The organism is bacterium (genome assembly GCA_016702305.1).
In the GTDB taxonomy this organism is placed as follows: domain Bacteria; phylum Electryoneota; class RPQS01; order RPQS01; family RPQS01; genus JABWCQ01.
In genome coordinates, this window is record JADJEH010000017.1 from 57,672 (window position 1) to 115,342 (window position 57,671).

Annotated in this window: 34 protein-coding genes and 1 pseudogene (2 of these 35 cut by a window edge); 15 read left to right on the forward strand and 20 right to left on the reverse strand. The window is 58.7% G+C overall.

Annotation, left to right across the window (positions count from 1 at the left end; genetic code table 11):
- Nucleotides 1-1,480 carry the 5' end (the start) of a carboxypeptidase regulatory-like domain-containing protein gene (locus tag IPH10_11435; protein MBK6911518.1) on the reverse strand. 3,521 nt of this gene lie to the left of the window's left edge, so only the first 1,480 of its 5,001 coding nucleotides appear in the window; its start codon is at nucleotides 1,478-1,480; the stop codon falls past the left edge of the window.
- Between the two features lie 269 nt (nucleotides 1,481-1,749).
- Between IPH10_11435 and IPH10_11440 the strand changes: the two genes are divergently transcribed.
- On the forward strand, nucleotides 1,750-3,234 hold the full coding sequence (locus IPH10_11440; protein ID MBK6911519.1) for an MFS transporter: 1,485 nt from the start codon (nucleotides 1,750-1,752) through the stop codon (nucleotides 3,232-3,234).
- Nucleotides 3,235-3,316: 82 nt separating this feature from the next.
- Here the strand turns inward: IPH10_11440 and hypB are convergent, their stop codons facing one another.
- From hypB to IPH10_11505, 13 genes are read right to left on the reverse strand one after another with little or no spacing between them, the layout of a single operon-like run.
- The gene (gene hypB, locus IPH10_11445; GenBank protein ID MBK6911520.1) at nucleotides 3,317-4,012 is read right to left on the reverse strand and encodes a hydrogenase nickel incorporation protein HypB; all 696 of its coding nucleotides are present in this window, start codon (nucleotides 4,010-4,012) and stop codon (nucleotides 3,317-3,319) included.
- Nucleotides 4,012-4,368 carry a hydrogenase maturation nickel metallochaperone HypA gene (locus IPH10_11450; GenBank protein ID MBK6911521.1) on the reverse strand — a complete coding sequence of 119 codons (357 nt, stop codon included), beginning with the start codon at nucleotides 4,366-4,368 and terminating at the stop codon, nucleotides 4,012-4,014. The genes hypB and IPH10_11450 overlap by 1 nt, the downstream gene beginning before the upstream one ends.
- A gap of 5 nt (nucleotides 4,369-4,373) precedes the next feature.
- Nucleotides 4,374-5,387, reverse strand: a complete 1,014-nt coding sequence (gene hypE, locus IPH10_11455; protein MBK6911522.1) for a hydrogenase expression/formation protein HypE — start codon at nucleotides 5,385-5,387, stop codon at nucleotides 4,374-4,376.
- Nucleotides 5,359-6,441, reverse strand: a complete 1,083-nt coding sequence (gene hypD / locus IPH10_11460; protein ID MBK6911523.1) for a hydrogenase formation protein HypD — start codon at nucleotides 6,439-6,441, stop codon at nucleotides 5,359-5,361. Before hypD ends, hypE begins: the two co-directional genes overlap by 29 nt.
- 23 nt (nucleotides 6,442-6,464) lie before the next feature.
- Nucleotides 6,465-6,686: a HypC/HybG/HupF family hydrogenase formation chaperone gene (locus tag IPH10_11465; GenBank protein MBK6911524.1), complete on the reverse strand. Its 222-nt coding sequence runs from the start codon at nucleotides 6,684-6,686 to the stop codon at nucleotides 6,465-6,467.
- A gap of 1 nt (nucleotide 6,687) precedes the next feature.
- Nucleotides 6,688-9,012, reverse strand: coding sequence for a carbamoyltransferase HypF (gene hypF, locus IPH10_11470; protein ID MBK6911525.1), 2,325 nt, complete (start codon nucleotides 9,010-9,012; stop codon nucleotides 6,688-6,690).
- A gap of 30 nt (nucleotides 9,013-9,042) precedes the next feature.
- Complete coding sequence (locus tag IPH10_11475; protein ID MBK6911526.1) at nucleotides 9,043-9,681, reverse strand: hypothetical protein; 639 nt, start codon at nucleotides 9,679-9,681, stop codon at nucleotides 9,043-9,045.
- Between the two features lie 4 nt (nucleotides 9,682-9,685).
- Nucleotides 9,686-10,156, reverse strand: coding sequence for a hydrogenase maturation protease (locus tag IPH10_11480; protein MBK6911527.1), 471 nt, complete (start codon nucleotides 10,154-10,156; stop codon nucleotides 9,686-9,688).
- Nucleotides 10,149-11,579, reverse strand: a complete 1,431-nt coding sequence (locus IPH10_11485; protein ID MBK6911528.1) for a Ni/Fe hydrogenase subunit alpha — start codon at nucleotides 11,577-11,579, stop codon at nucleotides 10,149-10,151. The genes IPH10_11480 and IPH10_11485 overlap by 8 nt, the downstream gene beginning before the upstream one ends.
- A gap of 10 nt (nucleotides 11,580-11,589) precedes the next feature.
- A complete protein-coding gene (locus IPH10_11490) occupies nucleotides 11,590-12,123 on the reverse strand; it encodes an NADP oxidoreductase (protein ID MBK6911529.1) in 534 nt (177 codons plus the stop codon).
- Nucleotides 12,116-12,847: a bidirectional hydrogenase complex protein HoxU gene (gene hoxU, locus IPH10_11495; protein MBK6911530.1), complete on the reverse strand. Its 732-nt coding sequence runs from the start codon at nucleotides 12,845-12,847 to the stop codon at nucleotides 12,116-12,118. The genes IPH10_11490 and hoxU overlap by 8 nt, the downstream gene beginning before the upstream one ends.
- Nucleotides 12,844-14,475 (reverse strand): SLBB domain-containing protein, encoded by a 1,632-nt coding sequence (locus IPH10_11500; GenBank protein ID MBK6911531.1) that lies wholly within the window; start codon nucleotides 14,473-14,475, stop codon nucleotides 12,844-12,846. Before IPH10_11500 ends, hoxU begins: the two co-directional genes overlap by 4 nt.
- Nucleotides 14,462-14,968, reverse strand: coding sequence for an NAD(P)H-dependent oxidoreductase subunit E (locus tag IPH10_11505; GenBank protein MBK6911532.1), 507 nt, complete (start codon nucleotides 14,966-14,968; stop codon nucleotides 14,462-14,464). Before IPH10_11505 ends, IPH10_11500 begins: the two co-directional genes overlap by 14 nt.
- Before the next feature lie 575 nt (nucleotides 14,969-15,543).
- Here IPH10_11505 and IPH10_11510 point away from each other — a divergent pair.
- Complete coding sequence (locus IPH10_11510) at nucleotides 15,544-19,500, forward strand: S8 family serine peptidase (protein MBK6911533.1); 3,957 nt, start codon at nucleotides 15,544-15,546, stop codon at nucleotides 19,498-19,500.
- A 147-nt stretch (nucleotides 19,501-19,647) separates the two neighbouring features.
- Here the strand turns inward: IPH10_11510 and IPH10_11515 are convergent, their stop codons facing one another.
- From IPH10_11515 to IPH10_11530, 4 genes and pseudogenes are all read right to left on the reverse strand, one after another.
- Nucleotides 19,648-21,423: a HAMP domain-containing protein gene (locus tag IPH10_11515; protein ID MBK6911534.1), complete on the reverse strand. Its 1,776-nt coding sequence runs from the start codon at nucleotides 21,421-21,423 to the stop codon at nucleotides 19,648-19,650.
- 193 nt (nucleotides 21,424-21,616) lie between these two features.
- Nucleotides 21,617-22,311 (reverse strand): annotated as a pseudogene (locus IPH10_11520) (response regulator).
- A 149-nt stretch (nucleotides 22,312-22,460) separates the two neighbouring features.
- Complete coding sequence (locus IPH10_11525; GenBank protein ID MBK6911535.1) at nucleotides 22,461-22,934, reverse strand: hypothetical protein; 474 nt, start codon at nucleotides 22,932-22,934, stop codon at nucleotides 22,461-22,463.
- 17 nt (nucleotides 22,935-22,951) lie between these two features.
- Nucleotides 22,952-24,397 (reverse strand): T9SS type A sorting domain-containing protein, encoded by a 1,446-nt coding sequence (locus IPH10_11530; protein ID MBK6911536.1) that lies wholly within the window; start codon nucleotides 24,395-24,397, stop codon nucleotides 22,952-22,954.
- 275 nt (nucleotides 24,398-24,672) lie between these two features.
- Here IPH10_11530 and IPH10_11535 point away from each other — a divergent pair, with 275 nt between their 5' ends.
- The 13 genes from IPH10_11535 to IPH10_11595 all read left to right on the forward strand — a co-directional run bounded on the left by IPH10_11535 (nucleotide 24,673) and on the right by IPH10_11595 (nucleotide 52,097).
- On the forward strand, nucleotides 24,673-27,372 hold the full coding sequence (locus IPH10_11535) for a TonB-dependent receptor (protein MBK6911537.1): 2,700 nt from the start codon (nucleotides 24,673-24,675) through the stop codon (nucleotides 27,370-27,372).
- Nucleotides 27,373-27,380: 8 nt separating this feature from the next.
- Nucleotides 27,381-30,893, forward strand: coding sequence for a hypothetical protein (locus tag IPH10_11540; protein ID MBK6911538.1), 3,513 nt, complete (start codon nucleotides 27,381-27,383; stop codon nucleotides 30,891-30,893).
- Entirely contained in the window at nucleotides 30,890-31,912 is a 1,023-nt protein-coding gene (locus IPH10_11545) for a PorV/PorQ family protein (protein ID MBK6911539.1), read from the forward strand. Before IPH10_11540 ends, IPH10_11545 begins: the two co-directional genes overlap by 4 nt.
- A 66-nt stretch (nucleotides 31,913-31,978) precedes the next feature.
- On the forward strand, nucleotides 31,979-33,469 hold the full coding sequence (locus tag IPH10_11550) for a T9SS type A sorting domain-containing protein (GenBank protein ID MBK6911540.1): 1,491 nt from the start codon (nucleotides 31,979-31,981) through the stop codon (nucleotides 33,467-33,469).
- A gap of 149 nt (nucleotides 33,470-33,618) precedes the next feature.
- A complete protein-coding gene (locus IPH10_11555) occupies nucleotides 33,619-37,827 on the forward strand; it encodes a T9SS type A sorting domain-containing protein (protein ID MBK6911541.1) in 4,209 nt (1,402 codons plus the stop codon).
- A 1-nt stretch (nucleotide 37,828) separates the two neighbouring features.
- Complete coding sequence (locus IPH10_11560; GenBank protein MBK6911542.1) at nucleotides 37,829-40,504, forward strand: hypothetical protein; 2,676 nt, start codon at nucleotides 37,829-37,831, stop codon at nucleotides 40,502-40,504.
- A gap of 26 nt (nucleotides 40,505-40,530) precedes the next feature.
- Entirely contained in the window at nucleotides 40,531-41,604 is a 1,074-nt protein-coding gene (gene ugpC / locus IPH10_11565) for a sn-glycerol-3-phosphate ABC transporter ATP-binding protein UgpC (GenBank protein ID MBK6911543.1), read from the forward strand.
- Between the two features lie 4 nt (nucleotides 41,605-41,608).
- Entirely contained in the window at nucleotides 41,609-43,819 is a 2,211-nt protein-coding gene (locus IPH10_11570; protein MBK6911544.1) for a hypothetical protein, read from the forward strand.
- 1 nt (nucleotide 43,820) lies between these two features.
- Nucleotides 43,821-45,041, forward strand: a complete 1,221-nt coding sequence (locus IPH10_11575) for an extracellular solute-binding protein (protein MBK6911545.1) — start codon at nucleotides 43,821-43,823, stop codon at nucleotides 45,039-45,041.
- Complete coding sequence (locus tag IPH10_11580; protein ID MBK6911546.1) at nucleotides 45,034-45,906, forward strand: sugar ABC transporter permease; 873 nt, start codon at nucleotides 45,034-45,036, stop codon at nucleotides 45,904-45,906. Before IPH10_11575 ends, IPH10_11580 begins: the two co-directional genes overlap by 8 nt.
- Before the next feature lie 3 nt (nucleotides 45,907-45,909).
- The gene (locus tag IPH10_11585; protein MBK6911547.1) at nucleotides 45,910-46,728 is read left to right on the forward strand and encodes a sugar ABC transporter permease; all 819 of its coding nucleotides are present in this window, start codon (nucleotides 45,910-45,912) and stop codon (nucleotides 46,726-46,728) included.
- A gap of 7 nt (nucleotides 46,729-46,735) precedes the next feature.
- Nucleotides 46,736-50,185, forward strand: coding sequence for a hypothetical protein (locus IPH10_11590; GenBank protein MBK6911548.1), 3,450 nt, complete (start codon nucleotides 46,736-46,738; stop codon nucleotides 50,183-50,185).
- A 61-nt stretch (nucleotides 50,186-50,246) separates the two neighbouring features.
- Nucleotides 50,247-52,097 (forward strand): Ig-like domain-containing protein, encoded by a 1,851-nt coding sequence (locus IPH10_11595; GenBank protein MBK6911549.1) that lies wholly within the window; start codon nucleotides 50,247-50,249, stop codon nucleotides 52,095-52,097.
- An 80-nt stretch (nucleotides 52,098-52,177) separates the two neighbouring features.
- On the opposite strand, the gene IPH10_11600 is transcribed toward IPH10_11595, so the two are convergent.
- Nucleotides 52,178-56,707, reverse strand: a complete 4,530-nt coding sequence (locus IPH10_11600; protein ID MBK6911550.1) for a hypothetical protein — start codon at nucleotides 56,705-56,707, stop codon at nucleotides 52,178-52,180.
- 199 nt (nucleotides 56,708-56,906) lie between these two features.
- A protein-coding gene (locus tag IPH10_11605; GenBank protein ID MBK6911551.1) for a hypothetical protein crosses the window boundary here: on the reverse strand, nucleotides 56,907-57,671 show its end. Its footprint extends 1,869 nt past the window's final position; 765 of the gene's 2,634 nt are visible here — the last part of the coding sequence; its start codon lies off the right edge, out of view; the stop codon is at nucleotides 56,907-56,909.

Consider the following 57,671-nt stretch of genomic DNA (forward strand, 5'->3'; position numbering starts at 1 on the left):
CGACCGCGCCTTTCGGTGTGTTCGCCGTTCCGGCCAACACGAATTCTTCAGCCAGGCAAGTTTGATAGTCGAAGCCGCCCGTCCCGCCGGCCATCAGGATGGACACTGGATGACGCCAGGCATTCGTACACATGTGCCAGAAACTTTGCAGAGAGCCCACCCAATACCCGGCGTAATAAAACAAACCAATGCCTTCAGTAAACTGCTCACACAGATAATTCTGGTCGGCGATGCTCACCGCATAGCTGACAACGTTGTCTTGTATACCCGTATACTGCCGTAACTGCCGATCGGCCCACTGTACCGCAAACAGATTGTTGGGCTGCTCCATGCCAACGATGGCGTAGAGCAAGGCGCGCGCCGTCCAATTCGTATCGTTCACCAGCGTTTCGCGCTCATACATCATCAGTTTCCGCCAGGCCGTGGCAAACTCCGATGAACTCGTAGCCGAGATGCGCCCAATGGAAACATCCGGCAAGAGGTCATTGCCGCCTAACAGCGCGAAGAACTGATCCAACTGCCCGTTTCCGCTGGTTGGTAATCCAAATGAGCTGGATGGATCGCCCATAATGCACACATGCTCAAGCGGCGTCGCGGTGTTCTCGTAGTAGTCAAGAATCGTGCTCCGTAAAACTCCGGCGCTCGGACTAGTCGCGAAGCGGTGGACGATCACATCGTAACCACAGCGGCTCCGCCATGCCGCTAAACTGTCCGTCCACGGATTCACACTGGCCTGATCCCGCGCCACAATGAGATAGGTCCCCGGTGCCGTCGTCACGTCGTCGAGTACGTCTTCGTCCAAATTACGGATGAACTCGCGGTACAACGCCGCATATTCGCCTGAAATGCGCCGCGGCGCCGTGAGTTCATTCAGACCCGGCTCGCTGTTCCCGATAAGCTCCACTTCAAGCGTATGATAGACCCGCGCCTGCCGCGTCACCGGATTCACTTGCACCGGAAAAAGCGTCACATTGACAACCCGAAAATCGCGCATGATCATGGGCGCCGACATCGTCGCCGCGTCCGGCGGGTACCACACATCCGCCGAATAAAAAACCGGGTCCTGCGAAAATTGCAGGGACCCGGCTACATCCTCAGGATAAGGCAGTGCGTCGTAATCGTCAATCACATCATACTCGGCGGCCACAATCCGCAGTTCCACACCGCCCATGTCCGCCACGCGGTACAGCCGCGATAGTCCCGGCACCGCCGGCGCACCCGGTGCGATGTGCAGCGGTTCGCCAACCAGCGTGGCCACCGTCCCGAGACGAAATCCGCTGATCTGCTCCGTGAATTCAATCCGTGAATCATTGAGCGCAATGCGCGTCAACGCCGGATTGTCGGAGTGCACCGAGAGCGCGTCTCCGACTCCGCCAGTCGTGCCGACTGGCGCGAACAGCGCCTCCGCCAAAGCAGTGTCGAAAGCAAGCGAGGGGAGAGAAAAGCACAGAATACAGCATGTGAGAGCAGCGGGCTTCATCTTTGCCTCCTGGTAATGAGCGGCGGGGCTGGCTTCTTTCGGCCAGCAATTCCCCTGTCATGAATCTAGGCTCCGTCATCGGAAAAAGCAAGCCCGTCGCTCGCTCCTGCTTGAACATCCGCACAAGCCGCCCCTGCCTGCACGTCCGATTCTCCCCTGAGGCCAATACCGCTTGAAACTTAGGCCGCGTTGTAATATCTTACCTCACTTCCGAGGGCCAAGGTACCTCTCGCCTTCCACTTTCTATCCTTACAGAAAGCGAATCTCACATGACCACAGCGGACACGCTGGACGGCCGCACGCTCTTCGGTTTCCGCATGGGCTATTGGATGCTCTGCGTCATCGAAATGTTCGAGCGGCTGGCTTACTTTACCGTGCGCAGCGTCGTGGCTGTGTACATCATGCAGGCCGACGATCCCGGCGGCTTGCATCTGACCGCCGCCGACAAAGGCACGATCTTCGCCTGGTGGTTCGTCTTCCAATCCATCCTGCCAATGTTCACGGGCGGCTATGCTGACCGCTACGGATACAAGAAGACAATCTTCTTCTCCGTCACCATGAACATCATCGGCTTCGTGATGATGGCCTATCTGCGCACATTCTGGGGCTTCTTTGCCGGCGTGATGGTCCTGGCCACCGGCACCGCGTTCTTCAAACCTGGTCTGCAAGGTTCGCTGGCGCAGAATCTCGACAAGACGAACTCTTCCGTCGGCTGGGGTATCTTCTATTGGATCGTGAATGTCGGTGCCTTCATCGCACATCCGCTCGCCGGCGTGTTGCAGGTCGGTATCGGCTGGAAGGCTGTCTTTCTTGGTTCCGCCGCGTTTACGGCGTGTAATTACTTCATGCTGTTCACGTTCAAGGACTTCGATTCGAAAGCCGACAAGACGGAAGGACCGCTGCATGTTTTCGCCCGCACGATCAAGAACATCTTCGAACCGCGGCTGCTGATATGGCTGGCGATCATGTCCTGCTTCTGGCTGATGATGTATCAGCTATGGGACCTGCATCCCAATTTCCTCACTGATTGGGTGGACAGCTCCGCCGTCGCAAGCATGCTCCCGAACTTCATGACGCACGAAACTGACCGCGGCCTGCAAGTCTTGCAGCAGAACATGCTCGCCTTGAACTCGCTGCTTATTGTGATCTGTATGATCCCTGTTTCCTGGCTCGTCAGACGGCTGCGCACGCTCGAAACAATGGTCATCGGCATGCTTATCGCCACTTGCGGCGTCCTCGTCGCCGGGCTGACGGGCAGCGGCTGGATTTTCCTGCTGGGAGTCGTGTTCTTTAGCGCCGGTGAAATGCTAACCGGTCCCAAGAAAAACGAGTACCTCGGCCTGATCGCCCCCGAAGGCAAAAAAGGTCTTTACCTCGGTTACGTGAACATTCCTGTTGGCGTCGGCGGCTTCTTCGGCTCCAAGCTCGCCGGCTATCTCTACGGCAATTTCGGTGAGAAAGCCGTGCTCGCTCAGAAGTACATTCTCGAACATACACCGTTTGGTCAAGGTAAAACGTGGGACGGAGACGTCGAGTCGCTGTCTTCCTTGCTGGGCGTAGAACGCACCGCCGCATTCGCTAAACTTCAAGAGCTCACAAACTCCACCGCGCCGCAAGCCACTCAGTTGCTCTGGGACACCTATTCGCCGCAATACGCGGTTTGGTTCCCCTTCGCCATCATCGGCGTCGTCGCAGTTGTTGCGCTGATTATCTTCGCGCAAATGGCCAAGCGTTGGTCCGACATGAACGCATAACCGCAATTCGACACCTGCCTAAAGCGAAGCCCTCGGAAATTCCCGAGGGCTTCATTTATGTAAAACGCGTCTGCAACAGACGCTACGAGATGTCGCCAATCATCTCCGAAGACCTCACAATCTGGGCGCGCCGCTCGATTAGCCACTCGACCCAGCCGGGAATTCCCAGTCCCGTCTTCCCCGACAGCAGCATGATCTGCAGATCGCCGTTCACCTGCTCAATGTGATTCCGCATTGTCATCATGTTGACGTCCAAATGCGGCAACAGATCCATCTTGTTGACGAGGCAGATATTGCATTCACGAAACATCAGTGGGTACTTCAACGGCTTGTCTTCGCCCTCCGGCAGCGACAAGACCACGGACTTCACATGTTCGCCAAGATAAAACTCCGCCGGACAGACCAGATTTCCCACGTTTTCTATAAACAGATAGTCCAAATCGGCCAGCGGCAGCATCTCGCATGCGGCATGTACAAGGTGCGATCCGACGTGGCAATCGCCGCCGAACGGTTGCGTATTCGCTTGCACTACAGGAATTCCCAGTGGCGCCAGTCGTTCGCTGTCAAGCGTTGACGTGATGTCACCTTCAATCACCGCGCACCGCCCGCCAAGCTGTTGCAACGCGCTTATCGTCTTACTTAACAGCGTGGTCTTGCCCGAGCCCGGAGAACTCATCATGTTCACGGCCAGGATGCCATGGTCATCAAACGCCCGGCGATTGAGTTCCGCCAGCGCGTTGCTCTCCTCAAGTACGTCGCGCACAATTGGTATCTTCATCAAGCCTCCAGCTCGTTTAACGTAAGTTCCATGAGCGTCAGGCCGCGGCCGCGGATGACGGTCACGCTGCTCGAAAAACAGGTCGGACAAACAAACAATGCGTCCTTCGGCGAGAACGCTGCGCTGCACGACTTGCACTTGCAGCAAACATCCTCTTCTTCAATTTCGAGATTTGCTTGTGCAAATCCACGGCTGCATTTAACTGCGTTGAACAGGTAGATCAGCGTATCCGGCACTACTGCGTCGAGCATGCCGACTCGTACCGTCACATGTGTCACATCTTCCGGTGCGCACGTTTCCGGCAGCGCCCGCCGCGCTGCATCCAAAATGCACTCGGCTATGTACATTTCGTGCATGGCTGTCAGCAGATGCGCGGTAGCAGCTCACCCGCCGGACGATGAATGCATCGCACGCCACCGCCCGTGGTCTGAATCAGTACTGCCGGCTCTTTCGACCTTTGGATGTTGCCAATGACCGCGGCATTCTTCCCGTGTTCCGTCGCTCGAAGAACGCTGAGCACCTGTTTCGCTTCGTCGTGCGCCGAGATAATCACAACTTTGCCCTCGTTGGCCAAATGCACAGGATCGTATCCAAGCAGGTCACAAAACGCCCGGGACGCTGCCGTAACCGGCAATGCGTGTTCCTGAATCATGATCGAGTACGGCCCGCTCTCGGCCAATTCATCGAGACTTGCCGCCAGGCCGCCGCGCGTTGGATCACGCATCCACTTCACACCGCCGCTGGCCTGCAATACCGCACCGATCATCCCGCCCAACGGTGCGCAATCACTAACGATGTTTGACCGCAACGAGACATCGGCCCGCGCGCTCAACACTGCCAGCGCATGTTCCCCCAAAGTCCCGCTGACGATGACGGCGTCACCATCTGCGATCTGATTTCCACTCCTCCCTATCCCATGCGGCAGGGTGCCAACGCCTGACGTGTTGATGAATATCTGGTCGCACGCACCGCGCGGCACGACTTTCGTATCGCCGGTGACAATTTCAACGCCCGCCTCGAGCGCCGTGCGCGCGATAGAGTCACAGATGCGTTCGAGTAGGTCAACGCCCAAACCCTCTTCCAGTATAAACCCTACGGACAGCCAGCGCGGCACCGCGCCCATGACCGCCAAATCGTTGACCGTCCCGCATACGGCCAGTTTGCCAATGTCACCGCCGGGAAATTCGAGCGGCTGGATCACATAAGAGTCGGTCGTGAACACAAGGCGTTCGCCGTTCACGGCAATTTCCGCACCGTCATTCAGCCTCGCCAATTCCACTCCGCCAAAGCGCATAGCGATGACGCTCTGAATGAGACGCCGCATCGTTGTGCCACCTGCACCGTGATCAAGCGTGATGGAGTTCACGTGCTTCATGTGTATTGGCAAATTGATAGACAGCCGCGCACGCGCCTTCTGATGACACCATGCACGCTCCCAGCGGCGACTCCGGCGTGCACGCGGAGCCGAATAGCGGACACTCTTGCGGCCGCGTGTGCCCGCGTAGTATGTCTCCGCAGCGGCAGGCCGGATGCTCATGGCCGTGCTGCGCGGCAATCCGATATTGCGCGGCGTCCCACTCCGCAAATTCGGAACGTAGTGTCAAGCCGCTTTGCGGAATTGCCCCAAGCCCGCGCCATGTCACATCGGTTTCACAGAACAGTTCGCGCATTGCCTGTTGCGCTGATGCATTACCCGCCGAATGCACCGCCCGGCGATAACCATTCTCAAGGCGCGGTGCCTTGGCAAGAATCTGTCCTGCGAGGCTGTCAATGGACTCCAGAATGTCCAGCGGTTCAAACCCCGATACAGTGCATGCCACTCCCAGGTCTCTCGGTAGAAACTCGAACACACTTGTACCCGTAATAGCCGTAACGTGTCCGGGCAAGAGCAGTCCGTCCACCCGAATATCCGGTGACGACAGCAGCGCGCGCAGCGCATTCGGCATCGTCTTCATCGCGCTGAGCAGCTTGAAGTTCCGCACGTTGTGTTCGATAGCTCGCCGCATCGTCGCCGCAATCGTACAGGCCGTTGTTTCGAAGCCGATACCCAGAAACACGACGTTGCGTTGCGGCTGCGTTTCCGCGAAGTCGAGCGCCTCCGCACTCGAATAGTACACACGAACGTCGCAGCCCCGCGCCCGAGCCTGGCTTAACGACTCATGCGAGCCGGGCACACGAAGCAGGTCACCGAACGACGCGAGCACGACGTGGTGACTGTCGGCAATGGCAATTGCGCGATCAATGTACTCATTGGGCGTCACACACACCGGACAGCCGGGACCGCTCAACAGCTCAATTGTATCGGGAAGCAGCGCATGCAATGCATAGCGATAGATCGCCGCAGTATGCCCGCCGCAAACCTCCATGATGCGAATTCGGCGCGGCAAGTCAAGCGACCTGAGTCGCCCGGCGAGCTTCTGCGCAAGCATAGGGTCTCGGTATTGCGCAACGTTCACGATTCGGTGACTCCCAGATCCTTCAGCGTACGCAACGTCGCTGCGGCTTCGCATTCGTCTATGATGGACAGTGAATATCCCGCATGAACAAGCAGGTAGTCGCCGATCTGCGCATCCGGAGTGAGCACCAGCGCGATGCGCAGCGTCACACCGCTATTCGCCACGATGCCATGATCGCCGTGTCGTTCAACAAGTTGCATGGGTACAGCCAGACACATCTTATCTCACCCGCGCATTTGCAATACATACCTGTCCAAAAGATATTCCGCCGTCATTCATGGGTATTCGCTCGGGAATCAACACCCGCATGCCCTGCGTTTGCAACAAGGCCTTTACTCGCTCCAACAAATAGCGATTCTGAAAACAGCCGCCGCTCAATGCGACCGTGCTGCACCCAATCTGCTCCGCCGCCCGCCTCGTTAACTCGACCCACCCCTGCGCCAGCCCCTCGTGCACGCGGTACGAAAGCACACTTAGTTCCACACCGTGCTCGACATCATGCGCGAGTTCCCTGAACAGTCCGCCCGCCGCGAGCGTAAGCCTGCCCGACTCGGCGACAATCTCCATGGGATAACCCGTGCCCCTCTGAATCTTCAACGATCCTTCCAACCACATCGCCGCTTGCCCTTCGAACTGCCGCCGTGTTCCAAACCCCGCCAGTGCCGCACAAGCATCCAACAACCGCCCCATACTGCTCGTGTTCACGAAGCGACTGTTTAATTCGGCGGACAACAGCATCTGCGCCGCTTGCTCGCCATGATCTTGGCCAACGTGTTTCAACAACGGAAGATCTAAAGCCGACCATTGTGATCCAAACGCGCGCTCAAGCCATGCGAGCGCCATGCGCCACGGCTCACGCGCCGCCGCTTCGTTTCCCGGCATTCGCACCGGCTCAAGATTCCCAACGCGCGTGAATTCGGCGAGATCGCCGTACAACAACTCGCCGCCCCAGATCGTGTGATCGGTCCCGTAACCCGTGCCGTCAAGAATCAACCCAAGCGCCGGACCGTATTCACCATGCTCGCCAAGGCAGGCCGCCAAATGCGCGTGATGATGCTGAACCCGCAACAACGGTATGTCACGCTCCCCGCACCAGCGCTCCGCGAATCTCGTAGAAGCATAGTCTGGATGCAGATCGCAAGCCCCGACCGCAACGCGCATGTCATACAGTTTCACAAAATGGTCCAGCGCAAATCGCGCGGCCGACAGCGATTGATCGCCGCTGAGGTCGCCAAGATGCTGCGACAATATAACACTATCGCCGCGCCCCAGCGCAAATGTATTCTTAAGATCCGCGCCGAACCCCAACATCGGCGCGCCAAACCGCGCAGGCGCTCGCACGCTTTCAGGAACATAACCGCGCGCGCGCCGCACCACGCGCATTGCGCCCGCCAACTTGCGCACAATCGAGTCATCCGCGAACATGTGTATGGCACGATTGTGACTGAGCATACCGTCCGCGACATGCATCATTCGTTGTTTTGCATGGTCCACGTTGTAAATGATCGGCTCATCGGACTCATTCGCGCTGGTCATCACCAAGGGTTTGCCATATTCACGCATGAGCGCGAAATGCAGCGGAGAGTATGGCAGCATGGTTCCGATCATGTGCTGGTCCGGGGCCACCGCTGCGGCGACCGGACAATGGTCGCGTTGTTCCAAAATCAAAATCGGTGCGCGCGGCGAGCGCAGGCAGGCCAGCTCTTCGGCATCTGCACTGCACCACTCCAGCAGCAACCGCTCATCCGGGAACATCACGGCAAGCGGTTTGGCGCCGCGGTGCTTGCGACGGCGCAACTCGGTTACCGTTTCATGGTCAGTCGCGCTGCAGGTCAGATGGAATCCGCCGATGCCTTGTAGCAGCACAATTCCGCCGCGCCCCAGCAGTGCCGACGCCATGCCGATGGCCTCATAGTGATCAGCGACGTCACACCATGCATCACGCTGCCGAATGCTGAACTGCAGCGTCGGCCCGCAATGCGGACATGCCACAGGCTGCGCATGAAATCGCCGATCCGATGGATCATCGTATTCACGGTTGCACGCCGGGCACATCGGAAAGCCCGCCATGGTCGTTGACGGACGATCATACGGCAATGCACGTGTAATGGTGAAGCGCGGCCCGCACTCCGTGCAGTTGATGAACAGGTGGCCATGACGCCGGTTATCAGGTTGCATGAATTCCCGCCTGCATTCGGAACAAAGCGCCAGGTCGGCCGAAACATGCGTGTCAATGTGCGACTCAGCGCGGCTCGTGACAATACGGAATGCTGTGTACTCCGCTACCGGAAGAGATCGGCTCGTCAAATGGTCTACCCGCGCCGCCTGAGGGTGCTCCTGACCGATGCGGCGCTCAAATCGCGCAATGCCTTCCGCGTCGCCTTGCACATGCACAACCACGCCGCTCGCATCATTCCACACCTGTCCCATGAGCCCGTGTTCACGCGCCAACCGGTAGACAAACGGACGAAAGCCCACGCCCTGAACAACTCCGGCAATGCGTAGCTCACGATGAACAAGTTGGGATGCAACGCACGTGTCCATGATCAATCGTCAGTCATTGCGCGCACGCGCTCATAGACCTAAAAACAGCATTGCGGCGGCGCACGACGACAGCGTGCCGCCGGCGAGCGCATGCGCATACCGGTCGGCAACCTCCGATTTCAGGAAGGCCAATCCGCGATGCCCGAGCGCAGTGATGACCAGCATGGTCGCCACTGTGCTGCCCATGAACGTCCCGCAGATGAGAACCAACGCGCCACTGTTCAACGCAGCGGCCGGCGTCATGAGCATGGGAATCAGCGGCTCGCAGGGACCCAACGCAAAGATGATGAACAGAATCCAAGCGACTTTGCTCCGGTTGTCAGCCCGTGGTTGGACATGCCGCGAGCGAATGGCCAGCCGAAGACCCCATACAAAATACGCTAACCCGAAAGACAGCAGCAGCCATGCGGCAATATCGCCCCGCAGCGACTCAAAAATCTTCAACTCAAGCAACCTCTGGCCGCCGTATAGCCCCGCCATCCCGATAGCGATTGAAGCCGCAACATGTCCGACTCCGCATAACAGCGTGATCAAAAGCGTACGCCGCAGCGTCCACGAGTGCGCCCGGCCAAGGGCAATGAACGGCAGATAGTGATCCGGCCCGGCCACGGTATGGGTAACGCCGAGCAAAACCGCCGTGCTCAACAAAAATGTACTGTTTAGTTCCATGGTTCTATGATTCTAATAGCGTTGTCGTTTCTGGTTGCACGTCCGCGCGCGCAGCCCACCACTCGCGCACTGTGTCCAGAACGTCAGGTAATACCTGTGTAACAGCCGGACTTAGCGTGTCGGCACGGTCGAATTGCTGGGCACCGATGCACAACAGATCCACGTCAACGATGGCGCCGAAGAGCGCCTCCGTGACCGCGATCAGTTCCCCGGGATTCAATTCATGTCCGAACGCCGAATGCGTGGATGCGCAACCCCGCACTTTCTCAAGAGTCCACTCGCCTGGTGCCAGACAGACCGCTGCGTCTACAATCAAGACCGCCGGGTGTTGTGCAATGATCGGCGCGAGATCAATCGTCAATTGCGGCACGAGCAGCACATCCGGTGCGTCGTGCCAGGACGAAAGCAGTTGTGCGGCCACGCCGTCGTCGCCGCGCAGCGTGTTGCCCACACCTATGACAAGAGGTTCACGCATCATCCCGAACCAGTGTGTCGGCCAATGCGCGATCCGGCGTATAGAGCTCGACGCGCAACGGCATCTTCCCGACCGCATGCGTCGAGCAGCTCAAACACGGATCGTAGGCGCGAATCACCGCCTCAACGCGGTTTAACATGCCCTCCGTCAGACGACTTCCGTCCACAAATCCGCGTGCGACTTGCAGGATGCTGCGATTCATTGCCAAATTGTTGTGCCCGGTGGCGATGATCATGTTCGCCCACTGCATCACGCCTTGATCGTCCACGTGGTAGTGGTGAATGATCGTCCCGCGCGGAGCTTCGGCCACGCCAATCCCGTCCAGGCTGTTCGCCGCCGCTCCCGCACGCACGTGCTTGTCGAGAATCGAATCATCCGCCAGCTTCCGTTCGAGCCGTTCAATGCAGAACAAGATCTCAATCAGGCGCGCCCAATGATTGTGGTAAGCGCTGAGCGCTGGCCGGCCGCAAAATGCCCGATATTCTTCAAGCTCTGCATCCGCCAGCGGAGTCCCGCAGCGCGTCACCACGTTCAACCGCGCTTGCGGTCCCACGCGATACATCCCCGCCGGATAGCCCATCGGCTTGTAGTACGGGAACTTCATGAAAGTCCAAGGCTCCACGGCTTCGCCGATGATCTCGCCGTATTGCGCCGGATCAAGCCCATGCACAATCACGTTGCCAACCGAGTCCACCATGCGCAGCTTGCCGTCATAGTGTTCCAACTCGCCCTTTTCGTCGACGAGGCCCATAAACAGCGACGGAAAATTCCCAAAAGTCTCGATCTCCGCGGCGTACGATTGCAAAACCGGCTTGAATGTCTGCAGCGTGCGCACGGCGATCGCCTTCATCTCCGGCAGCTTTCCAAATATCTCGTCACGATGCTCCCGCGACAGCGGTTCGCTCACGCCGCCGGGAACGATCCACGACGGATGAATGCGCTTGCCGCCCAGCAGCTCGATAATCTGCTGACCAAATTGCCGCAATCGTATGCCATCACGCGCCAGTTGCGGATCCTTGGCCGCCAGGCCCGCAATGTTGCGGATCGCCGGATCGCCGTCGAATCCGAACACGAAATCCGGCGAAGACAGGTAGAAGAAACACAGCGCGTGCGACTGAACAATCTGCGCGTAATTCATCAGACGTCGCAAGATCATCGCGGGACGCGGGATTTTCACCGCGAGAATCTCGTCACACGCCTTGGCGCCCGCAATCAAGTGCGCAACCGGGCAAATGCCGCACGAGCGCGCCATCAACGCTGGCATCTCATAGTAAGGACGGCCTTCGCAGATCTTCTCAAATCCGCGGAACTGGGTCGTATGGAAAAATGCCTGCTCGACCGTCCCGCTATCGTTTAAGTGCAGCGTGATCTTCGCATGGCCTTCAATGCGCGTAATCGGATTGATACTTATCGTTTTCGTCACGGCTTCGTCTCTACTTTCCAAACCGGGTCAGATGTTTCACGTCCGGATTCTGCGACGTCACAAGCGCGTGCAGCGCGTAAAATATCGCGTCCGCGGGCGGTGGACAGCCCGGCAAATGCAAGTCTACCTTGACCATGTCATGCACCGGCACGACTTTGTCAAGCAAAACGGGCAGGTCCTCGCGCGGAGTCTGCGCGTGCAGCGGTTCCAATTCGTGGTAAGCGCGGCGCAACGTCGCCTCCGGTCCAAACGAGTTGCGCATCGCCGGAACATTCCCCGTCACCGCACAGTCGCCTAACGCGATCAGTATCCGCGTCCGCCTGCGAACCATGCGAATCTTCTCTACGTCTTCGTTCGTGCTGATTGAGCCTTCGATCAGCGTTATGTCCACATGCTCCGGAAACTCCTTGGCGTCAACCAGCGGACTGTAGACCAGGTCCACGTGCTCAAGCAGCGCGATGAGCCGCTCGTCCGTGTCGAGAAACGACATGTGACACCCCGAACAGCCGTCCAGCCAGACCGTGGCCAGTGTGAGCTTACTCATGTTTACCCTCCCGCAGCTTGGCAATCTCGGCGATCAGATCGCGGCGCTTGAACTTCTCGCCCACGCTGCGCCGACCCTTCTCCTTGATGGCACCGGTCGGACATACCTGCGCGCACTTACTACAGCGTGTGCAGGTCGGCGATTCACCCCACGGATCATCCAGATCGCTGATCACGCGCGTCTTGATGCCTCGGCCCATCACGTCCAACGTGTGCGCCCCTTCAACGTCGCCGCAAACGCGGACGCAACGGCTGCACAGCACGCAACGGTTGTTGTCTGACACAAAACGGTCGTGCGTCGCGTCAACCGTGAACTTCGGATGCAGATAGGGGAGCCGTACATGATCCATCCCCAGTGCTTCAGCCAGACTCTGGAGTTCGCAAAAACCGTTCGCCACACATACTGAGCAAACGTGATTGCGCTCCGTGAAGAGCAGCTCCAGGATCCAGCGACGGTAGCTCTGCAGCCGCGGACTGTCCGTCGTCACTTCCATGCCCTCCTGAACTTTCGTCATGCAGGCCGGTAGCAGCCGATAGCTGCCCTTGACCTCCACAAGGCAGAGTCGGCATGCGCCGTACGGCACAAGACCGTCGAGAAAGCACAGCGTCGGGATGAAAAACCCGTGCTGACGCGCCACGTCGAGAATCGTCTCGTCGCTGCTGGCTCCCACCGGATGTCCGTCTATCGTCAGCGTGATAATCTGTATCGGTTGAACGAGTGTCATGCGCGCCCTCCTTCCTCGGTCACTTTACCGCCATCGCACAATTTCTCTTCATACTCCGTGCGGAAAAACCGCAACGTACTGAGCACAGGATTCGGTGCCGACTGCCCCAGGCCGCACAGACTCGTGCTCTTGACCACGTCACACAGCTCTTCTAAGAGCGCCAGGTCGTACCGCGTGCCCTCTCCACTGTCAATCTTGGTCAATAGGTTGAGCAACTGTGTCGTGCCTACACGGCACGGCACGCACTTCCCGCACGATTCCGATACCGAGAATTCCATGAAGTAGCGCGCAATGTCCACTATCCCCGAGCGATCGTCTATCACGACCATTCCACCCGAGCCCATGATTGAGCCAAGCTGCGCCAACGATTCATAGTCCACGCGCGCATCAAGCTCCTGCTCAGGAATACAACCGCCGGTCGGGCCACCCGTCTGAACCGCCTTCAGTCCGTGGTCGCTGTCCATCCCGCCGCCAATGTCGTATATAATCTCCCGCAGCGTAACGCCCATCGGCACTTCAATCAACCCGTTGTTTCTGACGTTTCCCGCCAGCGCAAAGACCTTGGTTCCCTTGCTGCGTTCCGTGCCGATACCCGCGAACCACGCGCCGCCGTGACGTATGATTGAAGGAATATTCGCAAGCGTCTCCACATTGTTGATCAGCGTGGACTTGCCGAACAGTCCGCTTTCCGCAGGATATGGTGGACGCGGACGCGGTGTCCCGCGACCGCCCTCAATCGAAGCGATCAGCGCCGTCTCTTCGCCGCACACATAAGCACCCGCACCCAAGCGCAGTTCTATGTGGAAGTTGAACGTTGTGCCCATGATGCTCTGACCAAGAAAGGTCGTCTGCTCGGCTTGCCGGATAGCTTTGCGCAGCCGCTCATAGGCCAGCGGATACTCCGCGCGTATATATATGTAGCCCTTATCCGCGCCCACGGCGAAGCCCGCTATCGCCATGCCTTCCAGCACACGATGAGGATCGCTCTCCAGCACGCTGCGATCCATGAACGCTCCCGGATCACCTTCGTCCGCGTTGCAAATCACATACTTCTGCTGCATGCCCGTCTTGGCCACGGTCGTCCACTTCAAACCGGTCGGATAACCCGCACCGCCGCGACCGCGCAGCCCGCTCTTGATCACTTCCGTAATGACTTCACCCGGCGTCATCGTGGCCAGCACCTTATAAAGCGCGTGATAGCCCTTGGCCGCGATATAGTCGTCAATATCTTCCGGGTCAATTTGCCCGGAGTTCTCCAAAACAATCTTCAATTGCCGCTTGAAGAACGGCTGATCCGTTGGCATCACGAGCCGCTGGATCGGTTCGCCTTCAAGGTGATCGAGAATCTCGCCAACATCACTCAGCTTCACAGGCGAGTAGACAATTCCATCAGGCTCGATCGCGACGACCGGACTGCCCGCGCACGGACCGATACAGCCCACGCCCTTTGCACTGCACACGTCGCCCAGCCCACGCGCGACAATCTCCGCTCGAAATGCCGCCAGCAGCTCTTTGCTCCCCGCAGCCAAACAACCCCCGGCCACGCAAACATGAATCCGGTGCCGTTTCAAGTGCGCGTTCTGCTGGACGCGCTCGCGAATGTCCGATAAGTCATCAAGAGTGACCATGCAGCACCTCGTCAAGTTTCGCCAGTAACTCTTCCTTGGTAAGTGGACCGACATCCACTCCGTCTATCGCCGCGATCGGAGCCAGACCACACGTCCCGACGCAACAGGCTGACTGCAAAGTGAATTCACCGTCGGCAGTCGTCTCCTCCAGACCAATGCCGTATCGCTCTTGCATCGCCTTCAGCAACGCCGGCGCGCCTTTAATGTAGCACGCCGTCCCCGTGCATAGGACGCACGAGTGCTTGCCGGGCGGCTTTAACGTGAAAAATTGATAAAACGTCGCCACGCCATAAACCTTGCTTAACGGCAAGTTCAGCGATTTAGCGACATAGGCCAATGCCGTCCGATCGAGATAGCCTTGAGCATGCTGCACTGCGTGCAGCGACTCGATTAAGGCATGCTCGCTGCGTCCGTGCAAGCGCATGACCGCTTGCACTGCATTCCAACGTTTGTCGTCGGTCGGCGGGTCGGGTAGTTTGAAGTGAGAACTCATTGAACGGCTGATTATTTAATGACACTTGCGACTGCATTCTGAATGCAGCCGCATCGCGTGCGTCGTAACGCACATGATAATCGCAAAATATTGTGAAATTTTTCACAATCTACAAGCCCGCACCACGCTTGTGTAACTTGCTCACGAACGGACATGCGCAACGAAAACAATTTCTTAAATTCAGACCTGCGGGAGCATATTCCTTTTCCCTCCTGTTTTGTGAGACTCTTAGGCACGATGGCCCCCGTTTTTCCGCGCCCCTTCCCTTCACCTGCGGACATGCTCTTCAACAAATGTTGACGTTTCACAGCGAGGCATTCCAATTCCTGAGATTGCGACAATATCACACCAAACCTCGACCCTAAAGAACGCTCAAAACAATCAGGAACAACACAATGAGCGGGCTCATGTGCCCGTCTGCCGGTACCACGCGCCCGCAAAACGTCGTGCGGCGCCCACCGACATTTTTTTTGGCTCAATAGCCGATTATTGAATCCGTTGTTACTTTGTTGTAGGTTGTAAATGGTCGGTTGCCTTCGTACGCTCACTCTTCACGCATTAACAGGTCTGCAATCATGAAACTCCTCTCCCGACTTTGTCCGGTCATCGCACTCGTGCTCCTGACCGTCGGTGCCCGTGCGGCGGAATTCTCCCCATCCCTCGATTACTTGCTGTCGCAAGCCGCCACCGGTGAACACCTGAGCGCCATCATTATCCTCGAGAGCCCCGTGGATATCCAGACGCTGGATATGCAGTTGCACGTCCGCAAAGCGTCGCTCGCCGAACGGCATCGCGAGGTCCTGTCCGCGCTGAAATACAATGCCGACCAGACACAGCCCGCCTTCCGTGCCGAGCTCGAAGCCGCGCAATCTGCCGGAACCGTCAAAGGATTCACCGCCTACTGGATCGAAAACCTGTTCGTCGTGTCCGCCACCAGTGATTTCCTGCTCTCGCTGCGCGCGCGCGGCGATATCAAATATGTGACACAGAACTTCACGCCTGAAACGATTGAGCCGATCCGAACCGACGGCACCCGACCCGAGCGCAATCCGCTTGACGCTGAATTCACAACGCCCGGTCAAGATGCCATCCGTGCCACCGAAGTCAATCGCACACTCGGAATTACCGGCCAAGGCGTTCTCGTCGCAAATTGCGACACCGGTGTAGACGGGGCACACCCCGCGCTCGCCTCGCGCTGGCGCGGCAACTTTGCGCCCGCCGCCGAATGCTGGCGCGATGCCGTCGGCTTCGGAGATGCCACTCCGCAAGACTATTACGGCCACGGTACGCATGTTATGGGCACCATCTGCGGCCGCGAGTTTGAAGCTGACGGCGATACTAATACGGTCGGCAGCGCCCCCGACGCCCTCTGGATCGCGTCCAACTCCATCAATCAGGGCGTCGGACTCGATTTCGATAACGATATCATTGCCGACTATCAGTGGTTTGCAGACCCCGACGGTAACGCAGCCACGCTCGACGACGTTCCCGATGTGATCCAAAACAGTTGGGGCGTCGCCACTTTCTTGGGCTACGACCAGTGCTTTGATCTTTGGAACACAGTGATCACCAACTGCGAAGCCGCTGGTCCCGTTGTGACGTGGTCGGCCGGCAACGAAGATGTCAGCGGCCTCCGTAGTCCGGCGATCTATTCACTGAACGCCTACCAGATCTTTTCTGTCGGCGCGGTGGATGCCACGAACTTCTCCTGGCCCTATCCACTCGCGTGGTTCTCAAGTCAAGGTCCCACGCCATGTGCCCCCTCGCTGCCCGACGATGTTAAGCCCGAAGTCAGCGCGCCGGGTGTGAGTGTCTATTCCTCCGTGCCGGGCGGCGGGTACGACGGTTCTTACAGCGGTACCTCTATGGCCGGACCGCACGTCGCTGGCGCCGTCGCCTTGATGCGTCAAGCCTGTCCGGATTGCGACCACATGACCATCAAAGATGCGCTCATGAACACCGCCATTGATTTGGGCACACCCGGACAAGACAATCAATTTGGCCACGGCTTCATTGACGCCTACGAGGCTGTGCTGGCCGTCAGCAACCTCGGCGACATCTGCGGCATCGTGACCAATACCTCTGCGCTGCCCGTCGCCGGTGCCAACATCAGCATCACAACTGGACCGAATCACACGGCAACGGACGCAACGGGCAACTATTGTCTACCGCTCAATGCCGGTGCCTATACCGTCATCGTCTCCGCCTTCGGCTACATCTCGCAGACGTTCACTGACGTCATCGTCTCCGATGGCGTCACTACTCCACTACATGTCGTCCTGTCGCCCGCTCCGTCTGGTGTCGTATCCGGCACCGTCTTCAGTTGCAATGGCGGCCCGTCCGTCGGTGCCACCGTGACCGCATTGAACACTCCGGTTGCCCCGGTCACCACCGATGCCGCGGGCTTCTACTCGCTATTGCTGCCGCAAGGCACCTATGACATGAGCGCTTCCGGCACCGGTTGCCTGCCCCAGACCCTCAATGGAGTCGTCGTCGCCGCGGCCACCACGCAAGATTTCACGCTGGTCTCCGACCCCCGATTCGCATGCAGCGGCCCGGATGCCTGGGGCTACACGCAGTGCGAAAATGTGGATGATGGTGGCGTGCCTTTTGACTGGCAGGCCATTACTCCGACAGAAGGCGGCCCCGGAATTTCTGTCGGCCTCCTATGCGGCGATTGTGCCGCCGGACCGTTTACCCTGCCCTTCCCGGTGCGCCTCTACGGACACACGTACGAGGACTTCCACGTCACAACCAAAGGGTATATCACCTTTGGCGAGCAGCGGTTTGATTACAGCAATACCTGCTTCCCGGATGATTTGATGCCCGCCGGCATTTACTGTTTCTGGGATGATCTCACGGGCGAAAACCCCGAAGCCGATATCGCCACCTATTACGATGCCGCCAACCACTGGTTTGTCATCTCGTGGCACGATGTCGGCCATTACGGCGAGTGGACAACGCTCGAATCCTTCCAGATTATCGTCTACGATCAGGTCTTCTATCCGACTCTGACAGGCGACAACAGTGTCCTCTTCCAGTATCTCACGGTCAACGACGGATCGAGTATCACGGTCGGCATCAAAGAACGCTCCGGGATCAACGCATCAATGTACGTCTGCGACACGGCCTTGGACCCTGCAGCCTTCGGAGTCGAGAATGGACGCACCGTCCTAATCTCGACCGGACTCGGATGCACCCTCGGTGACCCCGTCGCCTCCGTCACTCCAGCCGAGCTTGAGGGCAATGCACCGCTCGGCGGAACGGACAGCGATGCCGTACTGCTGTGCAATACCGGACCGTGCCCGCTCTTCTGGTCGGTATCATGGAACCAGATTTCACCCGCGCTCGCCACGGCAACCCACCATGAACCGCGTGTCATATCTGCAACTCGCGAACAGACAGACTATCTGATGGCCATGCGGCGCGGGCTGCGCACCGCCTACGCACCGCCCAGCCAACGCGGTCGCTCTCCGCTCGATGCCCAAGGTGGACCCGATGCCTTCGGCTACCACTGGATTGACTCTGACGAACCGGGCGGCCCAGAATTCGACTGGACGGATTTGAACTCAATCGGGACCAATACCGGCATGACCGATGACTTTCAAATTGTCAATTTGCCGCTCCCCTGGCCGATCACTTTCTACGGCGTCACCTACACCTCCATCAACGTCTCAACCAAGGGCAACGCGCACTTCGGACCCGAGAACTTCGGCTACGAAAACCAGCCCCTCCCGGATCCGTTTGGACCATTGGCTATGCTCGCGCCGTTCTGGGCTGACCTCTATCTCCCCGCGTCAGGCCAGATCTTCTACTATGACGACACAGACAACGCGCGATTCATCATTGAATGGGACGACATTGACCACTACCCCGGCACCGGCGACCGCTACAACTTCCAAATCGTGATCTATCAGTCGGGCCGCATCGTATTCCAATACGATGAACTCGACCTCGGCGGCAGCGGACTCGAAATCGCTACTGTCGGCATTCAGGATGAAACCGGAAGCGTTGGTCTGAACGTCGTACACAATGCCCCCTACCTGCATAGTGATATGGCAATCGAGTTCACTGCAACCGCGGACTGGCTGCTGATCGCACCGCCCGCGGAAGGACTCCTTGAACCGGGCGATTGCACGACCATTGATTTCACCTATGAAGCCGGTGGACTTCCCGCCGGTGTCTATACCGGGAATGTTACGCTGGCCTCAAACGACCCCGCCAACACGACTTTGGATATTCCCGTGACGTTCACCGTCGGCACCTACCCCGCACCCCAGGGACTGACCATTACCTTCCTGCCCGGACCGAATCAACTGCGCTTCGAGTGGCAAAGTGTCGGCGCGCCGCTCTACCAGCTCTGGTCCGCCGCAAGCTCTGATGGCCCGTACGCCACGCTGGTCGGCTCAACATCGGCGACTTCGCTGAACATCCCCTATGATGGCAGCGCAACGGCCTATTACATCGTGACCGCCAACGGCGGAGCGCTACTCGGTGCAGCCGAACTGCCCTTACAGGTCAAATCACATTAACCGCCAGTAGGTACGGCAAATAAAATAGCCCCCGCGAGATTCACTCGCGGGGGCTTACATTTATTGATGCTTCGCGTCCTAGGCTGAAACCTACTGTGCAGAGCCAGTAGATCACGCTGTGCGGCGTTCCGCTCCGCTTACATTATCTCATCTCGTCAGCGGTAAACGAATCGAGAACGTGCTGCCGCGCCCCAACTGCGTGTCAACGTCCGCAGTGCCGCCATGCGCCAGCGCCGCATGCTTCACAATCGCCAACCCCAATCCCGTGCCACCGTACTTGCGGTTGCGCGATGCGTCCACGCGATAGAACCGCTCAAAGATGCGCGGCAAGTGCTTCTCCGCGATACCCGGTCCGTGATCTTCCACCGAAATGACCAGCGTTCCCCGATCGGCAACCGCACGCACCTCGATTTCCGTCTGCTCCGGACTATACTTGCAGGCGTTGTCGAGCAAGTTCACGATTGCCTGCCGCACGAGAAAACCATTGATCGGCGCGCGCAACTCCTCCGCGCACCGGATATTCACCCGCTGTCGGCGAGCTTCCCGCGTCGCCTGCGTTGCTTCCAACGCTTCATATAAGATCGGCAAAATCGTCAGATCTTCCACCGCCAGCTTCGCCGACTCGCTCGCCTGCTCGATTCGCGCCAAACTCAGCAGGTCTTCGATGATCGCCTGCAGGTAGTCGGCCTGACGCGACATCATCTCCAAAAACCGTTCCGCATCCGCTGGATTGCTCAACGCACCGTCCCGCAACGTCTCGATCGAACCCTTGATCGCCGTTACCGGCGTTCTCAATTCATGACTGGCATTCGCCACGAACTCCCGCCGCGTCGTTTCCATCCGTCGCATCTGCGTGATATCGTTGATTACCACGACCACACCCGCTACCCGCCCCTCTTCCAGGATCGGCGTTCCGCGCAGTTGCAGAATCCGCTCCTGGTTCTCGTAGCGCACAATCTCGCGCTCAACAGTCTGCCCGGCGGCCAGCGTGAAGTGGACGAACTGCTGAACATCCGTGTTCCGCACCGCCTCCTCAATCGTCCGCCCCTGCGACCGCGTGCGATCCACATTGAACAGCCGCGCCGCCGCAGTGTTCATCATGATCACTTGGCCCTCACTGTCCACGGCCAAGACCCCTTCCAACATCGCCGCCAATACCGCTTCACGCTCCTCGCGCTGCCGCTCCACAGCTCGGATTCGGTCGTCTAACTGACCGGCCATGTGGTTCAGCGCCCGACTGAGAGACGCCAATTCTGTGGTCTCGGGCTCCTCAAGACGGGCATCCAAGTGCCCCTCCGCGAAGCGCGTCGCCCCTTGCCGCAACGTCTCGATCGGGACCGTGACGCGCCGCACGACATAGAACACGAGCAGCACGCCGACCCCGATCATCAGGAGTGAAATGGAAACCAGCCCGGATGTGCGCCGCAAAACCTCCCACCGCGATGCCGCCACCGGCTCGCTCCCGCGTAGCACCGCCACGATCTGGTCTCCTGCCCGCAGGGGCCTCGCCAACGCGAATTCCGTGCGGTTCAGTCCCCCCTCAAATTGAATACTATATCCCACGCGGCCGACCAGCGCCTCCCGCACCTCGATCCGGTTCGCGAAGTTCGGCAATGCGTGCGCCGATGTGTCGCTGTCCCCTATGGGCCGGCCGTCCGGACCAATCAGTGTCAAACGAAAAGAGCCCACTTCCGCATATTCGCGAAGCAGGCTCCGGCAAGCAAAAGTGTCTTGTTCCAGCACGTATTCCGTCAACTGACGCCCGACTAACTGGAGCCGAAGGTCGAGGCTGTGCTCAACGTGCCCAAGCTCGGCCCGCCGAAACGCCGCCCCGATGAAATACAGCAAGAGCAGCACGGTGGCCAGCGCGATGGCCACATACGGCATAAACAGACGACGAAATAGCGGCCGTTGGTGCGACATGGCAGAAGGTACGGAGCCCATTCCGCCTTGTCAACTTTTTGGGCTTATCGTGAAAGTGCTGGACACGCCTTTTATCCGCGATGGCAGGTGGTGGTTACACCCTCCCCGCCTTCTGTGACGTCAGACCTCCCGGTGGCAAACGGTTACCGCCGGTCCGCCAAGATCGCCGACTGGTCTGGCTCGGAATGGACTCTTAGACCCGAAAACGGTAGCCGACTCCCCGCACCGTCTCAATGTAATGACCGCAGTCCCCCAGCTTCCTCCGCAGACCGACGATCATCACATCAACCGAACGGTCGGACACCGCGTGCTTCTCCCCATGGACTGCATCCACAAGCTGATACCGCGTGAACACCCAACCCGGTCGCCGCGCCATGTGGTGCAACACCCGGAACTCCGAGCTGGTCAGGTCCACTTTTGATCGCCCACAACGGCCTCGTGCCGCCCCGGGTGAATCGTCAATTGGTCGAACGACAGGACTTCGTCCTCGCTGTGCACGGCCTCGGCCCGCCGCCGCAACACGGCCTTGGCCCTCGCGATGATGACTTTCGGGCTGAACGGTTTCGTGACATAGTCATCGGCGCCAAGCTCCAATCCCGTCACAATATCCGCCTCCTCGGCCTTCGCGGTCAGCATCAAGATCGGGATGTTCGCCGTGGAACCGTCCGACTTCAGTCGGCGGCATACCTGCAAGCCATCCATCCCCGGCAGCATCAAATCCAGCAGGATCAGGTCCGGCGGCAGCACGCCCACCGCGGCCAGCGCCTGCTCACCTGATTCGACAGCCCGTACATTGAAACCGTCCCGCGCCAAGTTGTATTCGAGCAACTCGCGGATATCATGTTCGTCCTCAACGACCAAAACGGAGTTCTTCGTCTTCGTGTTCACGGCTGTTGCCAAGTTGTTTAGGGTCGCCCGAAGAATACGAGAATAGTGTAAGAACCGTGTGAGCGCAAGTCCAACAGGTCACGTCCCCGATAATCCGAAATTCGTAAAATCGGAAAATCGAAATTCCGCGACCTCACCACCTGACGCCTCTAATGCGGCTTCGGCTCAGTCTCATGAATCACACCTGCCCGCGCATCGCTAAGTTTTTTCAACATTTGCTCTCTATCGCTCGCAAATTTCTCTATACACGCACCGCAGCAGAATTTCACCAGCGTATTCCCCGAAACGTATTCTACCGGTTCACCCATCGAACCCAAGTCATGTCCCGATACCACGCAGGTTTTCAGGGGATAGCTGTCCCGCTGCTCCATCCTGATCTGCTCTTCTAGGCTCGAAATATATGTTTCTGGAGATTTTGTGTACGGAGCAACACACTCAATACAACAAAATTTCAGATCCCGACCCGCATGCTGCAGGGACACACTGGCCGCCCCCAGAGCGTCACCACACGAAAGACATGTTGTTAACGGATACGGATAGTCAGGCACGCTTCCCGCAGCGCCCGTGTCCTCGCCCGCCGAAAGTCGCGACACTGCTACCAAAATCAACAAAATCAAACGCATCCTTGTCTCCTTGGGCGTTATTTCAGCAACACCATTTTCACCACGCCAACCTGCGATGCGGCCACCACACGCGCAAAGTAGATACCTGATGCGAAACCCGTCCCGTCAAACTCAAACTCATGTTTTCCAACAGATAAAGTACTGTTCACCAGGCTGGCCACGACCCGCCCAGTCGTATCGTAAACCTGCAAATCCACGAGGCTCTCATGCAGCAGCGTGAACGATATGTTAGTAGTTGGATTAAATGGATTTGGATAATTCTGCGCGAGTTCAAACGTATTAATAGAGGGCGGGCCGGCAGGAACGACCGGTATCGCCGCCGGAAGCAAATACGTCAGGCCTTCATCCAGATGCGCTCGCCAGTTGCCCCAGCTATGCCCATCATGATGCGTCTGGAAATAGTACGGATAGTCCTGTTCTTCCAATATTTGCACAAGATTCTGCGCGAGCGGAATCAACACCAGAATGTCATAGGTCCCAATGTCCACGTAGAACCGCAGGCCCAAGTTGGCGTTCGCTTCCAACCCATCGGAGATTGAACTCTGCACGTTCGGCGACTGCGCGCATACCAGTCCAAAAACTTCCGGGTAGGTCACGGCCAGCCAGAGCGAGATATTCCCTCCGTTCGAGGCCCCCGCCGTCGCCCGCCGCTGCGGATCGTCACACGTATTGTAGGCCGCATCCACAAACGGCAGCAACTCCTGCGTGATGAATCGGCCGAAGGCCGCCTGCTGATTGCCAGCATATTCCGGCTCCCGGTTCACGGCCGGCACAAACACAGCGATCACCGGCTGGATCGCGTTCTCGTGAATCAGGTAGTCTAAGATCCGATCGGTCCGGCCCAAAGTGAGATAATCCAACCCGTCATGGACCACCAGCAGCGCATAGCATTCCCCGTTCGGATCGTAGTTCGGCGGCGTGTAAATGCGCACCCGCCGCGTATTCCCTAACTCAGAGCTGGCGAACATCGTGTCCCGCAAAGCGCCATGGGGAATGTCCGGGTAGAACTCAATCGCCGGCGGCGGCACAAACTCCGGCATCCGCAACTCCGAATTCGGCCCGAACCCGCCCTGAACCTGATACGGATTCCGAGGATCCAATATCCAATTCGAGTTATTGAGGACGAACTTGTAGTCCAGCCGCGCATCCGCCTCAAAGACACGGCTGAAGTACCAAAGGTCCGTCCCGTTCACCAGCGTCATGCTGTTCACTCCGGGCGTCCAACCGTTCATGTCCCCCGGCACACTAACAGACGTGGCCGCACCTCGATAAAGAAAATGGGCCTGGTTTGTCTCCTCTATATAGGGGAAACCCGGAACCGCTTGCATGAAGCTGTCAACAATGGCGCCGCGCTGGTCCATCGGGGCGGAATTCACCCGCGACAGGAACGCGCTGAAGGTCTGGCCCCAACATAGAGAGGCATAAGCCAAAACGGAGAGGCATAGCATGCTATAGCTGTTCATGACGACCACCCGGTTATACTGCGATTTCCTTCAATATATAGCTGTTACGGCAAACTTGCACGCCCCTTTTCTCCCCAACAAAAAGGGCCCTAAAGCCGCATAAATACCGACAATTCAACCGTAAAGCGTAGAATTGATTGTAGTGAAATTGCAGTTTTGTGACACCAACACTTGACAAACAGTACGAGGTACCTTAACTTACTGTCACGAATAACTTAAACGAAGGATTAGCTGCCATGACCTGGTCAGCATTAGGATAGCGTAGAGGCACTCATATGTGGTTGGGAATTCGGAGTTTCCGAGGTGGAACGGCCGGGCTGTGGCTACTCATTGCCATGTGCTCGGCTGTTTTTGCTGGCACGACCGGCAAGATCGCAGGGCGCGTGACCGACGGCGAAACCGGTGATCCCGTCATCGGCGCAGCAGTAATGATCGAGGGGACAAGCCTCGGAGCTGCTGCCGATATCAACGGCGATTTCTTTATCCTGAATGTAACGCCTGGCGAAATCAGCCTGCGGGTGACCGCGATCGGCTACTCGCCCAAGACCATTCAAGGACTGCGCGTCATCACCGACCAGACGACCACGGCCAACTTCGTCCTGGGCATCGAGGCGATCACCACCGGAGAGGTTGTGATCACCGCCGAGCGTAAACTGATCGAGAATGACCGCACGTTTGCCACCTCGACGGTCGGCAGCTCGGACATTCAGGCGCTCCCCGTTACGAATCTCGGCCAAGTCATCGAAATTCAGGCCGGCGTGGTGGACGGTCACTTCCGCGGTGGACGCTCCAGCGAGGTCATGTACCTCGTGGACGGTATCTCCGTCACCGATGCCTATGACAATAGTCAGGGCACCCAGGTAGACGATAACTCCGTTCAAGAGCTCCAAGTCATTAGCGGTACCTTCAACGCCGAGTACGGTCAGGCGATGTCCGGCATCGTTAATATCGTTACCAAGGAAGGTGCGCAGGACTATCACGGAACCGTCTCCTCCGAGTTCGGTGACTACGTTTCTGACCACACAAATACGTGGATGAATATCGGCAGCGTCTCGCCGCTGGATATTCAGGATTACAACGCCACGCTCTATGGGCCCGTGCCCTTCATTGACAAGCTCTCGTTTTACGGGAGCTTGCGCTATTTAGATGACGACGGCTGGCTCTATGGCGAGCGCCGTTGGGATGTCTTCTTTCCCAACGATCCCGACTCCACGTTTGTCTCGCGCAACCAGGACGACTCCTACGCCGCGATGAACTACAACCTCGAGCGCTGGGCCAACCTGAAATTGACCTATCCGCTCACGTCGCGGATGAAGCTCAACTACTCGACCTTTTACAGCGCCCGCACCTACCGCGACTACTCCCATGACTGGAAGTACATCCCCGACGGCACGCTGCGCCGCTATCGCGATGGCCGCACCAACGTCCTGAAGCTGAATCACGCCCTCAGTCAGGCCATGTTCTATGAAGCGGCCCTGACCAATACGTGGAGCGAGTATCAGCACTACCTCTTTGAAGATCCCGCGGACTCCCGCTACCTGCATCCCGAGTATCAGGACATCAACCCGCCCTATACTCTGAATCTGGCAGGCACGGACCTCGCTCGCTTCCGCCGCTGGACCAACACGACGCAGGCCTCCGGCAACCTGTCCTATCAGGCCAGCAAGCTGCACCTCCTTAAGTTCGGCCTGGATGTTAAAGCCCACGAGCTGTTCTATGAAGATATTAATTTGGTGCCGGTCGAATCCGGTCCCAACGATTTCGTCTTCTCGATTGAACCAACGTCCTTCCCCTCGCACGACCTCTATAGGAATAACCCCTACGAACTGGCGATCTACGCGCAAGACAAGTTTGAACTGCCCTCGCTGATTGTCAACTTCGGCGTGCGTTTCGACTACTTCGAGCCCGATGGCCGCGTGCTGTCGGACCCGAAGGACCCCAACGTCTATAATCCCCTGCTGCCGGAACGCGAAGCTCAGACCCTTGAACAGCGCCTTGCCTATTGGTATAAGGACGCTACGCCCAAATCGCGCATCTCCCCGCGCCTCGGCATCGCCTACCCCATGTCCGATGAAGGCGTCTTCCACTTCGCATACGGTCACTTCGTCCAGCGCCCGACCTTCGAGCGCATGTACGCCAATCCCGAGTACGAACTCGAATCCGGCGTCGGTCTGAATACCGTTATGGGCAACCCCGATCTCGATGTCGAAGAAACCGTCACCTACGAGTTCGGCTTCCAACAGCAGATTCACGAAGACGTGTCGCTCTCGACCTCGCTGTTCTTCCGCGACATCCGCAGCCTCGTCGCGACCGACCGCATTGTCGAGACCTACTCGTCCGGCACGAAATACTCGCAGTACATTAACCGCAGCTTCGGCGAAGTCAAAGGCATAACGCTGTCCCTCGACAAACGGATGGCCAATAACTTCAGCGCGTTTGTGGACTATACCTACCAGATCGCAGAAGGCAACGCCAGCGACCCGCAGTCGGCCTTCAACGACCTCAAGGGCAACAACCCCCGCGAACCCGAACAGCAGCTCGTGCCGCTCGATTGGGACCGCCGTCACACGCTGAACGTCAGCCTGACCTATGCCAAACCCGGTCTCTCCGGCTATGGTGCCACCTTGTTAGGTAAGTACGGCTCAGGACTGCCCTACTCGCCCACCGACGACGGCATCCGCACCGGCTTTGAGAATGATGGCCGCCGACCCGACTACTACAACGTGGACATGAACGGCTTCAAGTCTTTCAAGCTCGGCAAACGCAAAATCATTCTGACCGCCACAATTCAGAATGTCTTTGATATCAAGAATGAAGACCGCGTCTACAACGATACCGGCCGTGCCGGATACACCATCGTCCAGAATGGCGCCGTCGAAGTGCCGGACATAAATACCCTCGATGAAGTCTACCCTGACCCGTCGCAGTATTCCCGTCCCCGGCTGGTTAAACTGGGTGTGACCTACGAATTTTGAGAACTCCTGTGACTAATTCCCGCCCGTCCCTTGCGGGCACTTCGCTCCGCATCGTCCGACTCGCCGCATGCGCAGCCCTCCTCTTGGCGGGCGCTGCGCAGGCCCAAGTGGACTCGATGCTGACATACAAGGGCAACCCGCTCTATCGTGCCAAAAACTTCATGAGCGGCAATCTCGTCTACACCGTATTCTATAACTACGGTCTTGTCGGCAATCTTGGCGAACGCTCCGGCGAATGGCCCGCCGGCACCAATAATGAGTATGTCGGCGACGTCTCGCCGCTCGTCGGCGTCGAGTTTATTCATCCCTCCGGTGATACCCTCCGCGCTGTCTGTACCTCCGATGGCCCACGCGGGAATCCCGACGGACCTCCCGGCGGTGGCGCTTTCTGGGGATTTGAACCGCTGCAAGGTTTCGCATCTCCTCCGGCCGTCGGGGAAGATCCGCTCGTCGCGCTCTCGAACCAACCCCGCACCTGGCCGCGCACGTGGCCCGACAAGAATGTCACCGACTCCCTGTCGAACGACCGCGCGTGGGTACGTGACGAGACTGACCCCGGCTGGCGTGGTGCGTGGAACGGCTATTTCGGCAAGAACGTGACGAACGCCGATCTCGAAAGCTACTACTTGATGGACGACCACCGCGACCTCGAATGGTTCGAGCGCACGGACAGCCTCGGCAACACTTATCACTACTATCCGAATCTGACGGACACCACGCGCCGTGGTTTGGGCTTGCGCGTCTCTGTGCGCGGCCTGCAATGGGCGCACTTCCTCGCGCAGGATGTCATTTTCTGGCTCTACGAAATTACCAACGTCAGCTCCTACGTCTATGACAAGGTCGCCTTCGGTATGGTCGTCGGCACGCTCTCAGGCGGCCGACAAGACTCCGAAGACGACTTGGCCTACTTCGATCTCGAAAACGACATCACCTACAGCTTCGACAGCGACGACCAAGGCTCGCCCGGCTGGGTTCCCGTCTCCGAAACCAACAACGTCGGCTACGTCGGCTACGCCTTCTTGGAATCTCCAGGCAATCCCGTGGACGGCATTGACAACGACGGCGATTCCCAAGACCCGGCCAGCCCGCACCTGACCGGCGATATCCTGAACCTCTTCTTACAGCCCCGCGCCTTTGGTCCCGGACAGACTGTTGTCCTCATTGACTATGTGACCTACGAGCGCACGCTCTCCAGCTTCCCGCAGTCCGGTCCGCTCCGCTACCAGATTCGTGACCGCGAAATCCTCATCAACCCCGGCCAGCAGCTCATCGAAGACGGCGGCAACGGTATTGACGACAACCTGAACGGCTTGATTGACGAACGCATTGACCATCAGGACCTGGCTTACGTGGACTACACCACCGGCCGTGGTGCGACGGACCTGCTGCTGGATGAGGCGCGCGATGACGGCGTGGACAACGACGGCGACTGGGATGCCTTGACCGACGACGTTGGCGGCGACGGCGTTGCCCTGACCGGCGATGCCGGCGAAGGTGACGGCCGCCCGACCAACGGAGAACCGCGCTTCGACAGGACTGACGTGGACGAGTCCGACCAGATCGGCTTGACATCGTTTGACTACTTCTCGCCCCCCGGTTCCATTCGCATGCGTGACGATCAGGCGCTCTGGGATCGCATGAACCCGGGCCGCTTCGACGTCGTCTCGACCGAACCTCAAGACGGTGACTTCGTCTATGGCTCGGGCTTCTTCCCGCTCCGGCCCGGACAAACCGAGCGCTTCTCCATGGCGCTGGCTTACGGGCAAGACTTGCTCGACATCACGGACAATAAGATCACCGTCCAGCAGATCTACAACGAGAATTACAACTTCGCCCGCCCGCCGGACAAGCCCACGGCATGGTCCGTCCCCGGTGACGGCAAAGTGACACTCTACTGGGATGACATCGCCGAAGCGTCGTTCGATCCGGTGACCGGCTTCGACTTTGAAGGCTACAAAATCTATCGTGCGACCGACCCTGGCTTCAACGAAGTCTTCACGGTCACTGACGGTCTGGGCCGCAAGGTCTTCCATCAGCCCATCGCGCAGTTTGACCTTGACAACGGCAACGCCGGCTTTTTCCCGGTCATTCGCAACTCGGTCATCTACTTCCTCGGCAACGACACCGGCCTCGAACATACGTGGACCGACACCACCGTTGAAAACGGCCAGACCTACTACTACGCCGTCGTCGCCTACGATCGCGGCGATGTCGCGAAGGAAATTCTGCCCGCCGAAAACAGCAAAACCATCGTCCTTGACGTCAGCGGTAACGTGACGCTCGATATCAACACCGTTACGGTCACGCCGCGCGCCCCCGCGCTGGGCTATGTCGAACCGGAAGTCTCCACCGTGACGCACGTCGCCGGCTTCTCCACCGGCACGATGGGCACGTTCGTGCTCGATCCAGCGGGCGTAACCTCCACGACAAATTACCGCATAAACTTCTCGCAGGAAGCCGATACGCTTCCGCTGACCTACACCATCACACGCAGCAATCTGGACGGCGAGTCGGTCGTGGTCACCGGTGTCTCGCTCACGCCGCAAGACAATCTGATTGAACGCGCCTCGCTGTTCTCCGCATATTACGATTCGCTCTTCAACCTCGAACCCGGCACCTTCGACGCGCGGCAGTTCTTCCGCGTCGCCGGGACACGCCTATACGACGGACAGCAAGGTTACCTGTTGTTCCCGCGTGACACGGTCGCCATCCTCGAACGCAGCGGCTGGCAATCCGAAAACGCGGACGGTCTCCTGAACTTTGAGTTCGAGTTGGGCAATATCAACCAGCTCAACTGGCGCGGCAAGAAACAACCGGCGACCTACGAAATCGAGTTCTTCGATCACATCGTGGACACATCGCTGGCGATGGTCTACCCGATTAATCCGCCGTTCAACCTGCCCGCCGTGCCCGTCAACTTCCGCGTTAAGAACTTGAGCTCTGATCAGTATATCAAGTTCGCATTTGAAGATTCCACAGGCTTCAACGGGCTCGTGGACGATAAAGATGTCGTCTACTTCCGCGAACGCATCAACAACGTACTCGATCTGACGTGGACCGTCGAGTTCTTTGCGCGCGCCGCCACGGGCGACACCGTTCTGCCCCAGCCCGGCGATGTTCTTCACCTCGAAACCTATCAGCCGTTCACCGTCGCCGATACCTTTGCCTATACGGTCGCTCCGGCACGCATTGACGCTGGCAACGTGAACCTCGATCGCATCAACGTCTATCCCAACCCCTACGTCGCGGCTTCGCCTCAGGAGCCGGCCAATCAGTTCAACGAGGGCCGCGGTGAACGACGACTGACCTTTAACCATCTGCCCGACCGCTGCACTATTCGCATCTACACCGCGCGCGGCGACCTGGTAGACACCATTGAACATGACGCGGGCATTGACGACGGCACCGCCAACTGGGATATGCGCAATTTTGACGGACTCAATGTAGCCTATGGCGTCTATCTGTTTCATGTTGATTCACCTTACGGTGAAAAGACGGGAAGGTTCGCGGTGATCAAGTGAGAAAGTCCATCACACTGCTTCTCCTCTGCGCCGTCTTCGGCGTGACCGCGCAAACCCTCGCGCTCAGCAAAGTCGGCACCACTGCCGCGCCCTTTCTGAATATCGCCGTCGGCGCCCGCGCCGTCGGCATGGGCGGCGCATTCACCGCCATGGCCGACGATGCCACCGCACTCTACTGGAACCCCGCTGGCATCGCCAGCATTGAAAAGTTTGAAGTCTCGCTGATTCACACCGACTGGCTCACCGACCTGCGCTATGACGTCATCGGCGCTGTCCTGCCGCTGCAAAACAGCGACGCCCTCGGCGCGCAGATCCAGCTCCTGACCATGCCCGATCAGGAAGTCACCACGACCCAGCAGGACGAACAAGACGGAACCGGATATTTCTTCAGCGCCGGCAGCATGGCCATGCAGTTGACTTATGGCCGCCAGTTCACCGACCGCTTCAAACTCGGCATCACCGGAAAATACATCCGCGAGTGGATCTGGCACGAAGCCGCCGCAACCTCCGCCATTGATCTCGGCAGCGTCTATCGCACCGACTTGAACGGCATGCGCATCGGCCTCGCCATCACCAACTTCGGCGGCAAGATGCAGATGAACGGACGCGATCTCGTGCGCCTCTACGACGTGGACGAAACCCGCGAAGGCAACAACAACCGCATCATCTCCAATCTCGGCACTGACAAGTGGCCACTCCCGCTGACCATGCGCTTCGGACTGGCCATGGAGGTCTTTGAAAACGAGAAGCACCGCTTCTCCGTTGCGCTCGACGCACTGCATCCCAACGACAACAACGAATCAGCCAACTTCGGCGCTGAATATGCCTTCCGCGAACAGCTCTTCTTCCGCACTGGATATAAATCCCTGTTCCTGGAAGATTCCGAAGAAGGCATCACCGCCGGTTTCGGCGTGCGGCTCAAAACCCGCGGAGGTCCGTCCTTCGTTCTCGACGCCGCCTACGAAGACTTCGGTCGCTTCGACGCCATCTACAAATATTCGCTGGGAATCTCGTACTAAGATATCTTCGCACATTCTACATAGTTTAGCATCTCAACTATAGGTTAGGTCAAGGAGGACCCGATCATGTCAAGGCTACGTCATTTTTCAATTGCCTTGTTTGCGCTGATGTTTTGCGTCGCGCAGGCATGGGCCACGCAAGTCACCTTCCAGATCAATATGTCCGTACAGCAGGATCTGGGCAACTTCAACCCCGCCGAGGACCTCGTCCTCGTTCGTGGATCGTTTAACGGCTGGGCCGGTAATGCCCAGGAACTCGAACTGTCCGGCGATATCTACGTCGGTACGTTCGAAGTCGCCGAAGGCGCCATTGAGTACAAATTCGTCAACGCACGACCCGGCGGCGACGTGTGGGAATCGGTGAATAACCGGACCGCAACCATTGCAGGAACGACCCAGACGCTCGATGTCGTTTACTTCAATGACATCACCTCGTCAGCTTCCGCGGACGTCGAGGTCAACTTCCGCGTCAACATGACCGTCCAAGACCTGTCCGGCACCTTTGACCCGGCCAGCGACTGGATCGTCGTGCGCGGCGCCCATCCGAACATCGGCAACTGGGGCGGCGCTACGCAATTGATCGAAGAAACCGGAAACCCCGGCATCTACTCTGCTTGGATCACCTTTGATGATCTGCCCCTGAACGCCGCACTCGAATACAAGTTCGTCATTCTCGACGGCGGCGATCCGAACGTGGCGTCCTGGGAATCCAGCGCCAACCGCAGCTTCACGCCCACCGGCGCTGAGCCGGACAACCTGCCCCCGCCGTCCGGCAACCTGTACGGCGAAATTATGCCCGAACTCGTGTTCTTCGCCAACATCACGCCTGACGACATTATCACCAACGATGTCAACGTGATCTTCCAGGTCGAAGCCGCGCCGCTCCAGGGTCGCATTGACGACGAAGGCTACGTCTATGACGTGCAGACCAACGACACCATCTACACGATCGAAAACCTGCAAGCCGCCGGCTTCTTCAACAACTGGCCGTGGGGCAATTTCCCGCAGCAGTACTACTTGAACGACGACGGCGCGAGCGGCGATCAGACCGCCGACGACGGCATCTGGTCTGTCTCCGTGCCGTTCACCGCCGGCAGCCCGCGCAACCTGATCTACAAGTACGGCGCTAACCAACTCGACGTCGAAGCCGGATTCGCCCGCAACCACGAGCGTTTGATTGACGACGCCAACGCCACCTTCCGCATGGACGTTGACTGCTGGGGCTCGCCCGACACCCTCTATGAGGAATGGGCTTGCACCATCTCCGGCGTCGACGACGGTGCTCCCGTCATCGGTGACTTCGTGCTTGAGCAGAACTACCCGAACCCGTTCAATCCGACGACGACCATCAGCTTCACGCTGAACCGCGCCGACTTGACCGCACTGAAGGTCTTCGATGTGCTGGGCCGGAATGTCGCCACCTTGAACATGGGCCGCATGGATGCTGGCCGTCACACCATGTCCTTCAACGGTGCCAACCTGTCGAGCGGCGTCTACTTCTACCAGATCGAAAGCGGCGCCGTCTCGGCCACCCGCAAGATGCTGCTCCTGAAGTAAACGACTCTCGTCGTCCGACCGATTGCGCTGCCGCGACAGTCGTGTCAAGTCCTCGTCGCGGTAACACTTAGAAGACTCTGAAGTTTAACACTGGACGGGGCGCAGACCGCAAGTCTGCGCCCCGCCCTGCCCTTAGAAGGTGGCTCACTATGATTCGCGTTGCCGTTCTACTCTTGATTCTCGCAACTTCGCTCCGCGCGCAGACTACGTGGACAGAACCTGCTGCACCCCGCCAAGGTGACGCCGTGACGTTCTTCTACGACGCCCTCGCCGGAACACTGCCCGACAACGGCACGCAAGTCTGGATGCACTGGGGTATCCTCAACGATCTCGGTGCGTGGGGCACCCCGCCGCAAGAAATTTGGCCCGCCGGTTCCCAGCTTCACTCTGACAACGTCGCGCTGCAAAGCCCGATGACCAACGGCGGCAACCAAGTCTGGTCTGTCACCGTGGACTTCACGCCGGAAATCGCTTCTATCGCCTACGTCTTCACCGATCGCGGCAACAATTGGGATAATAATGCCGGTAACAACTGGGAACTCGTGTTCCTCGCGGCGGGCACCGTATCTTGGTGGTCGCCCGCGGATCCCGAACCCGGTGATTCTATTACAATCTATTACGACGCTGTCGCCGGTACCTTGCCGAATGGCGCAACCAATGTCATCCTGCATTGGGGTGTCAACGAAGCCGGCCACGGCAACTGGCGCCTGCCGCCGCAAGCAATGTGGCCCGCTGGCACCGTGCCGCAAGGGCAAGCCGCGCGCACGCCGCTGATCAATCGGGGTAACGGCCTCTTCAGTGTCACAATGGCCACGCTCGATACGATCAACTCCGTCCACTACGTCACCACCGACGGAACAAATTGGGATAATAATAACAATCAAAATTGGGATATCTTCATGGAAGAGCCACCGGTCGCGCAATTAGCGCGGGTGGTCTTCCGCTTCGATCCGCGCAGCGCTTTCGCGCAATTCACTGGCCAGATCAATTCGCTCAATCTCGCCGGCGCCTTCAACGGCTGGAGCACCAGCGCTACCCCGCTGACCACCGTAGACGCTTTCGGCAACCGCTGGGGTGAAGTGCAAATGCCCGTCGGCGAGAACGAATACAAGTTCGTCATCAACGGCAATAACTGGCAGATTGATCCCGACAACCCGCGCAATGCGCCCGGCGGTTTCAATAACTCGCTGTTGACCGTCGCCGCCGATTCACTCCCGCAAGTCTATGACATACAGCCCGGCGAAGCCGCAGTCTTCACATTAGGCGACCCGGAAACCATTACCTGCAAGGTGCGCGGCGGTGATCTCGGACCGGGCATCAACGGCACGCCCGTCGTACGCATCAACGGCGCAATCACGACCCCAAATTGGAATGGCGCCACCGGTCAGCTTTCCATCGCTCTGCCGACCGATCTAAACTTCGCTGAAGTATCGGTTCAGGCCACCGATAGCGCGGGCCGCAGCGCCACGCGCTACTTGATGTACTACTTCCTGAACAGCGTATTGTACGCCGCCCCGGACGTGCGCAACGACGTGCTCTACACGACGACTGAATCCGTGGACCTGAAAGATTTCGTGATCTACTCCTTTGCTAACGGCGACTCACTCGAAATCCGCCCGCGCTTTCATCAGGCACTCACGGCCAACACCATGGCCATCGTCACCATCACCGCGGAAGCGGGCAGCTACTCTGCTATCGAAGGTCTCGATGCGGAATACGAAGTACCCGGTTTGGCCGCGGGCGGTGTGATTCTGCCGATGCTCGCGCCCACCAGTCCGAATTACGATCCCGCCGTGCACAACCGTTTGCACTATGGCAGCATCGGCGGCCCCAGCGTGCCAGCGAACTTCGAAGTGTCCTCACATTACATTCAGTGCTACGTCGCCGTCGCCGATCTTGAAGCTGCCCTCGGCAACTATCAAACCGAGTGGCTGTTCTCTTGCGCCAGCGCTGTCGCATCTTCGTCCGCCGATGGCTACGTGCACGAAATCTCTGCTGCCGAAGGCGGCACCGACGGCCTGGAAGAACCCGACTTCTACGATGCCTTTTTCTTCGCCGCGCGGGATATCCAAAAGAAGAACGCCAAGAACTACGGCTTGACGCGCCGCGCCACCTTTGACGCCCCTGGCCGCGGCCTCGCTGCCATCGCCCCCGAGGATATCGGCCCCGATGTTGCACATCCCGGCCCGCTCTGCCGCATCCTGACACGCGGTGCCGAAACGCGCCTCACCAACCGCACCATCAAAGGCCGCGTCACTTCGACCGCCGCGCTGACAAGCGTCTGGCTCATGCAGAATGAAACAGTCTATCCCGTGACGCTCGCCGGCGACAGCTTCGCCCTGGCCGTCACGTTGACCGAAGGCGATAACCTCTTTACCCTGTTCGCGCGTGACGTAAACAGCGACACCGGCCGCTCCGCGCAGATGAACTACCCGCGACTCGTCGATCAAGCGCCCAATCCGATTCTCGTCGTTAATATCGGCGATGCCACCATTCAACTCAACGCCACGAGTTCCACCGATCCGCAGGGCGATCCGTTGACGTATGAGTGGATCGCGGACCCCGACAACCCCGCGCCCGTTACGCTCAACGACCCGCATAATGCCATCGCCACTTTCACGATTCCGCCGGTGCATGGTGAGTATTACTTTGATCTCGTCGTCAGCGATGACGAGCAGAATACTGCCCGCGCCCGCACCTTCGTGCGTGTCACCGACGACGGCGAATCCGCCTTCCAGAATAATCAAGTCGCCGAATGGGTGGACAATGCCGTTGTCTACGAAATCTTCGTGCGCTCCTACTCGGCAGGCGGCGATCTTGATGGCGTCACCGCAGATATGCAGCGCATCGCCGACCTCGGCGTCTCAGCAATCTGGATGATGCCTATCTTCGAAGGCCCGTCCGACCACGGCTACGAAATCACCGACTACTACACCATCGAGCAGGACTACGGCACGAACGAAGACCTGCGCGAACTCGTTGAAGCCGCGCACGCCCACGGCCTAAAAGTCGTGCTCGACATGGTCATCAATCACACCGGTATCGGCCATCCCTTCATGCAGGACGCGCAGCGCTACGGCCGCAATTCGCACTACTGGGATTGGTACGACCGCAACGGCAACGGCGACTACACCTTCTACTACGATTGGTCCTCGCTCCCCAATATCAACCTCGACAACCCGGAAGCGTCACGCTACTACATTGTTATGTGCAAGTACTGGGTCGAAGAGTTTGACATTGACGGCTACCGCTGCGACGTCGCGTGGGGTCCGATGGAGCGCTCGCCGCAATTCTGGGTGGATTGGCGCCGTGAACTGAAAAAAATCAAGCCCGAAGTCTTCCTGCTCGGTGAAGCCGGCGCGAGTGATTTCAACATCTACAACGAACGCTTTGACCTGTCTTACGACTGGGCCTTGCACCATGAAGGCAGCGCGGGCTTCGCCAACATGTTTCCCGGCATCCCCAATTTCACCAACCTTACCGACCTGATCACCAACTACGGCTTCCCGTGGCCGGAGTACAAGAACCCCTTCCGCTTCATCGAGAACCACGACGAGTCGCGTTACATCTCCATCAAGACTCCCGCGCAGACCAAACTCGTCTCCGAATTGCTTCTGAGCATGCCCGGCGTGCCGATGATCTACGCAGGGCAGGAGATCGGCGAATCGTCACAGCGCGGCTTGATCAACTGGGGCAGCGATCCTAACGGTATGTTCCAGCACTACTATCGCCTGCTCAACGCGCGCAAACTCCTGCCAGCGATGCGCGTCGGCGATTGGGACCTGCTCACCACTGATCAACCCGGACCCTGCTACTCCTTTGCCCGCACCGGCGAAGGCATGGACCCCGTGATCTTCCTCGGCAATTTCAGCTCGGTCTCGCAGTTGGTCAACGTTAACCTCGACGCCGACTTGTTGAACATTCATCCCGATTCTACTTACGTCGTCAGCGATCTGCTCGCTGCGACAAGCGTGTCGCGTCTCGGTTCCGAACTCGCGACGCTGTTCACGAGTCTGTCCGCTTACTCGGGCCGCGTCTGGGTGATTTCCGATTCCGCGATTTTCGTGGATGCGAACGACCGTCCCGAGCTGCCGCGCAAGACCGAACTCTTGACTCCCTATCCCAATCCGTTTAACCCCGTCGTCAGCATCCCGCTCGAACTGGCCAAGTCCTCGCACGTCACGTTGCGCGTGTTCGATGTGCTGGGCCGCGAAACCGTTCGCTTGGCCGATGACGTCATGAATGCCGGTCTGCACCAATTCGTCTGGGACGGCTCCAACGCCTCCAGCGGCGTCTATTTCGTCCTCCTTCAAGCCGATGGCATTGCGCAAACCCGTAAAATTGTGTTGATGAAGTAACGTGCGCACAAGACTACTTTGCGCAGTTGCCGCAACGCTCTTGCTTGCTGCGGCAGTTGCGCAGGCCAAAGATACTGTCAAGGCTGGTGACAATCGTTCGTTTCTCATTTCAAATGGAAACGGAACGTATCTATACGGCTCAACAGGCGATACTTGGGAAGAGGGCTGGATGGGGCTGTGGGTGAACCGTGAGAGAGTTGCTGGGCCGTTCAAGATTCTCGACGACGAGGGATCTGAGCGAAGGAGAGACGATGCTTTTGTTGAATGTGGCCGTAGTTATGTTGTGTGGCGGTGGCCGGATAAGAAGGACTTTGTTTTGACCTTTGACCTTGCTAGTGACATGCTCCTGTATAGACCATCTGACTGGAGTATTTCAGACACTTGTTCGGGGATTGCGCCTCAGAAGATTGTCTATTTTGGCCAGAACGACGCCATAGACTTGTCAAAGGTCACATGGTTCCCGAATATTGAAGTTGCGCTGTCGCGGAATCGTGCAGAATCCGCGCTGCTCAACCTCCTCGCCGAAAACGACTCGTTGCTCTACGCCGGAATCCCGTGGTTCAACGAAGGCTGGGGACGCGACACATTTATTTCGCTGCCGGGTTTGCTCGTCACCGGACACTACGATGTCGCGCGCAAACTCTTGATGCGTTTCGCAGGCTGGATTGACCGCGATCCGAACAGCCCGACCTACGGCCGCATTCCCAACCGCGTGCGCCCCGGCGAAGATATCGCCTACAACACCGCCGACGGCACGCCGTGGTGGATGCGCGAAGTCTATGAATACGGCGTCTATTCCGGCGACTATTCGCTGTGGGATGAATTACTGTCCGATAGTGGTGCCATGCGCATCGCGCTCGATGCCGCCGTGCTAAGAAGTGATTCGCTCGGCTTTCTGACGCACGGCGACGCGGATACATGGATGGACGCCGTCGGGCCGCAAGGTGCGCACACTCCGCGCGGCAATCGCGCCGTCGAAATCCAGGCACTGCACTACGCCAGCCTCGACAACGCGACGCGCATGACGAAGAACGCCAACCCAAAGTGGCGCGAAACTGCCGACAAAGTGCGCCGCAATTTTCTCGGAACGTATCTTGCCCCGACGCAGGATTATCTTTACGACCGGATCGAGCCGAGTGGTCGCCCCGACACCACCATGCGGCCCAACCAGATGTTCGCGTTCACCGTGCCTTACACGCAGCTACTGCCGCCGCAATTGGAGAGCGCAGTAACGAAGAAAATCGCGGGCGAATTGTTCTATGAACACGGTGTGTTGAGCCTGAGTCCGCAGGACACCTGCTTTCATCCGTTCCACATGGACTGGCACTATCCCAAAGACAACGCCTATCATCAGGGCGTCGTGTGGGTGTGGAACAGCGGCCCCGCCAAATCACTCTTGATTCGACAAGGCCGCGGCGATCTCGCGCTGAAGATGATGGAATACGAAGCGTGGCACATGCGCGAGCGCGGCATGGTCGGCTCGCTGCCCGAACTCTTCGACGCCGTCAAGCGCCCCGAAAACGAGTACATCAATTGGTCCGGCACCGCCTCGCAAGCGTGGAGCCTCGCTGAGTTCTTGCGCGCAACTTATCAGGACTTTCTCGGCATTCGTCCTGTGCTCTTTGGCCGCGTGGATCCCTTCTGGTTCTTCGCCCCGCGCATCCCCGAATCGTGGGGACAGGTGCAGACGACCGTCAACTGCTCCGGCACACCGATCAATGTCACGATGCAGCAGTTCCCCGACTCCACGGTCATCGAACTGCAAGCCCAAACAACGCCAAAGTATCCTCTGCCCGTCAAGTTCTTTGATGTGGCAAGGGGCATCAGCGGCCAGATCAACACCACCGATCTACTGCGCGTCGTCTATCGCAAAAAGGACGGCTACATGCTCGCCGACGGACAACCGACGGCGCAGCACAAACTCACCGGCTGGCCCTATGACAAAGGTCCGCAAGACCTCAAGTTTGCGCCGCCCATCAAGAAACTCGATTTCGCGTCCTTGCAAGACCCGGAATGGGAAATTCTCACCGGCAAAGACATCCACTGCGATATCGAAACATCGCTGCTGCTGTCACGTACCGCTGATTCCCTCGGCGACGACCACGGCGGCGGTGCCTATGTCTATCCGTCCGATGAGAATTTCAAACCCGGCATACTCGACCTGAAACAATTTGAAGTCCGCGAAACGAGCGACAGCTACTATTTCGAACTTCAAACCGCCGCGCTGCATCAACCCGGCTGGCATCCCGAATACGGCTTCCAGCTGACCTTCGCCGCCATCTGCCTGCATAGCACCGGCGCGCAGCGCACGACCGTCGGCGCCAACGCAAATGAACAGCTAACGACGCCGTTCTCGCGTGTCATCTACGTCGGCGGCGGCATGCGCATGGAAAACGAACAGGGCCATGTCATCGCCGAGTTCATACCGCGTTCCAACGCAGATGCGTTCGGCGACCTGAATTCGTCAACTATCTCCTTCTGCCTGCCCAAATCGCTCTTCCCCAAGAACGATGATCGTTGGCAGTGGACCGTCCTCTGCGGCGCGCAGGATGATCACGGCGGCGCAGGTATCGGCGAGTTCCGCACCGTCAAACCCGTCGTCGAACGCTGGGCGGGCGGCGGAAATTTGTACAACAGAACCAATATTTACGACCGCCTGACTACTGTCGGCCAATAAACCCAGGTCGCGGATCCCCCTCTGAAATGGCAAGCATAGAACTGCGGAATATTCAAAAGTCCTTCGGCACGACCGTGGTGCTGCGCGATATCAGCTTCACCGTCCGCGAAGACGAATTCGTTGTCCTCGTCGGCCCCTCGGGCTGCGGAAAATCTACCATCCTGCGCACCATCGCAGGACTCGAAACACCCTCGGCGGGTGAAGTATGGATCGGCGGCCGGAACATCACCGATGTGCATCCGCGCGACCGCGATATCGCCATGGTGTTCCAGAGCTACGCGCTCTACCCGCATCTCTCCGTCTATGACAACATGGCCTTCGGTTTGAAAATGCGCAAAGTCGCAACCGAAGAGATTGACCGCCGCGTTAAAGAGGCCGCCCAGTTCTTCGAACTCTCCGATCTGTTGCAGCGCAAACCAAAACAGCTCTCCGGTGGACAGCGCCAGCGAGTCGCCCTCGGCCGCGCCGTCGTGCGCCACCCGTCGGCCTTCCTGTTCGACGAGCCGCTCTCCAATCTCGACGCGAAATTGCGCGCCCATACGCGCACCGAAATCTCGCGCCTGCACAAACGCCTCAAGACCGCCATGGTCTATGTTACGCACGATCAGATTGAAGCCATGACGCTCGGCGAACGCATTGTCGTCCTCAAGGATGGCGTCATTCAACAGATTGACACTCCGCTGAATGTCTATCGCCGCCCCTCCAATAAATTTGTCGCCGGATTCATCGGTTCACCCGCGATGAACTTTATTCCCGGTAACCGCGACGGCGGATCGTTCAGCGCGGGCGCCTTGAACTTCACCCTGCCGGCAATTTCCGATTGCCCCGCCGGTCTCACGCTCGGCCTGCGGCCTGAGCAAATCGGCGTCGGCGCCAACATCGAGCGCAAAGTCTGCTTCGATCTGAATGTGGACGTCGTCGAACCCATCGGCAACGAACTGCTCGTCTATGGCCGCATCGGCGAGCAACAATTGGTCGTGCGCTGCGATCCAAGCACCGAAGTCAAGCCCGATTCGAGGCTGCCCGTCTTCTTCGACCCGCATGCCGTTCACTATTTCGATGCGCGGAGCGAAAACGCGCTCACCCATACTCAGGCGTAGCTCCATGAAGCGTTTTCTAATTCTCTTACTTCTTCTTGTGATGGCGACTATGGCCCGGGCCGGAAATCTCTATCTGAATATCATCTGGCATCAGCACCAGCCGCTCTACGTCAATCCCGTCACGGACGTGCTGTCCGGACCGTGGGTGCGCACGCATGCGACCAAAGACTACTACGACATGGCCGCGCTGCACGAGAAGTACCCTAATGTGCACGCCACCGTCAACCTCACGTCGTCGCTGCTCGTGCAGTTGCAGAACTACTATGTAGACCGTCTTGCGCCGCACATGCAAACCGCGCTCGACGGCAAACGCGAAATTGTCGCGGGCGCCTATTTCGCCGCGGGCATTTCGACCGACCCGTGGGTGGACATCGCACTCAAACCCACTGAATCGCTCACCGCCGATGATCGCGCCAAACTGCTGACCGACCCGTGGAACGCCTTCGGCATTTCCGATGTCCAGATCGAGCGCTTCCCGCAATACAGCGCCCTCCGCGCCAAACCCCGCGATCAATTCACGCTTGAAGACTTGCGCGACCTCAAAACGTGGTTCTTCGTCGCGCACTTCGATCCCGATTTCCTGCGCGGCACCTCAGCCCTCGATGTGGACCTATCCGACCTGATCGAGGAACGCGACGGCGCGTTCTACATCCGCGGCAAAGAGCACTTCTCCGAACGCGATGCCAATCGTGCCGTCGCTGACGCCGTGCGCGTGATGCAAGAGATTATCCCCGTGCACGAGCGCCTGCTGGCCGGCGGCAATCTTGAAATCATCACCACGCCGTTCTACCATCCGATTCTGCCCCTGCTGATTGATTCCGATATCGCTAAGACCTGCCAGCCCAAAAGTGAACTGCCGCAGCGCTATGCCTATCCGCAGGATGCCCACGCCCAAGTCATCAAAGGCGTCGGTTTCTACGAACGGCTATTCCGCCGCGCACCAGTCGGCATGTGGCCCGCCGAAGGATCCATCTCACAAGCTGCCGCTGAAGTCTTTCACGCCCACGGTGTTCGGTGGATCTGCGGCGACATGCACGTCCTGCGTCGGTCATTGCCTGAAGGTCTCGATGTCGCCAAGCCCTATCGCGTCAGCACCGAGACCGGTGATATTGCCGTCGTCTTTCGCGAAACCGTGCTGTCCGATCATATCGGCTTTACCTATCAGAACATGGATCCCGATTCCGCGGTCGAGCACTTCACACAAGAAATTCTCAAGTATCAGCCCGGCGACAACGAAGCTGACCGGTTGCTGACGGTGATTCTGGACGGCGAAAACGCGTGGGAGTGGTATCGTCAGGACCACGATGCTAAGCGCTTCTTGCATGGTCTATACGCACGCTTGACAGCCCTCGGAGCCAGCGGCGCCGTGACCTGTGTGCATCCAACCGAGTACTTCCGCGGCAATCCCGAGCGCGACGTGCCCGCGCACCCGATCGCGCAATTGACCGAGATCACCCAACTCTGGCCCGGGTCATGGATCAATGCCAACTACGACACGTGGATCGGCGAGCCCGAGGAGAATAAAGCGTGGGAATATCTGCGTCGAACGCGTGAAGCACTTGCCCAATCGCGCCTCCCCCAGCCTGACCCGCATGCGCCCATGGAAAAGAGCATTCGCGGCGCGGCCATCTACCGCGCCTACGAGTCCATGTATGCCGCCGAAGGTTCCGACTGGTTCTGGTGGTACGGCGCCGATCAAAGCGCACCCGCCGGTGACCGTCCGTTTGAAGAGTCCTTCTTCTCGCATCTCCGCGCCGTCTACCAACACATGCGTGACGCTGGCGTCGAAATTGAAACGCCTACCTTCGAACCCATCCTCAGCGCCGACAAAATCGCCGTGCAGGAGACCGGTGGCGTCATGCAGCGCGGCGGCGAAAAACGCACCGTGCGCTTTGAGTGCGATGCCCGCGCCCAACTGGTTCAAACCGCAATCTTCATCGTTGGCAATCAACCCGAACTCGGCGAGTGGGTCCCCAACGTCAAACGGCTCCGTGATGACGGCGCGGCCGGTGACGCCGCCATCGGCGACGGCGTCTGGTCGCTCGAAGTGGAACTGCCGCTCGGCGCCGAAGTGCAATACAAATTTTCTAATTCCGGTGAAGTAGGAGTCTGGACGCCCTCTGAAGAATTCCCGCACGCCAATCGCTCGTTCACAGTCACAGGCGATCCCGGCGTGACCATCGTGCGCCACGACATTTTCGGAGCACGCGACTAACGTGAAATCCGCGACTCTGCTCTGCGCCCTCCTGCTGCTGGTCGGTTGTTCTCGGGATGACCGCATCACCCGCATTCAGATCTGGCACCAAATGCAGCCCGAAGACCGCGCCGTCCTCACCCGCGTGATTGCCGACTACGACGCCCGCCTCGACAGCGTTGAAATCGAAGTCATCTATAAAGAAACCGAAGAGCTGCGCTCAAACTATCAATCTGCGGCGCTCGCCGGACTCGGTCCCGACCTTCTCTACGGTCCATCTGATCAAGTCGGACCAATGGCAACGATGCAGTTCGTGCGACCGCTGGATGATCTCTTCGCCGCGGACGAGTGGAATCGCTTCGACGAACGCGCCGTCGTGAAATTCAAGGGCAAGACTTATCAACTGGCCGACCGCATCGGCAATCACCTCGCCCTCGTATATAATAAGAAGCTCATGCCCGAGCCGCCGCGCACGACCGACGAGTTGATTACCATGGGCCGCGCCGCCACCAAAGACCTGAACGGCGACGGCGTGACCGACCAATGGGGACTCGTCTGGAATTTCACCGAGCCGTTCTTCTTCATTCCGTGGCTCTCGGGCTTTGGCGGCTGGGTGCTCGATGATCAAGCGCGCCCCACCTTGAACACGAAAGCTGCCGCGGATGCCTTTCGCTTTGTGCGCTCACTGCGCGACGAACACAAGATGGTCCCGCCCGACTGCGACTACAATACTGCCGACGCGCTCTTCAAAGAAGGCCGCGCCGCAATGTTGATCAACGGCCCGTGGTCATGGAGCGGCTATGGCGCCGCCGGAATTGACTACGGCCTCGCGCGAATTCCGCAAGTCACTTCGACCGGCCTCTGGCCCGCGCCGATGGTCTCGCCGCTGGGCTACTCCATCAACGTCCATAGCGATGGCAAAGAGCTCGCCGCGACGGTCGAACTGCTGCGCTATCTGATTAGCGACGCTGTGCAGCGCGAGTTCGTCGCCGGCACCGGGATCATTCCGTCAAGCCTTGCCGTCCGCGCCGATTCGAGCTTCATCACGAGGCCGCACGTCGCCGAAAGCCTGTCGCAATTTGAAGTCGGCCGCGCCATGCCCACCGTTCCCGAACTGCGCGCCGTTTGGGATGCCATGCGCGCATCCTATCAATCCGTCTTGGGCGGCTACCTGACGCCCGAAGCCGCCGCCGCCAAAATGCAGCGCGATGCCGAACAGAAGATTCAGGAGATGAATGAATAGCGAACGCAATTTCGCAATGTGGATGGTCCTGCCCGCCGCCGTGGTCGTCGGACTCGTCGTCGTTTGGCCCTTCATCTACAATGTGATTCTCTCCTTCTCCAACATGAGTCTCTTGCACATTCATGATTGGGAATTCATTGGCCCACGCCAATACGAAAAGGTCTTCTCCGATACGACGTTCTACACCGTCTTCGGCAAGACCCTCCTGTGGACCATCTTCAATGTGTTCTTCCATGTGACCATCGGCGTCTCACTCGCGGTCATTTTGCACGAAAATGTCCCGGGACGCCGCATGTTCCGCACCCTGCTCATTCTCCCGTGGGCCATCCCCGCCGTCGTCACCGCCTTGACGTGGCGCGGAATGTTTCATTACGAATACGGCGCGGTCAACCTGATCCTCACCAAAGTCTTGAACCAAACGCCGATTCAGTGGCTCAACGATCCCATCGGCACATTCGCAGCCTGCGTGATCACCAACGTCTGGCTCGGCTTCCCCTTTATGATGGTCGTTGCGCTCGGCGGCTTGCAGAGTATCCCCAAAGAACTCTACGAAGCCGCCATGATTGACGGCGCCTCCGCCTGGCAGCGCTTCAAGACCATCACGTTGCCTATGCTTGTGCCGGTCTTGACTCCCGCCGTGATTCTCGGCTTCGTCTGGACCTTCAACAAAGTGGACATCGTCTGGCTCGTCTCGAACGGCGGCGAACCAGCAGATCAGACCCACATCCTGGTCTCGTACGTCTATCGCGCCGCCTTCAATCTCTATCGCTATGGCTACGCCGCCGCAGGTTCAATGATCATCTTCCTGCTGCTCGTCCTATTCTCAGTGACCTTCATGCGCCGCATGCGCGAGAAAGCAGCGTAAATAATGTTGCGCAAGATCATCCTCTTGGTCATTCTCTGCTGCGTCACCGCGCTCACGCTCTACCCCGTGCTGACCGTCGTCACCGTCTCGCTGCGCCCCGCTGACAGGCTCCTGTCCACGTCCCTCGAGATCATCCCCGACGACGCGACCTTGCAAAACTATGTGACGCTCTTCACCGAGCGCCCCTTCGCCCGCTGGCTCTTGAATAGCACTATCGTCGCTGCCGCCGTTACGATTTTCGCCACGGCGCTCGCCTCAACCGCCGGCTACGCTTTTTCGCGCTTCCGTTTCCCGGGTTACAAAATCGGCATGAGCATGCTGCTCATCACGCAGATGTTCCCCGCCACGATGCTGCTCCTGCCGCTGTTCCTGATGCTCGCCAAACTCGGCCTCATCAATTCCTACATCGGCCTCATGGTCGTCTATTCCGCGACGGCCTTGCCCTTCACCGTCTGGCAGATGAAAGGCTATTACGACACCATCCCGCGCGAACTCGAAGAAGCCGCCATGCTCGACGGCGCCAGCCGCTTCAAGACGTTCTATCTGGTCATCCTGCCGCTGGCCGCGCCCGCGCTCGTGATCACCGCGCTGTTCAGCTTCCTCACCGCGTGGAGCGAATACGTCGTCGCGGCACAGGTACTGCTCACCGAGGACATGTACACCCTGCCCATCGGCCTCAAACAGTTCCAGTCGAGCATGACCACCGAATGGGGGCTCTATGCCGCCGGCTCCATTGTCGTCAGCATTCCCGTGATTATATTGTTTATGAAATTGTCCAAATGGTTAGTCTCCGGCCTCACGCTGGGAAGTGTCAAAGGATAGGTTGTTTATGCGCAAGATGATTCTGCTGTTGCTCGTCCTCGTCGGCGCCGCGTACGCCGCTGAGGACTACCGGAATACGCCCTGGAAGATCGAACACTGGCTCGCCAAGGATGACATCAACGAAGTCCAACGCGGCGATGCCGACCTCTGTAATCTCTTCTACCGCGAAACGTCTGATTCGCTCTTTTGCAAGACAACGCTCCGCGCCGATTGGCAAGGAGCCTGCGACGTGCGCTGGGAAGTGCGCGACACGAAGGGCTTCATCGCCCGCCTGTCGAGCAATGCCGAACCGAACGCTCTGGTCGCCGAACGCAGCTATCGCGGCGTGCTCGAATGGGCAATCGCCCGCCCGGCCGACTGGGCTCGCGTGGATGCGATTGACATCGAGACCTTTTCCGGCAATGAACAGTTCGACAAGATCTCGTGGAGCCGCGCCGAACATCGCTCGCTCGACGGCGAGGTCGGCAATGCCGCGATGGTGCATCACGGCAATCAAGGCTTGACCTACACCGACGTCTTTCGCGGTCAAAACGCGACCGAAGGCTTTGACGAAATCCTCGAGTTGCACGACTCGCGCAACGCGCCCGGTAATTTCCATCTCTCCGGCACGCTCATCACCGCCGCCGATTGGTACGACCAACCCTTCCTGCAGTGGATGCGCGACGGCATCACCGAAGGTTGGCTCGCCGTGCTGGGCTCGGCCTATGCGCAGCACATCATGCCCTTTGTCAATGACAATATGAACAACTGGGCGGTCGAGATCGAGCAAGACTTGATTTCTTACAAGCTCGGCTATGACGCGCATGTCGCCTGGGTTCCCGAACGCGTCTGGCTCGCCCAAGGCCACTACCCCGATGGCGGCATCGTGGACGCGTGGCTCGGCGACAATTGGACGCAGCACGGCATCAATGCCGTCATCCTCGACGATTGGCCGCACGTCGCGGGCAACAGTGATCGTAAAATTCACTGGATGAACAACGGCTCCGGCATCACCCTGCGCGTGATTCCCATTGACGGCGAATTCACCGGCAACTGTCACTACAATCCCGGTGCGGCCATCGCCCAAGTGCAAGGCACAGGCCGCTATCAGTTGATCGTCTATGGCACCGATTGGGAAGCCGCCTCCGAAATGGCCGACTTCAATTGCCCCGACTGTCTCGAAAACTACTCGCAGGTCGTCACTTGGTGCGCCGACAACTTTCCCGCAGTGGACCTCTGGAAGCTCGACGCCGCGCTCAATAACGCCGACTTCAATGGCTGGGGTATCGAAGTGGGCAACGGCACCTACGGACTGATCGGCGGCGATCAAGGCTACGGCGGCAGCAACAACAGTTGGTACACGCATTGGGCTGGCACAGCATCGCTCTCCGACGATCACGCGCCCGCCTGGAACTACGGCACTATCTGGACGAACGTTTACAATCAAGTCGTCGCCGCGCCCTCCAACAATCTCTCCGAGACCGCGTGGTACGTCATGATGACAAACCTCCACGAAACGGCCTGGCATGACTACATGGGCGGGCCGATCTCCGGTTGGCAGCATCGTTACAGCGCGCACATCAAAAACGCCGCCGTCTATGCCGAGGCCGCGCGCTGGGCCGGCGGCCTGTACGCCAACACGTGCGGCGCATTCTTCAGCGACATTGACATTGACGGCGTGGACGAACTGATCATCCACAATGACCGCGTCTTCGCTGTGTTCGAATCTACCGGCGGCCGTGCGCAATACGTCTTCTCAAAAGGTCCCGGCGGCGAGAACTTCTCCATCGTCGGCTCTGATAACACCTACTGGGCCGAAACCGACGGCGACTTCGACGAACCCGGATCCAACAACCATCAGGCCGCTTTCGCCGATGTCAGCCCGACCTACCGCAATGATCTCTACGCGCTCGCCATTGACTCAAGCTCCAATAGCTTCGCGCGCATCAGCATGAGTCACGGTTCGGTCGCGAAGTCCTTCGAGATCGCGGCTGGTGAACCGTTCCTCCGGGCACTCTATGAAGTCGGACAACAGGATTGCTATATCCGCCACGGCTTCAGCCCCGATCTGCTGGGCATGATTTGGGATGCCGAGATGCAACGCGTTTACGATCCCGATGTCGCCTATACCGGCTTCCGCAATCCCAACAGCGGCGCGACCGGTGCGCTCGTCATCAACAACGGCGGCGCCAGCCACAACCTCGAATTCAGCGGCACGCTGTTGCGCGGCGATGAGTTACGCGGCTATGATCGCTTCTCCTATCTGCTCTACGCCGGGCCCACCAGCGCGCCCGATGTCAATGGCCGCGTCGCCGAACTCGAAGCGTTGACCAGCTTGAACCTCGACAACTTCGGGCCGCGCCTCGACCCCAACGTTGCATTCGTTAACAACACCACCGTTGAACTGCTCTTCAACGAATCCGTCAACGAAGCGTTGGCTGAGATTCCCGGCAACTGGGCGATGTCTGACTTCAATACCAACTACACCGTCACCTCCGCGGTGCGTCAGGCCGATTGGCGCCGAGTGCGCCTGACCGTGTCACCCGCCCTGTCCGGAGGCGAGAGCGGTTTCGTCTCGGTTGTCAATGTCACCGACCTCAACGGCAATTTTGTCGAAGTTGGCTACGATGCCGCCACATTGACCGTGCCCAACGGCCTCACGCCGCATACCATCTTTGTTGATGGCGTAAAAGACTTCGATGTCGCCAACGAGTGCCTCATTGCCGCGACCGATACCTTCACCATTACGTGGGATGCCACAGCCCTCTATTTCGGATATTGGAACAAGGACCTGAACACCGGCGACCTGTTCATCAACATTGATACAAATCACACCAACAACTCCGGTGCCACAACCGACTCGTGGGGGCGTGTGCAGTTCGCCAATCCGTTCAAGATCGAATACCAGATCGCCATCGAAGGCGGCCCCGGCAACATCGCGATCAATCGCTGGAACGGCGCAGCTTGGGTTTATCAGAATTTCGGTCAGCATGGTGCGACGAGCTACAATGGCTGGGCCTCGAATCCCTATACGGAAATCCGCGTCCCATGGGCTGATCTCGGCAACCCCTCCGGCATCGCACTCTCGCTGCACGTCACGCAGGAGACCACCACCATCACCACTCGCGCCCTGCCGTCTACAAATCCCACCGGCGCGCTGGTCACGTTGTCGCAATTCTATCGCATCTATCCACCTTACGCGTCCGGTCCGCTGCCGTTAATGGGCGTGCGCACGAAGAATATTCTCAGCGCGCCCGTCGTCGCCATTGACGATCTGGTCATCTCGTGGCAGTCCGGTTCCGCCCGCTTGCAATGGAATGCCATCCCCGGCGCCCACACCTACGAAGTCTATCGCGCCGACAACACCGACGGTCCGTTCACCCTACTGGCGGAAACTTCGCAGTTGACCTTTGACGATACGAACCTCCTGCCCGGCTCGCTCGCGTTCTATCACGTGCGCGCACGCGGCGGAATCTAATACAATGACCTCTTGATAAACCTGTCCACTTTTCACCGATGAAAAATCGCAAGGAGAAAACATGAAAGCTATGCGCAAGATATTGTTTGCGGCGCTGTTGTGCGTCGCGGCGGCCGCGTATGCGGTACCCTCGTTTACGCCGATGGTTGACGGCGTGAAGGATGCCGGGTGGGGAAATACACCCGATCACATCACCAATTCAATCGCCGCTGACCCGATTACCTTCAACCTCGACAGCGGCCTCTACGTCACTGACGATGCCGAGTGGGTCTACTTCGGCTACTGGGCCGACGACGACCCGTGGGCGGATGGCAAGAGTGTCCACGTCCACATCTTAATTGACGTCAACAGCACTGCCGCCGGCGGCACGTTCGCCTGTTGGGGCGCGGCCAACGTCTTCTACGCGATGCCGTTCAAGCCCGACTACGATCTCGTCATGCAGTGGAACACCGACGACCAGAACGCCAGCTTCACCGGTCTGAACACCTGGCAGTTCTTCTCTTGGGTACAGCAGCCCGAAATCACCACCGACGCCGGCGGCGGCAGTCAATGGACGGAAGTTGCAATCCGCAAGAACCAGATCGGTACGCCCGCCCAAGGCGTCGTGCTGAATCTTGCCATGTGGCTGAGGCCCGCGTGGGACACGAATGGCGGCGTCGCCTGTCTCCCCGAGCAAGCGAACTTCCCCAGCAACAACGGCGCAACTGGCGCGTCCCTGTCCGTCCAATTCCCCTACACGATTCAGCACGTCTTCGGCGATGCCGTCGCACCCCAGCTCGTCTCCGTGCACCAGATTGACCGCGATCGCGTCGAGCTGCTCTTCAATGAGCCGATGGATCCCGTCCGACTCCAGAACACCGCCTTCTACAACACCGGCGGTACGTGGCCGCTCACGAGCGTGCAATATGTCACTGGCCTGACCGCCGGTCTGTATAATTCCGGCGACTTCATCTCCGGCAACAGCTACTCCATCTCCGTCAGCAGCAACATCCGCGACGTCGCCGGAAATCCCATTGATCCCAACTTCGACAGTCTCTCGTGGACTGGTCAAGGCTACTCCGACGTGCTCTTCCGCGTTGAAGATCCCGGCGCGACACACGACACGATTCTTGTCAAAGGATCGTTCAATTTCTACCATGAACACGATCCAAGCTGGCAGGGCGGCAACGTGCTGCTGTACGACAACGGCACCAACGGTGACGAAGTCGGCGGCGACCATGTCTTCTCAATTCGTTTCCCGCTCGTCCCCAACGGCGGTACTCCTAACTTCGAATGGGGCTGCGTGGACGAACTGAATAACTGGCTCGTCGTCGGACCGAATCAGACCTTCGCGCTTGTGGACACCAACGACATCACCGTCACATACGTCATCCCCTTCCCCACACTGAATCCTGTCACGGTGACCTTCCGCTGCGACGTGCAGTGCCTGAGCGTCGGCGGCATTGACAGCGTCTCCGTTGCCGGTCCGTTTAACGGCTGGAATGGCGAACTGCTGTCAGACGCCGATATTAACGGCCAGTTCACGCTTGATCGTCTCTTCCCCGCCGGCTCCGCGCGTGACCAGGAATACAAGTTCCGCTATCACGTCGCCGGTGGCACCGAATGGGAAAGCGTTAGCAATCGTCTCTTCACCATCAACGATGCCAACCCCACCCAGGACCTCGGCAACCGCTTCTTCAATGATCAGGTCTGCGCGCCGACGGCTCTCACCGTCTATCCCGTCGCCGCCGACGCCATTCTGCGTTGGGATGGTCCCGACCGGGCGGACTACGAAATCTTCGCGCACACCGTCTCGGACAGCATCGTCGAGAACGGCACGCTGGTTGGAACGGTCTCCGCTCAGACCTTCACCGTCACCGGCCCGCTTAGCCCGTCGCAGTACTATCAGGTGCGCGCAAAGTTGCCGTACTAATTTCCCCCGAACGACGTTCGCAATAACAGAAAGCCCTCGCGCAAGCGAGGGCTTTCTGCATTCCAACGTGTCCGGCCGCGCTATTCGCCAACTACAACAAAGAAGCGTATGCTCGCCGATGCGCCGTTGGGAATCGTCAGGCTGGTGCCGCTGGTTGAACCTTCAAACGTGTCATACGGTCCACCCTCCACCGGCCCGCTATAGACCGTGTAAGTCCCGTAACCCGACTCCACCCAGCGCAACACGAGATCCGTTCCCACCGACGCAATCGTCAATCCCACGGGCGGTGGTAGTTCAAAGTTCAGCGCGCGCACTTGGACATCGTCTACGTACCACCCTTCCTGGTGATTTAGTAAGTCACTCCCGAATCGAAACCGCAGTTGAATACTGCTGCCTGCGTACCCCGCCAAACTCGCCTGCACCGTCTGCCAGGTCGTTTGCGCACCGGCAAAACAGGGACGGCCGCGCAGCGGGCCGCTTGCCGGATTACCGCCGCCTGCCTGCCAGCGGAACGTCTTGTTGTACCCACCGACCGGTGTCAGCGGCTCCCAGGCGCCGCCGTTCACCGCGATCTCCAACACGCCACCGTCATACGCCGAGTCCGGGAATGCACCCGATATTTCGGTCTCATGCTGCTGCGCAAAGCTTAACGACGCACTGGGTGGCAGCGCCGCGATCACGGGCGACACCAGAAACGCGTCATTGTATTGCCGATACGTTCCCGCCGCGGCATCGCCGCATTTATAGGCCGACGCTCCTGTCTGCGCGCGCTCCGTTGAAATGTGCCAGTCGCTCACCCACTGTCCGCCCGCGGACCCCGTCGTCCACCCGGGCGCGCCGCTCTCAAAGCTCTCGCTTAGAATCGGAATCAACTCGCCGATCGCAAACGCGCCGTCCGATGTGTCACTCTCCTGCGGATCAACGTTCGACAAAATCCGCAAATAGCAGTTGTTCGAACTCGCGCCGCTGACCGTCCACACGTACAACCCGCTATTAGGTGCTGCGCCCGCTATCGTCTCCCACGTCCCGTCGACTCCGTTGCGCGACAAATCTATGCGCACCGTTCCACTCGTGATCCCCGGGAACCACGAGATCGTCACGGTACTGTCCAGAAACATCGCATCACCGCTGTCCGGCGCTAACACCGTCAAAGTCGAGAACAGCGCCCCTGAGCCCGCCGTCGTGTACACAATCGCCCGCCCCGCGCCCAAGGCCGCCGAGCCAGGAGTATACGCGTTGGCAAAGCAATACTCCAATCCGTCGCTGTGATTCTCGTTCTGAATGCCAACCGTCGCCCACGGCATGTCGAACGCGCCCGAGTTTTCGTCCGGCGTGCACGTCTGGTACTGCACAAGTATCTTACCGTCACCCGTCGGCGACGGATACACATCCGGATTGTAAAGCACGACTTGAAATACCTGCGGCACACTCGTCCACAATGTCACCACGTTCCACTGAACGATGAAACGCTGGGCCAACGCATCGTAATAATAGTAGACTCGGCCGCCCGTCGTGGCCAAGTCATCCCAATATGCGGCCACTAAATTCGGCGGACCAAGCGGCGAACCGATGTGCCAATTGCGGAAATCCCACATGTTGCCGTGATTCCCGAACGATAACCAGCCGTTCGAACAGATCGTAACGCTGTCAAACGTGTTGCCGTAGAATGTGAAATCAAACGGCAGCGCCCGCACGGCCGTATCGTCACCGTCTTCAACCTGATCGTTGAAACCGATGTTCGCGCCGATCACCGATATGTCCTGCCAATCATACTGTGTCGCGACGCCCGCCGGCTGGGTCTCCGCGTCGTCAAAGGCATAGTAGCCATAGGCGTCCGGCCCCGTCGGCGACGTCGGTGACGACACACCGATGGTGCGCACAAATTCCACCGAGTCGCGGAATCCGTCCACGTCTGTTACCACAAGCTCCAGCACCGCCGCAAATCCCGCGACCGTATTGAGGCTCGTCGCCACCGCAAACGCATTTGCCGTGTTCTCAGCGCTGCCGCCGATCGCCACCGCGCCATAGCCACCGACGGAATCCATCACCGCCAGTTGCACGCTCTTTGATCGCAAGATCGCGCTCGCATTCGTGAAGGCGCGCCCGCCGCTGTTCTGTAAAACAACGCTGAGCGCTCCGCTGTCACCCGGATCAAGCTGCAAATCACCGCTTAGGAAATTCGCGCCCGTCACCGCCACGTTGCCGGCGACCGGTGTCAGATTCACTCGAATTTCCTGCAATCCTGCCGACGACGTCGCATCCAAAAACAGCGCCACTGGCTCCGCATCCTGAACGGCGCCGACTGTGATGCGATACGCTGAGTTCGACGCTGCCGTCTGCCCCACGGCCAGATTCGGATAGCTGCTGTTCGCGCTCGTCACCTGCACCGCGGTCGTAGCCGAGCTGAGCACGCCGTTGATTCCAGTCGCCGTCTGTGATGTCCCCCGATTGATCAGCGAAATACTCAAGTCAACAATCTCGCCGGGATTCAGCACGCCGTCACCATTGCCCTGCGTCCCGCCCAGATTGTTATCGTCCACGGTTACCGCCGCCTGCGCCAGCGACGCCGCCGCGTTGATCACATGCAGCGAATCCCGGATCGTCTTCAGGTCCGTGCCCGTCACCGTCACATAGACCCAACCCGTATCCGAAAGTGTCGCCGCTAAGTTTATGTTACCGCTCGCATCCGTGTAACCGCGCGCGAATACGCCCGTGCTCTTATATAGCCCCACCAACGCGCCGGCGTGCGGCTGACCGTCCTGCGTCACCTGCACCGTAACATTATCCGTATAACGATTGACGAGCTGCGGAAAACTTGCCTGAATGGTCCGCGGAACATTTAGAAAGATCGGCACCGCCGGATCACCCATCAAATTGCACCACGCCGAAAACTCTTCCACACTCGCCTGACTCACGTTGTCCCAGAAATTCCGAAACAGTTCGAGCTTCCCGTTTACCATGACCAATGACTGCTCGCGGATGTCCTTGACCAACAATCCCATCATCGCGCCGCCGTCCACGATGTTGTTTTCAGCGACACGCGTGCTATTCCCGGCCATGCCCATCGCGCCAATCGCTCCGACCGGCGATGCCGACGTCCCCCGCCGCACCCACGCTTCCGTTACCGATTCACCATTGTTGTACCAGCCCATCCCGCACGTGATCACCGCCACAAACGGCAGCATCCGCCCGTTAGCCAGTCCGTTGAGGTCCGGCGGGTTCATCTCCGAGTTCCCCCAACCCAGACGATGGTTCACCACCGCGACACCCGCGTTCACTCGCTGCTCAAGCACCGACGGTACCACCGATGACGGAAAGATCGTCATCGCGCCCGGATTCATCCCCCGCTGCAGCATCATCTGCCGCGTGTATTCTTTCGTCGAGGGATTCGACGGAATGAATTGATTGTGAACCGCCGTCCATGTGCGCGTGAACCACGTCGTGTCCGTCATGAACGGGTTGGCTTCGTAATTCACCGACTTCGTTACCATCGCGACCAGCTCATCCGCGTCGCTCGCCGGAAGTCGTCCTATACCCAGATCGGGCAGCGGATCAGGATTCGGTCCCGCGCCCATCAGCCCGTAGAGATTGTCCAATTCGCCGTACGGGTATTCCGATAGCCCGTCCGTTGGAAAATAGTAGGCTCCCGTCCCGTCCGCGTCGCCGATCACCAGCACAAACTCCAACTGCCCGTTACTGTTGGTGTATTGCGTGTTGATGTAATTGCGAATCAACGAGGGCGTCGAGCCCGTCGTCGCTGTCGTTACAATCGTCGCGTCAATACCCTTCTTCTTGCGCCACGTCGCCAGCGTGTTCACGTAGCTGATCACCGTCGGATCGTTCTGGCAGATGATCAACTGATTGCCCGGCATCACCGGCAGATCATCCAGCGCGCTATGCTCGAAATTCACCAGACTCGAATAGAGCTTCTTGAATCCCGGCGTTAATGACACGGGCTCAATCACCTGTTCATTCAGCCCGGTGCCGCCCGCGTCCCGCACCGCCAGATCGAGCTGCTCAAATATCCGCAGTTCTCCCGTCACCGGATTATATTGCACAGGGTTGACGATCAGCACCACGACACGCGCGTCACGCAGCAGCATCGGCTCGCTGATCTCCACGACTTGCGGCGGCCAAAATGCGTCTTCCGCATAGACCTCCGCCAGAGCCACGGCGTCAAGCCCCCGCGACTCATCCAACGATGCCTTCGGCGCCACCCGCCGTGTCAATATCTCCGTGCGATATTCCGTGTGGACCAACTCCGCGCTGACGTTGCCGTGCGGCGCGACCAGCACCATCCGCGTGACGCGCGGCAGATCGGGATATCCCGCATGCAATTGCGTGCCTTCGCTCGGCAGCGAAATCGTCGTCATCACCTCGCCGTTCATTTCAATCGTGCCGCGTTCCACCATCGGCTCGCCCATCCGCAACTCCACATTGGCCGGATCACCATTCAACAACTCCAGCGCAATCGGCGTCACCTGCTGCGGACCGGAAAGCAGATGAAACTCCTGCGGTAACTGCATCGTCTGCCGCGCCGCTTGCGCTGCCAAAACAGTGTTTGCCGACAGGCCCAGTACCAGTGCTAACAATATCCTTACGTGTCGCATCGTCATTCTCCTCGGGAATGTCATGTTCACCCTCTACCCTGTCAATGTAACGAGTGCCGTCTTTTCTGTCAAGCTCGTTGCTATAAGATCTCAGTCGCCGTTCTCCAACATCGCAGCCCTGACACAGCGTTTCTCCCTATGAAAAAAAGGCCCGCCCGGTTTGTACCGGGCGGGCCTTGCATTCCGCAAGCAACGGCTGTTACTGATTGACAGCAACCACCGTGTAGTAGAAGAAGCTGCCCGTCGTCAAAATGCCGGCGTCCGTGTAGTCCGTCGGCGCAATCGGCGTTGCCGTCAACAGCGTCTGCAGCGGCACGTTAATGTCCGTCGAACGATACACCAGATAACCATCCGCGCGCAGCGGAGCGCTCCAGTCGAGCTTGATGTCGTTCGTCAAACCGTCACGTGCAATCGTCAGGTTCGTCACCGGATCCGGCCATACCGAAGGACCGGTCGTCACCTCCACGCAGAAGCGGCTCGGCGACGCCAGAATCGGCTGTCCCGCGATGTCCAAACGACGCGTGTAGTTGTGCGTGTCCGTCGTGTCCTGCGGATCCGTAACCATCGCCAGCAGGCCCGGCAGACCGGCGCCAAGCACCGTGTCCAACGCCATGATCTCAACCCAGAAATCGCCCTGCATACGCTTCAGCTGCGCAACCGCGCTGAGGTCCTTCTCCCACCAACGGTTCAGCAGCGAGTCGCCGCCGTACGGTGAAACCGTTTCGTTGGTGTCAATTTCCTCTTCATACGTATACAGCAAAGCGCCCGGCGTGCGATTGTCAGGGCCCTGACCGTAGAAGTTGATCCGCGCGCGCCCCGTGTGATCCGGCAGCGAGTTGATGTCCGCGGGATCCCAGTTCCACATGATCTGCAGCTTGTTGATGTCCAGCGTGTCCGCATCAGCAGCCGGAACACCGTCCGCCGCCGCGCCGTAGCGCACCAAACGCGGATTCGAAAGCACCGA

Excerpts from the sequence above, each read along its gene's own strand:
- IPH10_11440 (MBK6911519.1), top strand. The coding sequence starts at position 1,750 with ATGACCACAGCGGACACGCTGGACGGCCGCACGCTCTTCGGTTTCCGC.
- hypB (MBK6911520.1), bottom strand. The coding sequence starts at position 4,012 with ATGAAGATACCAATTGTGCGCGACGTACTTGAGGAGAGCAACGCGCTG.
- IPH10_11450 (MBK6911521.1), bottom strand. The coding sequence starts at position 4,368 with ATGCACGAAATGTACATAGCCGAGTGCATTTTGGATGCAGCGCGGCGG.
- hypE (MBK6911522.1), bottom strand. The coding sequence starts at position 5,387 with ATGAAGCACGTGAACTCCATCACGCTTGATCACGGTGCAGGTGGCACA.
- hypD (MBK6911523.1), bottom strand. The coding sequence starts at position 6,441 with ATGCTTGCGCAGAAGCTCGCCGGGCGACTCAGGTCGCTTGACTTGCCG.
- IPH10_11465 (MBK6911524.1), bottom strand. The coding sequence starts at position 6,686 with ATGTGTCTGGCTGTACCCATGCAACTTGTTGAACGACACGGCGATCAT.
- hypF (MBK6911525.1), bottom strand. The coding sequence starts at position 9,012 with ATGGACACGTGCGTTGCATCCCAACTTGTTCATCGTGAGCTACGCATT.
- IPH10_11475 (MBK6911526.1), bottom strand. The coding sequence starts at position 9,681 with ATGGAACTAAACAGTACATTTTTGTTGAGCACGGCGGTTTTGCTCGGC.
- IPH10_11480 (MBK6911527.1), bottom strand. The coding sequence starts at position 10,156 with ATGCGTGAACCTCTTGTCATAGGTGTGGGCAACACGCTGCGCGGCGAC.
- IPH10_11490 (MBK6911529.1), bottom strand. The coding sequence starts at position 12,123 with ATGAGTAAGCTCACACTGGCCACGGTCTGGCTGGACGGCTGTTCGGGG.
- hoxU (MBK6911530.1), bottom strand. The coding sequence starts at position 12,847 with ATGACACTCGTTCAACCGATACAGATTATCACGCTGACGATAGACGGA.
- IPH10_11500 (MBK6911531.1), bottom strand. The coding sequence starts at position 14,475 with ATGGTCACTCTTGATGACTTATCGGACATTCGCGAGCGCGTCCAGCAG.
- IPH10_11505 (MBK6911532.1), bottom strand. The coding sequence starts at position 14,968 with ATGAGTTCTCACTTCAAACTACCCGACCCGCCGACCGACGACAAACGT.
- IPH10_11510 (MBK6911533.1), top strand. The coding sequence starts at position 15,544 with ATGAAACTCCTCTCCCGACTTTGTCCGGTCATCGCACTCGTGCTCCTG.
- IPH10_11515 (MBK6911534.1), bottom strand. The coding sequence starts at position 21,423 with ATGTCGCACCAACGGCCGCTATTTCGTCGTCTGTTTATGCCGTATGTG.
- IPH10_11525 (MBK6911535.1), bottom strand. The coding sequence starts at position 22,934 with ATGCGTTTGATTTTGTTGATTTTGGTAGCAGTGTCGCGACTTTCGGCG.
- IPH10_11530 (MBK6911536.1), bottom strand. The coding sequence starts at position 24,397 with ATGAACAGCTATAGCATGCTATGCCTCTCCGTTTTGGCTTATGCCTCT.
- IPH10_11535 (MBK6911537.1), top strand. The coding sequence starts at position 24,673 with ATGTGGTTGGGAATTCGGAGTTTCCGAGGTGGAACGGCCGGGCTGTGG.
- IPH10_11550 (MBK6911540.1), top strand. The coding sequence starts at position 31,979 with ATGTCAAGGCTACGTCATTTTTCAATTGCCTTGTTTGCGCTGATGTTT.
- IPH10_11555 (MBK6911541.1), top strand. The coding sequence starts at position 33,619 with ATGATTCGCGTTGCCGTTCTACTCTTGATTCTCGCAACTTCGCTCCGC.
- ugpC (MBK6911543.1), top strand. The coding sequence starts at position 40,531 with ATGGCAAGCATAGAACTGCGGAATATTCAAAAGTCCTTCGGCACGACC.
- IPH10_11570 (MBK6911544.1), top strand. The coding sequence starts at position 41,609 with ATGAAGCGTTTTCTAATTCTCTTACTTCTTCTTGTGATGGCGACTATG.
- IPH10_11580 (MBK6911546.1), top strand. The coding sequence starts at position 45,034 with ATGAATAGCGAACGCAATTTCGCAATGTGGATGGTCCTGCCCGCCGCC.
- IPH10_11585 (MBK6911547.1), top strand. The coding sequence starts at position 45,910 with ATGTTGCGCAAGATCATCCTCTTGGTCATTCTCTGCTGCGTCACCGCG.
- IPH10_11590 (MBK6911548.1), top strand. The coding sequence starts at position 46,736 with ATGCGCAAGATGATTCTGCTGTTGCTCGTCCTCGTCGGCGCCGCGTAC.
- IPH10_11595 (MBK6911549.1), top strand. The coding sequence starts at position 50,247 with ATGAAAGCTATGCGCAAGATATTGTTTGCGGCGCTGTTGTGCGTCGCG.
- IPH10_11600 (MBK6911550.1), bottom strand. The coding sequence starts at position 56,707 with ATGCGACACGTAAGGATATTGTTAGCACTGGTACTGGGCCTGTCGGCA.